The sequence below is a fragment of the Acidaminococcus hominis genome, assembly GCF_900291475.1.
GTDB classification, from domain to species: domain Bacteria; phylum Bacillota; class Negativicutes; order Acidaminococcales; family Acidaminococcaceae; genus Acidaminococcus; species Acidaminococcus hominis.
In genome coordinates this window covers 57,672-114,518 of record NZ_OLMM01000001.1, presented here as the reverse complement: position 1 = coordinate 114,518, position 56,847 = coordinate 57,672, and the positions used below count along the sequence as shown (strand labels likewise).

Sequence of the window (56,847 nt, the reverse complement as noted above, 5' to 3'; positions counted from 1 at the left end):
CTCCTTCTTGGCCGCCTCTCCCCGTCCGCTGCTGTAGTCGTAAAAGCCTTTGCCGGTCTTGACCCCCAGGTCACCTCGGTCCACCTTTTCTTTGAGAATGGTCGGCACTTCGTGGCCGTCAGCCAGGTCCGGCATCAGATAAGAACTGACCCCGGCAAAGATATCCAGGCCGCCAAAATCCATGGTTTCCAAAGGTCCCAGGCAGGCCCAGCGGAAGCCCAGGCCGTACTTCATGACGGCATCGGCGGCTTCGGCACTGACCACCCCCTGCTCCACCATATGGCAGACTTCCCGGACCACTGCCAGCTGAATCCGGTTGGCAGCAAAGCCCGGCACGTCCTTTTCGATGACTGCCGGCTTCTTTTGGATGGCCAGAGCCAGGTCGTAGATGGCCTGGGCGGTTTCCGGGCTGGTCTTGTCATTTTTGATGATTTCAATCAGAGGAATCAGCGTAGGCGGATTGAACCAATGCATACCCAGGAACCGTTGCGGCCCCTGCACGGCCTCTGCCAGCTTGTTGATGGACAGGCCGGAAGTATTGGTAGCAATCAGGGTGTCCTTCCGGGCCAGGGCAGAGATTTCCTTGTAGAAATCCAGCTTGATGGCCAGGTCTTCCACGATATTTTCCACAATCAGGTCGCAGTCCGCAAAAGCGGCCTTGTCCGTCGTGTAGGTAATTTTGTCCGCTGCTTCCGGGGCAATCTTGGTTTTGGCTTTATCCAGGGTAGCCTGGCGATGGTTCCAGAGAATCACCTGGTAGCCAAAACGGGCAAAGATTTCGGCCATGGAGTAGCCCATGGTGCCGGCACCGGCAATGGTAATTCTTGCAATTTTCATGAGTAAGACTTCTTTCTCTTTTCAGTATGCAGAATTGTTATAATAGATTTTTTAATCGTTTGTAGTGCAAAAAGTCGTCATTTTCTCCGATTTTCCGAACATTATCGATGGTTGAAATCTCGAACGTTTCGACTTCATCTTCCTGGATATGCACGTCTGATGCGGTAAAAGGCAGGATAAACTGGTAGATATCTACGAAATAATTATTGTGTTCTTCCGGACTATCGTTCCGGTATGTATGGATTAATTTGCCTTGTTCCTTTAATACTTTTAAACCTGTTTCTTCCTGTACTTCCCGCAAAACGGCTTCTTCCGAGGTTTCGCCGGCCCGCACGCCGCCGCCGGGAATCTCCCATTTCAGGGGTGCCCATTCTTTATCGGCTTTGCGCTGGGTAATCAGCAGCCGGCCCTCCGGGGTCTTCACCAGGGCCAGCACGGTCAGGTGGTAATCTCCGTCCTGCATATGCCAGTCGTTCCGTTTCATGGTGCGGCCGGTAGGCTGCTTATTGCTGTCATAAATGTCCCACAATTCCATCCAATTCACCGCCTTTTCATAATGCTTCTATTATAAGCGTGGAAAAGGCTTTGGGCAAGGGGGCAGAACAAAGGCCGAACAATCCGAAACAGGGTACGGCAAGCCTTGCAAGAGGCCAGAAAACAGAAAACGAGGGCCTGCACAAAGGCAATCGCCTTGCACAGACCCTCGCAAAATGCAGTGGTTACGTTTTATTTTCCCCGGTTAGCTTTGATTCTATCCTGCACTTGCTTGTATTCCGGATCATTGTCAAAGTCATAGGTATTCTTGGGACCTACAGCATAGTGGAGCCACAGGAAATCGTCCGCCAGTTTTTCCACGTCCAGAAGTTTAAAGACCACTGGCGCATCGGTGGAAAGGCCGGGTTTAGCCAAAAACAGGGGCTGGGTGTCCGGGTTGCCGTCGGCTGCCGGAGCCATGACGATGCTCATTTCGTCCACCAGACCGGCTTGGACAAAGGACCAGTTGATGGTACCGCCGCCGGCCAGCATCATGGATTCCACGTGGAGCAGATCCTTTGCCTTTTTGCACAGCAGTTCTAGGTCGGGCTTATCCGTACCGCAGATCAGGTAGCTGATGCCCAGGCTGCGCAGGTAGGCCTTATAGGCGTTGGGGGTAGCTTCCGTCAGCACTTCCACCACGTGCATGGTCCGGCCGCTTTCTTCCAGGGTATTTTTCGGCCAGCAAATCCGGCCGTGGGTGTCCATGACCAACTGGTACACTCCCAAAGCAGCGCCGGGAGCCAGGTAGTCTCCGGCAGGTACGGGGGCTGCGTTTTCATCCAGCTCCGGTTTCTTGTAATAGGTGTAGTTATCTTCAATGGTAATCCTGCCTTCTAAGGTGGCTTCATACTGGAAGCGGGCCTCGGGTCCAAAAATCATCTTGTAGAACACGTCGTTTTCCGTGTTGGTTTCCGGAATCCACAAATATTTGCCCATAATCTTTCCGTCCAAGGACGTTTCCATATGGCAGAAAATAAAGGGGCGATCAGTTTTGTTCATGTTGAAACCTCCTTTGTGTTTTCCCTTTTATTGTACACGTTGGGGAATCAATAAGCCAATGCTTATTGTTTTGCCTTTGCTATGCCTAAACCGTATGGAACTAGTCCTTAGGGCTGCTCCTCCTCCGGGTCACCAGCCAAGAACTCGGTTTTGCCTTCCTGGTCCTCCCGGATTTCCGCCTGGTAGAGGCCCACGTGCTGCAGGGCTGCCACCACATCGTAGACGGTGCGGCCTTCGGCATCGGCATACAGTTCCCCCACCCCAGGATTATCCTGGGTAAACAGGTTGTCCGCAAAGGCCAGGTCCTGGCGCTGGGGTATGCCCAGCAGGGTGAAAATTTGCTTCAGGGGGCAGCCCTCCGTATCGTCCCGCAGGAGCATTTCGTTATACTTGTACTTGCCGATTTCCGAATGGGGTCCGCCAAAGCCAAAGGCGGACAGCCCATCGTTTACCAGTACGTCCCCGAACACCTCCAGAAGGTCCAGGGCCTCCTTGGCATCGATGGCGTCCAGATAGTATACACCATTATGGGTGCCCGCCATAATCCCGGGCTGATCCCCTTTGGGTTCCTGGAGAATTTTTTCCTCATTGCTCTTTAGCGGCACCTCCAAAAAGAAAAAGAGGCTCTCCTTGGGGTGCAGGGCCAAATAGTTCTCGAACACCGGCCGGATATGCTCGGCACTGACCTGGGCATCGGCCTTGTTTTCCTGAAGCAGGAACCCTTCCTGCAAAGGCTCTGCCTGTGCTTCTGGAAGGGCAAAGTGATTGCCCTTCACAAATTGAAATATTCCCATAGCTCTCCCCCGTTTCTGCTGCTTGGTTTCCGTCCTTGGGTGCAAACTTCCTTTTATCTATTTCGAGAGAAAAAAGGGGAACCCTGCAATAGCGGCAGGATTCCCAAGTAATTTTATTATTCCAGGCCCCAATTGGGGTCCTTGTACAGGCTCCGGCCCACGCCTATCAGGTCCGCAGTCCCTGCAGCCAGGGCCTTGTTCACGTCTTCCGCCTGGGTATAGCCGCCGGTGAGCAGCAGCGGCAGGTCCGTTACCTGACGGATGGCCCTGGCCTGGTCCCCGAACCAGCCGGGCGCCGTAATACCCGGGAGCACATAGCCGCACAGGCCGCCGGTAAGGCTGAGGAAATCAATATTTTCCTGGGCCAGCAGCAAGGCCGCCTGGGCTGCGTCTTCGGCAGTGCTGCCGCCGGGGGTATAGTCGCTGCCCCCCAGCCGCACGGAAACCGGGTAGTCCGAGCCGACGGCTTTGCGAACGGCGTGGATGACCTCCCGGAGAAAACGGGTGCGGTTTTCCAGATTCTGGGGGCCGTACTCGTCCTCCCGCTTGTTGGTCAGGGGGGAATAGAACTGGTTCAGCAGGTAGCCGTGGGCACAGTGGATTTCCACCCCGTCGTAACCAGCTTCCTGGGCTCTCCGGGCCGCCTGGGCGTACAGGTCCGTAAGCTGGTGAATCTCGTCAACGGTCAGAGGCCGAGGCGTTTCCTTCAGCACGGGAACATTGCTGGCGTAAAGAATCTGTCCGCCGGTATGCTCGCTGGCGGTCTTGGCGCCGGCGTGGTTAATCTGGGAAATGACAGCAATCCCCGGCCGGGCAGCGTGGAGCCGTGCCACCAGCGCCCGGTGCTGGGGCACCAGCCGGTCTTCTGCCAGGGACAGCTGATTGCCGCCGGTGGTGCCGCTTTTGGCAATATAGGCGTGTTCCAGCTCAAGCAGCCCCACCAGGGGATTTCTAGCAATGGCCTCGTAGTGGCGAAGCAGCTTTTCCGTGGGAGCACCGTCCTCGGCACCGGAGCTGTGGGTAGCCATGGGCGGGCACACCAGCCGAGTGGCCAGGGTAATATGCTTTAATTCCAGTTTCTCTTGTATTGCAGTCATACTTTTCTCCTTCTGCCGCTAGGCGGCACACTGCCAAGGGCACGGGCCGGGCTGGCAGAAATAGTTGGTTTCAATTTATTTGGCAGTTTATACGGTGCGCATCCGGTGCCGACGTTCCTGAAGACGCCTTGCCGTTACGTCGTCCATTTGCAGCAGCAGCTGGTCCACTTTGGCAAGGGCCTGCTGCCGATCCTTGGGCAGACGAGCCACCATCAGAATGCTGCTGGTAGAGGTCACCGTATCCACCGTAATGGGGTTCTGGAAATTCTCCAGCAAGGTCCGGATTTCCAGAAGCCGTTCCCGCTCGCTGGCTTCCTGGAATTCGCCCCGGGCAGCCCGCTGGGCCAGTTCCGTTCCAGGCAGCAGGGCTACATTGGTCAGATACATATAGTAGGGATGAATCTGGTTCCAGATGGCAGCGCTTTTCCGGGCGGATTCTTCCAGCTTCCCAGCACCGGCCAGACCTCCCAGGTAGATGCTCCGGTAGGGCAGACCTGCTGCATCCATTTTACCACAGGCTTCCACAATTTCGGCAGCCTGGTAGCCTTTGTTCATGGCAGTCAGCACCGCGTCATCCCCGCTTTCAATGCCCAGCACCAGGTCGTCCAGCCCGTGGGCCTTGATGCGCTTGATATCCTCCACCGTCTTATCCCGGAAATCCGCTACTGTGGCATAGGTGGACAGTCGGGCGTCAGGATAATACTTCCGAATCAGGTCCCACACGGCAATCTGTTTTTCCGTGCTGAGCACAAAGGGGTCTCCCCCAGAAGCCCAGATGTCCCGGGCATCCGGCCAGTTTTCCTTGGCTTCCTGGAGGTCCTCCTCAATTTGGGACAGGGGTGCCACCCAAAAGGGCGTACCCTCATAAAAATTGCAGAAGGCGCAGCTGTTGTGGGAACAGCCGGCGGTCACTTCGATAAACAAACTATTAGCGTCCGTAGCGGGGCGGACAATGGGTCCATGAAAATGCATAATTGCCTCCTTATAATGTATCAACATTTCGTGAAATTGAGATATGTATGGTTAGAAATAGCCCTGGCTAGGTTATGCAGCGGTTGGCAGCGGAACCTGGCCGCCCTGCCTCCTCCAGCGGCCAATTGGGGTGTTACAGTTCGGTTCCGATGTACTGGGCTAACTTCTGGATGCCCTCCTCGTTCCGACGGTAATAGGTCCATTTGCCGAAACGGCGGGATTCCAAAAGTCCGGCCTGCTGCAGCAGATCCAAATAATGGGAACCTGCGGACTGGGCAATGTGTGCCTTGTCGCAGATGGAGCCCACGCACACCCCCCGCTCGAAGCTGTCTCCGTCGGGAATGTGCAGACCCTGGGGCGGAAAATATTTTTCCGGCTCCTTGAGCCATTGCAGGATCTGCAAACGTTTTTCGTTTGCCAGTGCTTTGAATACGTCTAGGGGTTCCATGGACTCTATTATATCTCATTTTCGAGATTTGTCAATTTTTTACTCCACCACTGTGCTACAATAAAGGGGACAAAGGAGTTGATCGTATGGAGCTGCGGGTTCTTCATTACTTTTTGATGGTGGCCAAAGAAGAGAATATTTCCCATGCGGCAGAGCTGCTGCACATTACCCAGCCCACCCTGTCCAGGCAGATGTCCGACCTGGAGGAGGAACTGGGCACGCCGCTTTTGGTCCGGGGCAAGCGGAAAACCACCCTGACGGACGCCGGCCAGGTGCTGTACAAACGGGCGGAGCAGCTGATTTCCCTGGCCCAGCACACCAAGGCGGAACTCAGCCACCAGGGGGAGATTGCCGCAGGGGACATCTACCTGGGCTGCGCCGAGTCCAAGGCCATGGGGCTTTTGGCCCAGGCGGCCAAGGTGCTTCACGACAGCTACCCCGGCATCCACTACCATCTCTACTCTGCCAAGGCCGACGACGTAACGGAGCGGCTGGACAAGGGACTGCTGGATTTTGGGCTGCTGATTGAGCCCGGCTCCATTCGGCAGTACGACAGCCTGGAGCTGCCCATTCGAGACGAATGGGGTGTCTGAATGGGGTGTCTATATGCGCAAAAGCTCTCCCCTGGCCCAAAAGGCTGCCCTAAAGCCCCAGGACCTGTGGCAGGAACCGCTGTTCATTTCCCGGCAGACCCTGGACACCCACGAGCTCTACCACTGGCTGCAGCGCTCTCCCGACGAGCTGAATATCCTGGGCACCTACAATCTGGTGTACAACGCGTCCCTGATGGTGAGCGCAGGCCTGGGCAGCGCCCTGTGCCTGGACCAGCTGATTCCCACCGGGCCGGACTCGGAGCTGTGCTTCCGGAAACTGGACCCGCCCCTGTACGCCCGGGTGTATCTGGTGTGGAAAAAGGAACAGCTGCTGAGCAATGCAGTGAAGCTGTATTTGGCGGAAGTGCAGAAACTGGTCCAGGCATAAACTTAATCATGTAAAAAGAAGAGGCTGTGAAAAAATGAGCTTTCATTTTTTCACAGCCTCTTTCTCATTCATCAATTAGGCCAAGGGCTTAGTCGTCGTCTTCGTCCATAGCTTCCGCCATTTCCTGCCACAGCTGGGCTTCCTCCGGTTCTTCCCAGTCGCTGTAGATGGTGCTCAGCCGCTGCGCGGCTTTTGCAGCGCAGGTTCCGCCCAGGGAGTAGGTCTTTTTCAGCAGTTCCACAGCTTTTTCCGGGTCCGCCTCCACTCCGCTGCCGTTCCAATAGCTCTGGGCCAGCAGGTAATAGCCCTGGGCCTGGCCCAGGTCCCCAGCGATTTTGTTCCAGGCATTGGCTTCTTCGTACTGGTCCTGGCTCAAATACAGGTTTCCCAGCTCCTGGGCAGCAAGGCCTGCCAGTTCCTCACCGCACGCATAGGTTTTCCGCAGAAACTCCAGGGTTTTCTCCAAATTTGCAGGAACCCCTTTGCCGGCCGCATAGCAGGCCGCCAGGGCATAGTACCCACACTCAAAGTCCAGTTCTGCGGATTTTTGGAACCAGCTGAGAGCTTTCGCAAACTGCTCCTGGTGCAAATACCACTGGCCCACGTTAAAGGCCGCATCACCGGCGGGTTCTCCGCCCATTTCATAGGCCTTCACATACAGGTCCCGGGCTTTTTCCCCATCCTGGGGGACCCCGTCACCGGCTTCATAGCAGCCGGCCAGGTTGAAATAACCGCCGCCAAAGCCCTCGTCCCCGGCTTTTTTGTACCAGGCTGCGGCCTCCACATAGGCACTCTCCTCCTGGGCATAGTAGAGCCCCACCTGGTTGGCGGCTGCGCCCTTGGTTCCGTCCCCGATATTGCTGGCCTTGATGTAGAATTCCACCGCTTTTGGCAAATCTACAGCGGTGCCCAAGCCCTTTTTCACATTATCCGCCAGATGGTACCAGCCCCAGGGATTTCCCGCTTCCCCGCACTTTTCACACCAGGCGTTGCCTTCCACGTATTTGCCGGCCTCACAGTACAGCTGGGCCAGTTCATAGGCAGCGTCCCCGGCAGCCTCGCCGCCTTGGGCATAGGCCTTTTGGAAGTACTTCCTGGCCAGCTCCTGATCCTCAGGAATGCCCCGGCCCAACAGGAGATTCCGGGCCAGATTGTACCAGCCCCAGTCGTAGTCCTTTTCGGCTGCCTTTTGGAACCAGGCATTGGCTTCCACCGGGCAGCCCTGGGCAAAATACGCCCGGCCCACGCCATTGGCGGCTTCCCCGGCAGTAGCGCCGCCCCGTTCGTAGGCCTTACGCAGGTATTTTTGGGCGTTGGGAAGGTCTTTTGGCGTTCCCAGACCCACCAGACAGCACTGGCCCAGGTTGAACATTCCCAGGGTGTCTCCCAGCTTCGCCGCTTTTTGGAACCATTCCACCGCCTCCGGGTACTCTTCCAGGTTATAGAGGAGCTCTCCCACTTTATTGGCTGCGCTTCCCTTGTACTTTCCAGGCAGGTTATAGGCGCGCTGATAAAAAGCCTTGGCCAGGTCCAAATCTTCAGGAAAGCCAAGTCCTTCCTGATAAGCATCTCCCCACCGAAGCCAGGCTTCTTGGGAACCCTTGTCGGCTGCCTCACGGAAATAATAGATTGCCTGTTCATACTTCTTTTGCAGCTGCAGCAGCACCCCTACGGCCGTAAGAATGCCGGCATCTCCTTTTTGGCCGGCCCTTTTCATCCAGTACAGGGCCTTGTCAGGATCCTGGGGAACCCGCTTGCCGTTTTGGTACAGTCTGGCCAATTCACAGGCCGCATAGGAATTTCCCTGCTCAGCTGCTGCTTTAAGCTCCGGCAGCACCTTTTGCACAGCCTCCGTAATGGCCTCGCCTTCCTGCAAAAAGGCAGCGTTCAGCCGGCAGAGCACATCTCCCAGGGCAGCACCCCTGCGTGCCCAAACTTTACCTGCCTCATAGTCCTGCCGGTCCTTGGGCAGCAGGTTCCAGTACAGCTCCGTCAGGAAATACATGGCAGGGCTGAGACCTGCCTCTGCGGCTTGCTCAAAGTAGGGCAGGGCTTCCTCATACTGACAATGGCTAAAACAGGAAAGTCCCTCTTCCAGGTTTCCTTCCGGGGAAAGCTCCGGCACGTCCTGCTCCTGGTCTTCGTCAGTGTCCTGGTCTTCGTCAGTGTCCTGGTCTTCGTTAGTGTCCTCGTCGTCTTCAGTTTCCTCGTCTTCGGCTTCAGCTTCTTCGGCCTCGCCTTCAGCGGTATCGTCCTCTTCCTCCGCCAAAGGTTCGTCAGTTTCTGGGACTTCTCCGGGAGCAGGGCCTTCCAGCCCCTCCAGGCGCAGTTCTTCACTGCTTAGGCCTTCAAACGGTCTAGCCTCGCCCAGGCGCTCCTGCTCCTGGGTTTTCTGGGCGGCAATCGCCTCCGTCTCCTGCCGCAGATTTGCTGCGGCCTTTTCCAAATCCGTCAGCACCGCAAGCTTTTCCCGCTGCTGCTCGTTTCTTTCTCTGCTATCCACCATAAAACAACGCTCCCTTCGCTGCACTTAATTTCTAGGATTCGGCGCATTCCTGTGCCAGGGGTCCGTCACTTCACCGGCTAACGGATCCGGTCCAAACCGGTTAGGACCCCGGGTGCCCCGGACGCCCACCATCAGCCCAAAGAAAATCAGGCTCACCAGGGAACCCAGAATTTCGCTATTCTTCAAAATCGCCTCCAGCAGGCCGATTCCCAAAAGATACCAGCCGGACTTTCCCAGGTCGTGAAGCCGCCGCACGGACAGGCACCAGGTCCAAGCCCAGCCCAGCAGGAGCAAGAGTCCTCCCACCAGGTACAGCAAAGCCCCGTACTCCACCCCCAAAACCAAAAGGAAAATCCCCAGCCCCAGGGCCAGCAGGGCTCCCAGGCTTTGGAGCAGATACTGCTTCCGTCCAATTCTTCCGTGGAAGGTCATGTTTTGGGAAAAATAATTTTTCAGGCTTTCGCCCATCTTCCTCATCCTTTCTCTAATCCTTACAGCTAAAGAAATCCAACCGCACAAGTTCCCCTTTCTTGACCGCTCTTTATACTACTTTAAGTATAGCAGAAGCCCTGGGGTGAATATTTCCCAGAAAAGAGAATCTTTGGGCGACGTTAAACGAGCCGAGAAAATTCCCGGTAAAGCAAGACTGCCGGCCATTTTGCGCCCAAGCTGGCTGCCTGAAAAAGTCTCACAAAATTCGAAAAAGGACTTCCTGACCCCGGACTTTTCTGCTACAATAAAGGAATTGAATGTGTCCAATTTGTGACCTAAGGAGCTGATTTTCCATGAATCTGACCTATTGGCTGCCCTTTTTCGTGGTGGTGTTCAGCAATACCTGCTACCATATTGTGGCCAAGTCCACCCCGGCGGGAGCGCCGCCTTTTTTGTCCCTGTGCGTCACCTACCTAGTGAGCTTTGTAATCAGCGCCGTTATCTACGCCGCTACCGGGCATTCTTTCCACCAGGACTGGAGCCAGCTGAACTGGACCAGCTATGCCTGGGGCTTTGTGCTGGTGGCCCTGGAAGCCGGCTACGTTTTTCTCTACCGGGTGGGCTGGAAAATCAGCGTGGCCTCGCTGTTTCTGAATGTTTCCGTGGCCCTGGCTCTGATTGTCATCGGGCTGGTGGTGTACAAGGACCACCTGTCCCTACGGGAAATGGCGGGGGTGGCCTTCTGCCTCTTAGGCATCGTTTTCCTCCACGGCTGACCAAATAACGCGAAAAATGTCTTCCAGCACTGGCTGCCGGGGGATTTTTCTGTCTGCCTGGCCCTTGCCAGGGCTGGGCTTTCCAGGCCTTTTCCTGGGGGTTAATTATGGTATACTATGATTGCTAAAAATTCTTAACGAAAGAGGTTGGGCCCATGAGTACAATTTACAGCAAAGACCTGCGGGGGGAGGAGTCCACAATTACTGTAGAAGACGATGCTCTGGAAGCACGGAAACGGCGTGCGGTCCCCACGAAGCGGGGGCTCTATCCCCACGAGCTGCTGCTCCTGTATTTTGCGCCCACCTTTTTCAGCGAAAAAAGCCTGAACCATTTTCCCGCCGCCTGGCGGGAGGCTTATACCCTGAAATATCCCCAGGAAGTGCTGCATTCCTTGGAAAAACGCGGTTTTCTTGAGCCCGCTCCTGCCCTCACCTGCTTGAAGGCGCTTCCCCTGCCGGAGTTGCGGGAAGCCGCAAGAGGGGTTAAACAGCAGTTTCTAAAAATCATACAAAGCCATATAAACATGATTATTTTGTACAAAATTCGAACAATATAATTGCATTTTGTAATATAATAGTATTAATAATTTACAGAATGGAGGTGATGCTGTGATTGTCTCTAAAACTTTTACGATTGAAACACGACTCAATCAAAATGATAATGCTGATCTAATTAAATACGTCAAGGAGTATAATGCTCTCTATGGCAGAATGTTACGCTTTGCGTGGCATCGTTATAACAATGGCGGCAAGTTTTCTGTAAAGAAAAGCCAGTTCAATACGCTTTTACAAATACAATTTGGAGTAAACAAGCGTTTTGCTAATTCTGTTATCTCTGAAGTCGAGGGTTTATATCGAGGCTTATATCAGTTGAAATGGTATGAGTATAAGCAGTTGAGTGGAAAAATAACGAAACTCTACAGTAAACGGAATAAACTTTGTAAACAAGTATTTGCTTTGAAGGAAAAAGCTCGAAACAATCAGTTGTCACCTTCTGCTTTGAGATATTATCGCAGGAAAAAAGAAAAAATCTTTTACACGGGTAAAAAGATTAACCGCCTCAAACAAAAGCAGGCTAACCTGCTGAAAGAGCTTCAGAGCAAAGATTTGCATCTCTGCTTTGGCTCAAAGAAGCTGTTTTATGCACAGCATAATCTTGAAAACAATAATCTGACAAGTCATAAGGTCTGGCTGGAACATTTCCGTGAGCAGAGAGATAATCGTTCCTTGTATATCGGAGCGAAGGATGAATTTCGCTGTAATCAGATACTGCAACTAACACCAATGGTACACTCGGGTAAAGGTAATCGTTTCGTTATTCAGCTGCGTAAGAACACAAAAGCTCGGGAGTACGTTTATGGAGCTTGTATTTTTAAGTATATGAGCAGCTTGCTAGCAAAAACCATTGTACAGAAAAGCCATGGCGTTAGCTATCGTATCGTATTCCGTGGCAGCAAGTGTTATCTGCAAGCTATGGTAACGTTCGATATAGATACCGACAGCTACAGGACCCGAAAAACGTATGGAACGATTGGCTTGGATTACAATGATGGCTTTATCGAACTTGCCGAGACCAATGAAACGGGAAATCTTGTCGGGCTAAAACACTATGATTTGCATTATCATGGTATGGGAAATAGAGCAAAGTCCGAAATTCGAGAGATAACTGCTAAGATTGTAAACTATGCAATTTCTGTCGGTAAAGACATTGTTATTGAAGATTTAGACTTTAGAAAATCTAAGTCAGAAGTCATCAAAGCAAAGTCAGCCCAAGGCAAGGCATACAATAAAATAATTCATGCCTTTGACTATTCGAGATATAAGGAAACTTTCGAAAATTGTTGTTTTAGACGAAATGTTAATTTGATTCAAGTCAATCCTGCGTATACAAGCAAGATTGCAAAGCAAAAATATTGTGACAGAAAGAAACTCATTATTCACCAAGGAGCAAGTTATGTTATTGCTCGTAGAGGTCAGGGCTTCGCAGATGAATATATAAGCAAAAAGAAGTTCTCATAAACAAAAACTTCCGTTAAGAAAGAACTGCTTTCAAGAGATTGCAGTCCTTGTACTTAACGGAAACTATAAAATAGACAACAACAGTTATATTTTGTTGTGCCACTTAGCAATAAGAGAAACAGAATTGAGCTGTTGGTAAATATGAGTGTGCCGTAACACTCGAAATCATTGGGAATTTGTCTTACCCTGTTTTGTATGATTTTATTTTACGGTGGGCGTCTCTGCTTCCTTTTATCGGGAAATCATGCTCCTGCGGCTCCAGGAAGCAGGCCTGGTGGAAAAAGCGGCTCAGGAGCTCTCCTACCATCTGTATCAGCGCACTGCCAAGGGCGAAGCCGAGCTGGCGGAAAATCCCTACGTGGCCTATATTTGTGACAGAAATACCATTACCCTTTGGGATATGAACAGGCTGCTGGCTGGCGCAAAGCCGGGAGATTCCTTTCAGGACCTGATTTGGCAGTACTATCAGCAAAAGGCCCGAGAGTGCTACGAACTGGGGCATATGGAGGAGTTTCTGGGCTGGCGGCAAACCATGCTGGACTTTCTCTTGCAGAAAAATGCTGGGGGGCTGCCTTTTATAACTGGTGCGCAGTTTTTGCCTACCAGTTTGCTCACCTGGCCTATCAGGACGACCTGACTCCCACTGCCAAGAACCTGGGAATCCATCTCAACCATTATTTGGACTACCTTTACGAGTATCCTCGGCGGCCCTCCGACAAAATGGTTGAACAGCTGCAAATGCTGCGAGACAGGCTGGGCTGGGAATCGGATCTGGAATTCTACGGACGGGCAATGCGGAATTTTCAGCGGATTGATTCCCTTTTCAGTCCGTACTCACCAGCAGACTATGCCGATTTGCTTTTGGCCCTGAGCAATGTTGACTACAAGTTCCTGCTGGACTTTGAAATGGGAATGGAAAAGCAGGTCAGGGCCCGGCTGAAAACCCTGCCTCAGGCAGCCCGGAAGCGGAGCCGGGTCACCCCCGGCATCCGCTGGTGGTAGGCAGTAAAGCAATAAATAAATAGCCCCCAGAGAGGCAGCTTGCCTTTCTGGGGGGTATTTCATGGTAGATCTATACGGGAGGGTGTTCTCACTCCATTTCGTCCCGCTGGGGCGTCCATTCGGGCAGTGGGTCCGGTCCCAGGGGATCCCGGGAGGTTTCCACAATTTCCAAAATGGTTTTTACTTCCGGCAGGGGCACGGGGGAATCCGCCGGATTGGCATAGAACACCTGGGTCACCCGGCCTTCCTGGTCCGTACCAGCTTCTGGGCCCGGTACCCGGACCACGTCTTCTGGATAGATATTGTCCGTATCGGAGCAGAAGTACGCCTTTTTGCCATCCGCTAGTTCTACCTGGCACAGGGCCACGTCCCCCTGCCGGGGAGCCCGGCGGCTGTAGGATTTTTCCTGGAACAGCACGGCGTAGATGGTCAGGGGGAACAGGGTCCGGGCTACGTCCATAAAGTAGGCCCAATCTTTGGCCAAATGGGGCGCATCGTAGATATTCCGGGTCCGGTGCTCCTTGCCGGCGGCGGTGGTTACCCGCAGGTCGTACAGGGTATAGGTTTCGGGTTTGGGGTCCTGGGGAAAGTCAAAATTATCCTTGATTTCCTGCCGCCAGGGCAGGATTTCCCGGAACACTTCGATTTCATCATTTTGGTGGGAAACGCTGAGCTTTTCCCCGTGGTCCCCTTTCAGGGTGACCTTGGCCTTATTTTTCACCAAATCCACCACAAACTTTTCCTTACTGCCTTCAGAGTTGTCCGTACCGGGCTTCAGGCGGATTTCCATATACAGGGCGTCTGCCGCATTGCCGTCCAGCAGCGACAGGTCTTCCCGCTTGCAGGCCATGCGGATCAGGGTGGACAGGCCTGGCAGCCGGCCCGGTTCTTCTTCCAGCAGATGGGCAGCCTCCACGGTTTTGCCTCCTTCGTAGTACAGGATAACCTGCCAGAAGGGCTGGTCCTCTGCCTCCGGGTTCAGCGGATCCCGTTCCTCGGTAATGGCAGCCAGCCGGTAATAGGCCACAACCTTCTGGGCCCGTTCCATTATCCGGCGGGCCAGTTCCTCATGGGTCTCGAAGGCAAAGGGTTCCCCTTTGCGCTTGCCGGTGACCACTTCTCCCGGCCGCCACCAGATGGCTCCCATGCCCTTGCCCTGGCTGGTTACGGTAACTTCCTGGTAGATAATATCCCGGTTGTCCTTGTTATCGTCCGGGCGGGTGATGACCACCACTTTTTGGGGCAATTTCCCCAAGAATGCATCCATTTCTGTATCTCTTGCCATACACTAACGCCTCCGTTCTTTAGTTTCCGCCCAGTTTCCCTAGGGACCGGCGGCTTATTGCTGCTAAAGACTGGGCCCGGTTTCCCAGGCACCAGTTTTTATCCCTTGGCTTCACCGGCCTCCGGGTACTGGGGATAATCCGGGCTGAACCAACGGCCGTATACCTTGTGAAAGACCAGGTTTCCGGCAATATAGTCCTTGTCCAGGTAGGCAGCGGGTATCAGCCGGGGCTGGACTACCTTCCGGGTTTCGGTTTTACCCGTGAGCCGGTCCTGGATAATCAGGGTCAGGGGCTCGGAATATAGCTCCCCTTTATCCGCATTATAGTAATAGTAACCAAGGGTTTCCACCACCTGATGCTTTTCGTAGTTCCGATAGAAGGTCCGAGCCTTGATTTGGTAATAGGGGGCTTCTTCCCGCACCACCTTTACCGAGTCCAAATCCACCCAGGTCTGCTCCCTTAGGGAAGAAGCCACGCTGACGCAGCGTTTGGGGTTAAAGTCAACTCCCTGGGCCTCTGCCTGGGTAAAGCAGGGAGCCAGAAGGCAGGCCGCCGCCACCAGGATTGCGCCAAATTTCTTCATACTGACCATTTCTTTCTGTATACATAGGCACCAGCGGTGCACCTGTTATTATTCACACTAATTCGATAATATTATACCCACAACTTTGGTCAAAAATCCAGGAGAAGCGCTCCGCCCTTAGAGAAGGGCCAGAAGCTGATACTTTTGAAACAGAAAACGGAAAGCCCCGTTTAGGAACTTTCCGTTTTTACATATCCAATTTTACTGCTGGGGTGCGCGGTTTTGGGCGTCCGGCAGAAGGGTAAAGGACTCAATGGATTGTTTAAAGGCATTGAGCTTCAAATCATAGTTGATGGTATCATCGGTTTCGTAGCGGATCTGGAACCCGGAGCCCTGGCGATTCATCAGATAGGTATTGATGATGAACACCTTTTTCAGGTCTTCGTTGTCGGTGGATTCCGCCAGACTGCCGTTGAGGGTCCCCACGGTAATGGGTTCGTGGCGCAGGATGGTCACGTTGGGGGTATACCGAGTCACCTTGTCCAGGAAATTGCTTTCGGCCTGCTTCAGGTTGGCCGGTGTAGCAGTGCCCAGTTCTGCAAAGGACGGGTCGCTGAAGCGGCGGATCATCAGGTCATCGGTATGGACGGAGCTCAGGGAACGGCCAAACAGGATATTGTCCGCCCGCAGGGTGTACATCCGCCAGCCGCTGGGGATTTCCATTTCAAAACCCATGGAAGGCACCGTCAGCAGGTTGATATCCGTGTAGCGAACCTTGGCCAGGGACAAATCCTTGGTCAGGGCTTTCAGGGCCTCCCTGGCTGCCGCTTCCTGGTCCTGGGGCGCACTGACATTCACCACCAGGGCAATGTTCTTCTGGGGCTGGTAAACCTTGCCCACAGTAAAGGGCCGCCGGGTTTTCAGGGAATCCTTGGGAATGGCTTCGTAGGTAAAGGTGTCCCGGTCGTAGCCGGACTTTTCGTCCTCCCGGGCCCGCATCAGTTCCGGGTTGTTCACCCGGCGCAGCACAGCCCGCAGCCGGTCGGCGGCAGCGCTTTGGCCGGTACTGCCCTTTACGCCGTCTTCCACAATGGTGGAATCCTGCATATCCTGGACCTTCCCGATAAAGCTGGTAAATTCCTTCTGCTGTTCCGAGGAATACTGGCGCATGGGCACAGAAACAAAGTTAGGCAGGGTGTACAAATCGGCGGAAACCAGGAAGGTCTTCCCCACCGTAAACCGGATGCCGGTGGTGGTATGGTAGATTTCCTGGCTGCCCGGGGGCACCGTCAAGGTGTATCCGCCGCTGGCCGGCTTGAATACCTGGTCCTTTTTCTCCGCCGCCTGGGCAGAAGAACCCAGACCCGTACTGCTCAGCAAAAACAAGGAAGCAGCGGCCAGTAGCAGCTGTAATTTTTTCATAGGGACCTTCTTTTCTCTTTATTTTTTGGCTTTTTCTTTGATATACTTGTCGATTTCCACGGCAGCCTTCTTCCCTGCACCCATGGCAGAGATAACGGTGGCAGCACCGGTAACGATGTCGCCGCCAGCAAAAACGCCGGGAATGGAGGTTTCTTCGTTTTCATCCACGGTAATCAGGCCCTTTTTGTTGGTAACCAGATCCGGGGTGGTGTGCTTGAGCAGCGGGTTGGGCCCCTGGCCGATGGCCATTACCACCATATCCACGTCAAACACATGGTTGGAGCCGGGGATTTCTACAGGAGAACGGCGGCCGGAAGCATCCGGTTCGCCCAGCTGGGTGCGGATGCATTCGATGCCTTTGACCCAACCCTTGTCATCGCCCACAATCCGGCAGGGATTGTTCAGCATATGGAGCTGAATCCCCTCAGCCTTGGCGTGTTCGATTTCTTCTTTTCTGGCGGGCATTTCCGCTTCGCTGCGGCGGTAGACCACGTAGACATTTTCTGCGCCCAGGCGCTTGGCCGTACGGGCAGCATCCATGGCCACGTTGCCGGCCCCTACTACGGCTACGTTCTTGCCTACATATACGGGAGTGGCCTTCTTGGGGAACTGCCAGGCTCCCATCAGGTTCACCCGGGTGAGGAATTCGTTGGCAGCGTACACCCCGTTCAGGGCTTCGCCGGGAATATGCATAAAGTGGGGCAGCCCAGCGCCGGTACCTACGTACACAGCCTGGAAGCCTTCCTCATTCAGCAGCTCGTGGAGGGTAAAGGTACGGCCGATAACCACGTCGGTCATGATATTGACCCCCAGGTCCTTCAGGGCCTGAACCTCGTGCTGGACAATGTCCTTGGGCAGCCGGAATTCCGGAATCCCGTACATCAGCACGCCGCCCACCTTGTGGAGGGCTTCAAACAGGGTTACATCGTAGCCCAGCTTGGCCAGGTCTCCAGCAGCAGTCAGGCAGGACGGGCCGCCGCCTACCACAGCCACCTTGATGCCGTTTTTGGGGGCAAGGCCTTCGGTAATCTGGTCGGTGCCCTCTTCCCGGGCCCGGTCAGCCACGTACCGTTCCAGCCGGCCAATGGCCACCGGTTCTCCCTTGATGCCCAAGATGCAGACTTTTTCGCACTGGTTTTCCTGGGGGCAGACCCGGCCGCACACTGCGGGCAGGGCGTTTTTGCCCTTCAGAATCCGAATGGAGCCGGCAAAGTCCTTTTCCGTAATGGCATGGATGAATTGGGGAATGTCCACATTCACGGGGCAGCCCTGTACGCAGCGCGGGTTCTTGCAGTTCAGGCAGCGCTGGGCTTCGTCCACAGCCACTTCTTCCGAGTAGCCCAGGGCTACTTCCTTAAAGTTTTTGTTCCGCACGTCCGCCGGTTGTTCCGGCATAGGATTTCTCATTCCGCCACGCATTTGCAATGCCCCCCACAACTATATTCTTCCGCTTCCTGATCCTTGTACATCTTGGAACGGGTCATCAGGTTGTCAAAATCCACCTGATGGGCGTCGAATTCGGGACCATCGCAGCAGGTAAACTTGCTTTCATCCCCTACCTTCACCCGGCAGCCGCCGCACATACCGGTGCCGTCCACCATCAGGCAGCTCAGGCTGGCAGTGGTCTTCACGTGGAAAGGCAGGGTGGTCTTGGCCACGTTCTTCATCATGATGATGGGTCCAATGGCTACCACCAGGTCCACTTTGGTGCCGGCTTCCAGCATTTTTCGCAGCGGATCGGTAACAAAGCCCTTGATGCCGTCAGAACCATCGTCGGTGGTGATGATTACTTCATCGCTGATTTTTTCCATCCGGTCCCGCCACAGGATCAGGTCCTTGCTGCGGCCGCCGATAATGGTAATCACCTTGTTGCCCAGTTCGTGATAGGCCCGGGCAATGGGATGGACGGGGGCTACGCCGATACCGCCGCAGACCATGACCACGGTGCCGAATTTGCCCATTTCAGAGGGCTGGCCCAAGGGTCCCAGTACGTGCTGGAATTCGTCCCCTACCTCAAAGTCGTGGGTCAGATGGGTGGTGGTGGCGCCTACGGCCTGGACCATCAGGGTAATGGTGCCCCGCTCCCGGTCGAAATCGCCAATGGTGAGAGGAATCCGTTCGCTGTCTTCATCCACCAGGACCATAACAAACTGGCCCGGCTGGCATTTATGGGCAATGAGCGGTGCTTCAATTTCAAATTCCCACACTGCAGGCGCAAGCTGCAGCTTCTTCAGTACTTTTGCCACAATGAATCACTCCCCTTTAATTTTTGGGCAAAACATATTCAATGCACCGGTTGACCTCAAAAATGACCTTTTCCAAATCAATGGTGGTCAGTTCCTTGTTCTGGAGCAGGACGCGGCCATCTACCAAAACGGTGTCCACATCCTGGGCAGAAGCAGCATACACCAGGAGAGAAACCCGGTCATGCCGGGGGTACCAATGCGGTGAATCCATATTATAGAGCACGATATCGGCCCGCTGGCCTACGGCAAGCTGTCCCAGGTCATCGTAGCCCACGGCTTTGGCGCCCTGGACCGTACCCATAGCAAGAGCCTGGGCCGCAGGGACGGCTTTGGGATTGCCGGACTCGGTCTTGGCCAAAAGCGCTGCCAGCCGGACTTCTTCCAGCATATCCAGGTTGTTGTTGCTGGAAGCCCCATCGGTGCCCAGGCCTACGGTAAGGCCCTTTTCCAGCATACTGGCCACAGGGGCAATGCCGCTGGCCAGTTTCAGGTTGCTTTGAGGATTGTGGGCCACCCGGACGTGGTGCTTGGCCATAATGGCCTGGTCTTCTTCTGTCACATGGACGCAGTGAGCGGCCAGGGTCCCCAGTTCAAACATGCCCAGGTCTTCCATCAGGGCAATGGGGGTCTTGCCGTACTGCTTCAGGCAGTCGTCCACTTCTCCCTGGGTTTCGGACAGATGCATATGGATTTCTGCACCCAGGCTGCCGGCCCGTTCCACCACAGATTTGATGAAATCCGGGCTGCAGGTATAGGGGGCGTGGGGGCCAAACATTACCCGAATCCGGTCATCGCAGGCGCCGTGCCACTTTTTGTACAGCTCCGTGTTTTCGTCCAGCCGGGATTTACCGTCCGCCACAGAGGCGCCGGTAAGTCCCCGGGATAACACCACGCGGATGCCGCAGTCCCGGGCTGCCTGGGCCGTTTCGTCCATGAAGAAATACATATCCGCAAAGCAGGTGGTGCCCGTGCGGATCATTTCCGCCATGCCCAGGAGACTGCCCCAGTACACTGCCCGGCCATCCAGGTTGTTTTCCATAGGCCAGATTTTGTTCTGGAGCCAGTCCATCAGCACCATGTCGTCCGCATAGCTGCGGAACAGCGTCATGGCCGTATGGGTGTGGGCGTTGACCCAGCCCGGTACCGCCAGGTGGTTCCGTCCATCAATGGTCTGGGTGCCCGTAATGGCATCCGGCCCGATATAGGCGATACGCCGATCTTTAATGCCAATATAGCAGGGTTTGCCGCTGCCGGCGGCAGCCAGTTCCACATTGGCCAAAACCACATCATAGTTCATAGGTAATCTCCTTTTTATTGAAAGTCTTCACAGTGGAAGCCGCCGTATTCCTTTAGGGCCTCGCGGCAGCTGCAGCTGTGCAGGGGTGTTTCCGTATCCTTAATATAGGCTTCCATCACCGCAAGAATCTGTCTGCCCTGGAGTTCCATGGCAGCGGTTACTTCCTCGTGGGACAAAGCCCTTTGGGCAAAACCGGAACCCATATTGGTAACCACGGACACGTTGGCGTAGCAGATTTCGGCTTCCCGGGCCAGGACCGCTTCCGGCATATTGGTCATGCCGCACACGTCCCCGCCCAGACAGGCGAACATTTTGTTCTCCGCCGCCGTTTCGTAGCGGGGGCCTTCGGTAACCACGTAGGTACCCTGCTTGCAGTGGCGCAGCCCCAGCTGCATAAGAGCATGGATGACCCGCTCCCGAACCACCGGACAGTAGGGGTAAGCAAAATCCACATGGGCCACCTTGCCACCCTCCCCGTTAAAGAAGGTGTTCACCCGGTTTTTGGTGAAATCCAAAAGCTGGCTGCAAACCACGAAGGTGCCGGGCCGCAGGGCCACGTTGATGGAGCCTACTGCCGTAAAGGACAGGATTTCTGTGACTCCCAGCTGCTTTAGGGCGAAAATATTGGCCCGATAGTTGATCTTATGGGGAGGCAGGGAATGATTCGCTCCATGCCGGGCCATAAAATACACTTCGTGGCCGTTCAAGGTGGTCTTGAGGCAGTGGGCCTCACCAAAGGGGGTTTTCACGGTTACAGGTTCCAGGGTACCAAAACGGGAGGCATCTTCAACGCCGGTGCCTCCGATAATTCCGATTTTACGCAATCTTCTCACCTCTTCTGGTTCAATTCATCAATAATCGAAAGGAGATCCGAGACTTGCCCAATGACGTAATCCGGGTGGATTTTGCCGTCAAAAAAATCTTGTTTAAAAGACGACCAACCGACTTTTACCGTAGCCCGGCAGCCGGCAGCCCGTCCGCTTAACAGGTCGTAGGGGCTGTCCCCCACGCACAGGCATTCCTCCGGAGCAAGGCCCAAAAGGGCTGCGCCGCTGGCCATGGGTTCCGGGTCGGGCTTGTGGGCCTGACATTCCTGGGCCCCGATGATGCCTCCGTCAATGTAGGAGGAAAGCCCCAGGCAGTCCAAACCCCGCTGACAGGTGGCCTTGAACTTGCTGGTGACGATGGCCTGGGCAATGCCCTTTTCCTGAAGCTTTTGACAGCCTTCTGCCACCCCGGGAAAGGGCTCAATCATCTGGTCGTGCCATTTGATATTGTAGTGCCGGTAGTACTGGACCATTTCCTCAATCCGGTCCGGGTCCGTAATGCCCGTTACCACGGACAGGCCCTGGCGCAGAGGCAGGCCAAAGGTGTTGATGATGGCCTGCTGCTCCACAGGCTGGTCCAGGAAATGCTCCAGCGTCTTTTGGAAGGTGGCCAAAATTAACGGTGTAGTATTGGCCAAGGTTCCGTCAAAATCATATAAAATCCCTCGAATTGCCATAAGGTACTCCTTTGCGTTAGATACACCTTTTATTTTACCATATTTGCCAGGTAAAGTGAACACAAGTACCATTGCAGCGCCCCTCTGGCCGCCGCCTTCGCCCTGTGCGCCGCAGTTCCTTGCCTATAGGGAGCGGCGGCCTCCCTGGCCCAAAAAGAAGAAGCTGTGCAGCGCTGCACAGCTTCAGGTTTTGTTTTAGTTTCTCTTTTTGGTGTGGATAATCTGCTTGGGTCCCACTTCTGCGCTTTCCGGCACCAGCACATCGTTAAAGCTGATGTTCCGGGTATGCAGGGTGTGGCTCCAGGCGTGTTCATGGCGATGGATAAAGCCGGCCATGGTAATGGGAATCCAGCTGTATACGAAAATCGGATAGAACAGGGTGTAGAACCAGGACTTGGGAGCCGCATGGATCTTAAAGAGGATAATGGCCGGAATCACATACTGGCCAATCCCGATTACCTGCCAGATTTCGTAGGGCAGCAGGGCATACAGCACGTTGGTGTAGAAAGGAACAAAGGAGTAGATGGTGCTGCAGATAACAAAGAACGCGGAGATCAGCAGGAAGTAAGGCTGAATCAGGTCGATGATGCCGTCCAGAATGACGATATCCCGGCGCTTGATACCTTCCTTCAGCAGCTTGGGGATATACCGCTCAGCCACATCGAAATGCCCCTGGGCCCAGCGTTTTCTCTGGTTCCAGGACTGCTTGAAGGTAACCACCTTTTCATCATACACAATGGCATCATGGCACCAGGTGGTGGGAATCCCTTCCAGCAGGGACTTCATGGTAAATTCCATATCTTCGGTAAGGCAGGTAGCCTGCCAACCGTATTTCTTCAAAATATCGGTGGAAATGCACATGCCCGTACCGCCAAAGACGGAGGACAGGCCGATATTGTATTTGGCCAAGTGCCAAACGTGGTTGATGATCCAGAAGGAAATGGCGAACACGCCGCTGACCCAGGTATCGTTGGGGTTCTTGGAGTCCAGGTAGCCCTGAATCAGCCGTTCCCCTTTGCAGTACCGGTTGTTGATTTCCATCAGGAAGTCCAGATGCACCAGGTTGTCCGCATCGAAAATCACCACGGCATCGTATTGCTTGGGCAGGGCAAACAGCTTCTGGAACATCCATTCCAGGGCAAAGCCCTTGCCTTGCTGCATTTCGTTGGTGTTGTGCCGTTCGTACACCAGGGCGCCCTCACGAGCTGCCACTTCCGCCGTATGGTCGCTGCAATTATCAGCTACCACGAAAATATCGTACATATCATTGGGATAACGCAGCATCTTCAGGTTATCCACCAGCTGGCCAACTACCTTTTCCTCGTTATGGGCAGCCACAACCACCGCAAAAGTGGTTTTGGGGGTCAGGATCTTCTTTTCCTTTTTCCGGGGCAGAATGCCGAACAGGGAAATGGTAAAGTAGTAAATCGTAAAGAAAACGATCAACACTTGCAGAGGAATCATAATAATATCAAAATAGCTGCTCATGATGAACACAGACTTCCTCCTCTTAATGGCCGGCTTGCTTGCCAGTCACCTTTACATACAGAGCATTAAATACACCGCACAGGGTGTAGGTGAACATGATGACAAAGGGCCAAGCTGACACATTGATGTACAGCAGATACGCACCAATCAGGAAGGAAACAAGCACGGGCCCTTTGAAAAGCGGGTTGCCCTTCCCCTTGAAATCAGGATACCGGACTTCACTGTACATGAGCACAGCAACGCCCAGGGTGCCGATGGCTACCAGCACCGGATTTACCTGGAAACCGGAGGCTACGAACGTGGCCACCACGCAGGCGCCGGCCGGAGCAGGCATCCCTTGGAAATAACCGTGGATGGCGGATACGTTCACGTTAAAACGTGCCAGCCGCAGGGCTGCCCCGAAGGCAACCATGGCGGAAATAATCTGTCCAGCCAGACCCAGCTGGTGCAGGGAATAACAATAAATCAAAACAGACGGTGCCATGCCAAAGGAGCAGACATCACACAGGGAATCCATTTCCACCCCAAAGGGGCCGCTGACGCCCAGTGCCCGGGCTGCCCGGCCATCACAGGAATCTGCCAGAATGGCCAAGATGATAAAGATTGCTGCTTTTGTGAATTCCTGGTCCATGGAAAGATAAATGGACAGAACTCCCAGCACCAGGCTAAGGCCACTGATGCTGTTTGGAACCATACGTCTATAATTCATTCTGCTTTCTGCCTCCCAATAATACTTAATCCGCCCTTGACCTTGTCACCTTTTTTTACCATGACTTCTACGGATCTGGGCATTACCAGTTCCGTGCAAGAGCCAAATTTGATCATCCCGTAGCATTCGCCCTGTTTCAGGGTACTGCCCAGGGAGGTCCAGGACACAATCCGGCGGGCCAGAATCCCGGCAATCTGGATTACCAGGACACGGTTCTTCCCGTTGTCCAGGCCAATGGCCATCCGTTCGTTGACAATGGGGGCCGAGTTCTTGTAGGCCGGTTCGTAACCGCCGCAGGTATAGCGCTGGTAGGTCACGGTGCCGTCCATGGGAGCCCGGTTGGTATGCACATTGAAGACAGAAAGAAATATCGTCACCTTGATTGCAGGTTCATTGAGAAATTCCTGATCGTAGAAACCCTCCACCCCCATAACGGTACCGTCCGCCGGGGAATACAGGATGCTGGGATCAATCCGGGTGGGACGATCGGGGTTGCGGAAAAAATATGTGAAATACGCGGTCAGGACCAGAGGCAGTACGGCAAAGTCCACCCCTACAAAATACCCAACCAGAAGAGTCGCCATGGCGCAAATGCCAATAAAGGGATACCCTTCTTTCACGATTGTAAATTTGGACACAACTTCACCTCCACCTATTTTGTTTATTATAATACAACATTCGAGCTTTGTCTAATGCTTGCCAGGTTATTTCTTTTTGTGAAGTACGCCATATTTTGTGCCCAAAACTTCCAGCACAAACTTGGGCAGGGCCAGCATCCGGCCAAAGCGGCTGGGCTGCTTGTACAGCCGAAACAGCCACTCCAGGGAGGCTTCCTGCATCCACTTGGGAGCCCGTTCCATCTTGCCGGCCAGCACGTCGAAACTGCCGCCCAGGCCCACCCGGACCGGGGGCTTCAGTTCGTCCCGATGGCTGTCCAGCCAGTACTCCTGCTTAGGCGCCCCCAGGGCTGCAAACAGGATTTGGGCCCCGCTGCGGTTGATTTCGTCAATAATGGCACCGGACTCTTCTTCCTTAAAGTAGCCGTTCCGGGTGCCCACAATCTTTACCCCGGGAGCAATTTCTTCGGCCTTGGCTTTGGCGGCCTCGGCAATGCCCGGTGCTGCCCCAAACAGGTAGATGGTCTCCCCTGTTTTCGCTGCCTGTTTCAGCAGCTGGACAAACAGGTCAAAGCCCGCCACCCGCTCAGGCACCGTATAGCCCAGGGTCCGGCCGGCCCAGACCGTGCCGGCGCCGTCCGCCAGCACCAGGTCGGTTTTCTGGAGCAGGTCCAGATACCGAGGATCCTGGAGGCCCATCATGATGATTTCCGCGTTGGCGGTCACCACCTGGGTCTTTTTATTATCCTTAATCCGCTGCAGCAGCCAGGCTACGGCTTCCTGCATGGAAAAGGGGCTCACGGGAACCCCCATGATATCCATTACGGGTTTCTTGCTTGTATCCATGTTCTGGTCCTCCCCAGGGTCAGATGGCTCTGGCTTCACTGGGCACGGTGGTAAAGTTGATGCCCGGGTTCCGTTCCAGGATCCAGTTCAGGTTCCATTCGTTGGAAACCAGGATAACCGGCCGGTCCAGCTTGTCGTACACCAGCATGCCGTTGTCCAGGCCCTTGATGTTCCGGATGTCGTCGGCATCGTCGGCGTAAACCCAGCGGGCTACGGTGTAGGGCAGCTGGTCCATCAGCAGTTTGGCGCCGTATTCGTTAAGCAGCCGGTATTCCAGTACTTCCAGCTGCAAAACGCCAACCACGCCCACCACAAAGCTTTCCATACCGATATTCTTTTGGCGGAATACCTGAATGGCGCCTTCCTGGGCCAGTTGGACAATGCCCTTTTCAAACTGTTTCCGCTTCATGGAGTCCTTGGGCTGCACCTTGGCGAAAATTTCCGGCGGGAAAATGGGGAAATCTTCAAACTGTACCTGATGCTTTTCATCGCACAGGGAATCCCCGATGGTGAAGATGCCCGGGTCAAAGACCCCAATGATATCACCAGGATAGGCTTTTTCTACGGTGGTCCGTTCCTGGGCCATGAACTGCTGGGGCTGGGACAGCTTTACGGGCTTGCCCCCCTGGACATGGTACACGGTCATGCCCTTTTCAAACACCCCGGAGCAGATGCGCATAAAGGAAATCCGGTCCCGGTGGGCCGGGTTCATATTGGCCTGAATCTTGAAGATAAAGGCGGAGAAGGTTTCGTCGGTAGGCTTTACCACGCCTCCGTCCTTCAGGTGGCGAGGCTGGGGCATGGGAGACAGTTCCAGGAACTTTTCCAAGAAGCTGCGCACGCCAAAGTTGGTCATGGCGGACCCGAAGAACATAGGGGTCAGTTCCCCTGCGTTCACCTTGTCCAGGTCAAATTCATCCCCGGCCAGATCCAGCAGCTCAATATCGTCCAGGAGATTCTGGTAATTGGTTTCCCCGATGGCTTCCCGGATAGCCGGGTCGTTCAGGTCACCGGTGGTGGATTTCAAAATCTTGGAGCCGTGACTGGAGTCGTTGTCAAACAGCTCCACCTGCTTCTTCAGCCGGTCGTACACGCCAATATAGTGGCCGTCCACGCCAATGGGCCAGTTGATGGGGAAAGCATTGATATGCAGCACTTTCTCGATTTCGTCCATCAAGTCCATGGGGGCCCGGCCGTAACGGTCCAATTTATTCACAAAGGTAAAGATAGGAAGTTTTCTCCGGTGGCAGACCCAGAACAGCTTCTTGGTCTGAGGTTCCACGCCTTTGGCAGCGTCGATCAGCATAACGGCGCTGTCGGCAGCAATCAGGGTACGGTAGGTATCTTCACTGAAGTCCTGGTGCCCAGGGGTATCCAGAATGTTTACCCGGTAGCCGTCGTAGTCGAACTGCAGCACACTGGAGGTAACGGAAATCCCTCTCTGTTTTTCGATTTCCATCCAGTCGGACACCGCATGGCGGTTGGCCTTTCTGGATTTTACGGAGCCGGCCAAATGGATGGCGCCCCCATATAGCAATAATTTCTCAGTCAGAGTCGTTTTACCGGCATCCGGATGAGAAATGATAGCAAACGTTCTTCTTTTCGCAATCTTATCCTGCAGATCAGACATGCAAGCTGAACCTCCGTTTCTTGGCGTCCTTTTGAAAAGGAGCCGCACATTCAATCTTATTATAGCATTTTTCGTCATTTTTGCATGAAAAAACGCCACAAAGATAACCTTTGTGGCGTCCAGTTCATTTAAATGGTCGGAGCGGCGAGATTCGAACTCACGACCTCTTCCACCCCAAGGAAGCGCGCTACCAAACTGCGCTACGCCCCGAACACAAGAGCTATTATACGGTGTTTTGAACCATTCGTCAAGCGTTTTTCCAAAACTTTTTTAAAAAATTTTTGCGCCCTCAAAATCCAGGTCCAAAAGGTGCACCGTGGTGTCAATCTTACGTTTCGTAAAGGGCTCACGCATGGCCCTGCCAATGGTCTCCAGATCTGCGTCAACTGGCGCATAAGCCATGAGCGTGGAGCCGGAACCAGAGATAACAGCCTGGTACGCTCCGGCCTCCTGAGCCCGTTTTAACGCCTCCTGGGCCCCTGGAATCAGAGGCAGCCGGTAAGGCGTATGAATCTTGTCCTGCAAGGCCGTAGAAAGGAATTCATAGCGGCCGGTGGCCAGGGCGCCAATCAGGAGGGCAGCCCGGCTGGTGGAGTACACAGAATCCCGCACGGAAATAGCCTTGGGCATGGCTGCCCGGGCTTTGGCCGTGGAAAGCTGCATATCCGGCACCAAGACCACCAGTTTCAGAGGTTTGGCCGGGGCCAGTTTCAAGCTCCGTACTTTTCCCTCCTCCATGACATTGATGGTCATGCCGCCCAAAATTGCAGGCGCCACATTGTCCGGATGGCCTTCAATAAGGGTAGCCTCCGTCACCAGGTCTGCCTGGCCAAGGGGAGACCCTGCCAAGGCGTTGGCGGCCATCAGGCCGGCTACCACAGCGGTGGAGCTGCTGCCCAGGCCCCGGGAAACCGGCACCTGGGTTTCCGAGGTGATTTTGATGCCCGTAGCCGGCTGACCCAATTTATCCCACAGGATATAAAAGGATTCCGCCGCCAGGTTGTTTTTCCCCTGGGGCAAAAGCCCTGCGTCCTGACCCAGGGCTTCAATCACGATTCCCTCCGGAATCATTTCGTAAGTAAAGGTATTGTACAAGGTGCAGGCCAGTCCCAGGCAGTCAAAGCCCGGTCCGCAGTTAGCGGAAGTGGCAGGGACCCGTACAGTGACCTTGCGTATTGCTGCCATTGTATCCAAGACCTTTCGGTTTAGTTTTGCTCTTTCAGCTGTTCGTTCAGGCTGTCGTCTTCTACCCGGATGATGTTACAGATCCGGGAGACCACACTCAGGTTGGACAGGGCTTTTTCAGCCTTGCGCAGGGCATATTCGGAGACCCCGTGGGTAATTACCACGATTTCTGCCAGGTTCCCCAGGGAGCGTTTTTGCACAACGGTCTTCAAGCTGACTTCGTTGTCACCGAAAGCGGTGGCAATGGCGGCCCAGACACCGGGCCGATCCTGCACCAGCATACGTACGTAGCTGGGAGAGTAGATGTCTTTGGGGCCCATAAAGGGTTTCTGCTCGTAGCAGGTGCACCCTACCCGGCCGGTGCAGCCGTGGAGAATATTCCGGGTGGATTCCAGGATATCCCCGCAGACAGCGCTGGCAGTAGGCATCCGGCCGGCTCCCTGGCCAAAGAACATGGTTTCGCCCACCGGTTCGCCTTTAACGAAGACGGCGTTAAACACATCATTAACGGTGGCCAAAGGATGGTTCTTCGGCAGCATGGTGGGATGTACCCGGACGCTGATGCCCTTGCCTTCTTTCTGCTTGGCAATACCCAAAAGCTTCACCACGTAGCCCAGCTCGTCGGCGTATTCGATATCCCGCAGGGATACCTTCTCAATGCCTTCCACGCTGACATCTTTCAGGGACACCCGGCTGTTGAAGCCGATGGAGGCCAGGATAGCCAGTTTCCGGGCAGCGTCCCAGCCGCCTACATCGGCGGTGGGGTCGGACTCGGCGTAGCCCTTATCCTGAGCTTCCTTCAGGACTTCTGCAAAGTCCATATGGTCCTCGGTCATTTTGGTCAGCATATAGTTGGTGGTGCCGTTGATGATGCCCATAATCTGGTCAATCCGGTTGGCCGCCAAAGATTCCTTCAGCGGACGGATAATGGGAATGCCTCCTGCTACCGCAGCCTCAAAAAGGAAATCCACGTGTTTTTCTGCCGCCAGGTCAAAGAGTTCCTTGCCGTGCTCGGCTACTACGTCCTTATTGGCTGTTACAACATTTTTCCCGGCCCTGAGGGCAGCCAGCATATAGTCCAGGGCAGGATGCTCCCGGCCAATCAGCTCTACCACAATGTCGATATCCGGATCCCCAATAATGTCTTCGATGTTGTCCGTGGTTTTCAAGGTGGGGTCCAGCGCGGTGACCTTTTCCGGGTGACGTGCCAGAACAGTCTTAATACGGACAGGAACCCCCACCCGTTCCGTAATCAGTGCGCAGTTGTTTTTCAAAACCAGGATGACGCCGCCGCCTACCGTGCCAGCGCCCAATAAGCCAATATTGATTTCCTTTTTCATCGCAAATCGATCCCCTTTAGTCCACCTGTCCCAATACGTCCAGGCGTTTTACTCCGTCAATGAGACGCAGTTTGTCCAGCAAAGCTTCCATGTCAATGGTCAGGTACTTGGTTTCTACAGAAATGGTGGTGTTGGCAACACCTTGCAGGGGAACCCCCTGGTTGATGGTGATGACGCTGCCCCCGTCGCCGGCAATGGTATTCAGTACGCTGGACAGTACCCCGGGCTTATGTTCCAGCAGCAGGGAAATGGTGATCACCTTTTCCTTGCTGGCATCGTAGAACGGGAACACGTAGTCCTTATACTTGTAGTAGGCGCTCCGGCTCAAGCCCACCTTGGCTACGGCTTCATTGACCGTCCTCATTTTGCCCCGTTTCAAGATTTCTTTGACCATAATGGTCTTTTTGATAGCTTCCGGCAGAATTTCTTCTCTTACCAGGTAAAATTCGGATTTTTTATCGTTGTTCATCGGCCTCTATCCTTTTCATAAGAATTTTTATCCTTCTTAGGTAGACATTATAACACAAGTCTTCTAAAAATACTACTCTTTCTTGGCAACCCGTTTCATTAAATCTGCAATGGCTATCTCCACGGACTTTTTGGCAAAAAGTACCTGGTACAGCTGCTCAATAATGGGCATTTCCACCCCATGGGCCAGGGCCAGCTGCCGCACCACCGGCGCCGCATTGATGCCTTCGATGACCATATGGGTTCCCTGGGTAATTTCTTCCAGGCTCTTGCCCTGGGCCAGGGCCACCCCTGCGGAACGGTTCCGGCTCAGGGGGCTGCTGCAGGTAGCCACCAGGTCCCCCACCCCGGCAAGGCCGGAGAAAGTAGCCCGTTTGGCGCCCATTTTCACCCCCAGGCGGGTGATTTCCGCCAGGCCACGAGTAATGAGTCCTGCCTGGCTGTTTTCCCCAAAGCCCAGGCCGGCCAGAATGCCGCTGACCAGGGCAATGCAGTTCTTGCTGCAGCCGCACAGCTCTACCCCGATAACGTCCCGGCTGGTGTAGGGCCGGAAATATCCATTGATAAAAATCTTCTGCAAAGCCTTGGCAATTTTCAAATCCTTGCAGGCAATGACGGAAGCAGCGGGCTGCCGCTTGGCAATTTCCTTGGCCAGGTTGGGGCCGCTGAGCGCTGCCACCGCTTTGGCCTGGGGGAACGTTTCTTCCAGAATATCCGTCATCAGCTTCCCTGTAGCCAGGTCAAACCCTTTGGTACAGGAAAGGAGAATCTGCTCCCGGCAGTCGGTAAAGGCCGCGGCCTGCTGGGCCACCGCAGCCATTCCTTTGGATGGAACGACAAAAACGAGCACAGAGGCTCGTTCGATGGTTTGCTGCAGGTCATGGGTTACCAAAATGGAAGGAGAAAGTTCCAAATCCGGAAGGTAATCTTGGTTTCTCCGAGTACGTTGGATCTGGTCAGCCTTTTGGGGATTCCGGGCCCAGAGGCAGACTTCGTGTCCGTTGTCTGCCAGAATCTGAGCCAGGACGGTTCCCCAGCTGCCAGCGCCAATAACAGCAATTTTCATAAAGCTTACTCCTTTGGCGTGTTGTTCTTCTTGGAAAAATGACCTTGTTTTATTTTGTTTTCGGTACCGTTGACCAAACGGACCATATTTTCGTAATGCCGGGCGATAATCACAGCCGCACAAAAAGCCGTGAAAACCACCAGCCGGTAGTCATAGCCCAGATAATAGGCTGCCAGAGGGGTGGCAAACGCCGCCGCAATGGAGCCCAGGGAAACGTAGCGGCTCACATACACAATAGCCAGCCACAGGGTCAGGGCAAACACAGAAACTTCCGGCATAAAGTACAGCAGGATGCCAAGGCCGGTAGCAACCCCTTTACCCCCCTTAAAATGAAGGAACAGGGAAAAGCTATGGCCAGCCAGGGCCGCAACGGCCGTGGCCAACAGCACCCCAAGATCACTGGAAACCAGATGGTTGGTCAGGCATAGGGCCAGTGCTCCCTTGCCCAAATCCCCCAAAAGCACGAAGGAAGCCATCCGAGCCCCCACCGTACGGAAAACGTTGGTGGCGCCAATGTTGTGGCTGCCATAGTCCCGGATATCAATCCCGCAGACGGCTTTCACCAGGACCAGGCCGCAGGGAATGGAGCCCAGCAGATAACCAATCAGAATACCAATTACATAATCCATGGTTTATCCCGCCTTACTGGTTGTCCTCATTCTTGCCCCGGACAATGATGTTGATGGGGGTGCCTCTGAAGCCAAAGGCTTCCCGCAGCTTGTTTTCCAGATACCGCTGGTAGGAGAAGTGCATAATCTCCGGTTCGTTGCAGAAAATCACGAAGGTAGGCGGTTTGACCTTCACCTGAGTGGTATACAAAATCTTCAGGCGCTTGCCCTTTTCCTGGGGTGGCTGGTTCATCGCCACAGCGTCGGTAATCACCTGGTTCAGGACGGAAGTGGAAATTCTCATGCTGTTGGCTTCGGCAGCGTCCTTGATCATTTCCGGCAGCCGGGAAATCCGCTGCTGGGTCAGGGCCGACACGAAAGCAATGTTGGCATAGGGCATGAAAATCAGTTCCTTGTAGACCTTATCGGTAAATTCCACCGTGGAATTGTTGCCCTTGTTGGGGTACAGGTCCCACTTGTTTACCACGATGACAATGCCTTTGCCGGCTTCGTGGGCATAGCCTGCAATCTTCTTATCCTGTTCGGTAATGCCTTCCACGGCGCTGAGCACCATGAGCACTACGTCGGACCGGTCCACGGCCCGGAGGGTACGGATAATGCTGTATTTTTCGATGGGTTCATCGATTTTGCCCTTCCGGCGCATACCAGCGGTATCAATGAACAGATAGGTCTGGCCATCTTTCATCACCGGTACGTCAATGGCGTCCCGGGTGGTGCCGGCCACGTCACTGACAATGGACCGGGTCTGGCCAATAATATCGTTAAAGATGGAAGATTTGCCTACATTAGGGCGGCCGATAATGGCAACCTTGATTACATCGTCGTTATCGTCGTCATCATCCGAGGCAGGGGGGAACTTCTCTACCACCGCATCCAGCAAATCGCCCAGGTTCAGGCGGTTGGAAGCGGAAATCATGTAAGGTTCACCAATGCCCAGATTATAGAATTCGTAGGCATCGTTTTCCTGTTTGGGGGTATCAGCCTTGTTTACAGCCAGTACCACCGGTTTCCGGGATTGGCGCAGCATCTTGGCCACTTCCTCGTCATCGATGGTAATGCCGGTACGGGCATCGCAGACAAACAAGATGACGTCTGCTTCCTTAATGGCAATTTCTGCCTGCTGCCGGATGGAAACCGCGATGGAGTCGGTATTCTGCATTTCGATACCGCCCGTATCCACCATGGTGAACTTCCGGTCCAGCCATTCTGCATCTGCGTACAGACGGTCCCGGGTAACCCCGGGGGTATCTTCCACAATGGAAATCCGGCTATCTGCAAATATATTAAACAGCGTTGATTTGCCGACATTGGGTCTGCCGACAATGGCAACTATGGGTTTACTCATTTAAATTCCTCTTTCGCTTATATTCTCCGGTTCATCCTGGGATAACCAGCGGAGGGCCTCTGCCAGTTCACCCGTTACATAGTAACGGACCTGCCGGAGCTGGCCTATCTGCTCACAGCCTGTCAGGGCATAAAAGTCCTTCAGTGCCTCCAGGCACTGTTTCATCCGGGTAATGGCGGCTTCTGTACCGTCTTCCACTACCCACTTCAGCACATTTCCGGCCATGCCTACCGCATTGGCGCCCAAAAGCTGTGCCTTCAGGATATCCAGGGCCGAACGGATACCGCCCGACGCAATGATGCCCTGCTGCCAGCCTCTCACGCCCACCACTTCCGCAAGGGAAACCGCGGTGGGAATGCCCCACTCCGCCAGTTCCCGGTTGCCTTCCGGATAGCGGCAGCCTTCAATGGCAGGAAAATTGGTACCGCCGGCGCCCCCAATATCTAATAGGGTGACCCCGCAGTCCAGCAGTTCCTGAGCCTGCTCCCGGGCCATACCGCAGCCCGTTTCCTTGGCAATGACGGGTACTTCCACCTTCTGGCAGATTTGGGCAATATGCTCACTCCACCGGCTAAAGTCCCGGTCCCCCTCCTCCATGGCCAGCTCCTGGGCTGGATTCAGGTGGATTTGCAGCCCCTGGGCCTCAATCATAGCCACTGCCCGCCGTGCTTCGTCCACGGTGGCCAGGGCACTGATATTGGCAAACAGGATGCCCTTGGGGTAAAGCTTGCGAACCACAGAAAAAGTATCGTCATGCAGCTGGGACCTTACCGCCCCATATTGGGACCCCACAGCCATAGCACACCCAGTCTCCCGGCCCACCAGCGCCAGTTGCTCGTTGATGGCTTTCACCGGACCGGCTCCGCCTGTTATAGCATTGAGAATCACAGGGTTGGATAACGGCCCAACCCCGGGCAAAGCCGTGACAAGGCTTACCTTATCACGATTCACCCGGGGCAGACAGTTATGCATGACCCGTATATCAGAAAAGCCGGTGGCGCAAGGACCATCCTCGAGGCTTACTGCATACCTGATATGATCTAGTTTACGACTCTCCCGGCTTTTCATCTAGTACGAACTCCTCTTATTTTTCAGCTTCGGCTTCAGCCAGCTTTTCGCCCAGGCCTTGGGACAGAGTGCCCTTCTTGCCCAGGTATTGACGCATTTCAGCTTTTTCAGCGTCTTCTTTGGCTTTGGTGATGCTCAAAGCAATTTTCTTATGTTCGGTGTCAACACGCAGCACCTTTACTTTAACTTCCTGGCCCAGTTCCAGAACATCTTCCGGTTTTTCAATGCGCTGTTCAGCGATTTCGGAGATGTGGATCATGCCTTCGTTTTCTTCGTTCAGTTTAACGATTGCGCCGAAGGGCAGGAACCGTACCACTTTACCGGTTACAACATCGCCAACTTTGATGTCTTTGGCAGCAGCTTCCCAGGGGTCTTCCTGCAGAGCTTTGATGGACAGGCTGATACGGCCTTTTTCCTGATCCAAGCCTTTGATGTAAACGTTTACCTTGTCGCCAACTTTGTACAGGTCAGCCGGTTTCACGCTGCGGTCCCAGGAGATTTCGGAGATGTGTACCAGGCCCTGTACGAACGGAGCGATTTCCACAAACATACCGAAGTCAACAATGCTCTTAATGGTACCTTCCACCGTTTCGCCTTCATGGAAGGTTTCGAAAGCTTTTTCCAAAGCTTCATGGCGTTCTTCTTCACGACGAGCGCGTTCTTCCTTGTAAGCCTGGTTCTTGGCAGCCCGTTCTTCTCTCAGGACGTTCTTGCGGGAGAATACCAGACGTTTCTTTTCAGGGTTGATTTCCAGCAGGGCAACTTCCAGTTCCTTGCCTTCATATTCCTTCACATCATCCACATGTTTCAGGTCCAGGTGGGATGCAGGGATAAAGCCAGTCAAACCATTATAGGAAACAGTCAAACCGCCCTTTACTGCTCTCAGGCCTTTGACCGTAACAGTCTTTACTTCTGCCAATTGTTCCGGCAGTTTCAGCCAAGCTTGATCAGCTTCAGCTTTGGTTCTGGACAGAACAACCAAACCATCTTGGTTTTCGCTGGCAATAACCTTCAGGGTCACTTTGTCGCCAACTTTAACGGTGGGGGCTACGGTTTCCTTGGTACCGCCCAAAGTCCATTGGTCGAAGGCCACAGACCCTTCACTTTGATAGCCGAAGTCAACGACGACTTCATCGGAAGTTACAGCTACCACCGTAGCTTCCACAATCATGCCAATGTGTAATTTCATGCTCTCCTGTTCGCCCAACAAACTTTCCATTGTTTCCATAGTTCCAATAGCCTCCTCAATAATTTCCTGCGGTGTAGATGCACCAGCAGTAATGCCTATTTTTCCTGCTCCGGCCAGCATGGATGCAGTAATCTCACTGGCGTCCTGTAAGTGATAAGAACGGGGATTCAGACTTGCAGCAATGTCGTACAGATGTCTGGTGTTGGCGCTGTTCTTGCCGCCAAACACGAAGAATACGTCAACCTTGCCTGCCAGTTCCCGTGCAGCGCCTTGTCTGTCTGCTGTGGCAGTACAGATGGTGCGCACCACTTTGTAGTCTCCCGGGCATTTCTCTTGAGCCATACGAAGCAGAAGGTTAAACTTCTCAGCTTCAAAAGTTGTCTGGCTGACTACCCCATACTTATCTTTTACAGGAAGAGATACCAGGTCATCAGAAGTTTCGATGACCAGGGAATCCTGCCCTGCCCAAGCCTTAATACTTTGCACCTCAGGATGACGCTTTTCCCCAATGATAATCACAAAACGACCTTCACTGGCCAGTTCGGCAGCCGTTTTTTGTGCTTTCAGCACATGAGGACAAGTGGCATCGACGACGTGTAATCCACGCTGTTGGGCCTCCGCATAAACGTCGGGCCCAACCCCATGGGATCTGAATATGACAACATCACCAGCCGAGAAATCAGCCAGCTTCTCCTTACATAGAACGCCTTGTTGCTCTAGTTTTTTTACAACGCGGGGATTATGTACCAATTCACCCAGAGTGGCAATACTATCATTATACCCTTTTATGGGGGTTTGTGCAATGTCAACCGCCCTTTTTACACCATAACAAAATCCGCAGGGGTCTGCTACATAAATTTCCATAGATTATTTTTCCCGGTGGGCTTCAATCATCGCCGCAATTTGGGCCATGAGCCGCTCACTGAGTTCCTCCACTTTTACTTTATTTCCGTCCTGGTTTTCCATGGACAACGGTTTGCCAAAAACCACGGTGACCTTGGGCCAGAAGGTTTTCCGGTGCTTCAGGTCACTGCCGATAATGGCCGTAGGCACTACCGTGGCCTTACCCTTAATGGCAATGGCCAGGGCGCCCGGAGCTGCCTTGCCCAAATGACCTTCTGGCATCCGGTGGCCTTCCGGGAAAATCCCCAGCACCTGCTTGTTCTTTAACAGCAACAGAGCGTGCTTAATGGCGTGGGAATCGGCGGCTCCCCGGTGCACAGGGAACGCTCCCAGGGAGCTGTACAGGGCCCCCAGAACGGGTACAAACAGCTCGGACTTGGCCATGAAATTCACGGGCCGGGACGAGGCCGTCCCTACCACCGGCGGATCCAACAGGCTCATATGATTGCTGGCAATCACTACCGGACCTTCCATGGGAATATTTTCCCGGCCGATAATCTTGAGCCTAAGAATAATCCGAAACAGGACGGAGAAAATTATTTTTACGAAACGGTACCACATGCTAGAACCTTCCTTGCCAAAGCGATAATTTGATCGGTTACCTGATCAATGGACAGTTGGGTGGAATCCAAGTACACCGCATCCTCTGCGCAGCGCAGAGGCGAGATTTCCCGGGTTTCATCAAGATGATCCCGCTGGGCAATCCGTTGTTTCAAATCTTCCAGGTCCACGTCCTGGCCTTTTTCCTTCATCTCCAGGTAGCGGCGGTTGGCCCGTTCCTCCACGGAAGCGGTAAGAAACACCTTCAGCTCAGCCTGGGGAAATACCACCGTGCCAATGTCCCGGCCGTCCATTACTACGCCGCCCTGGGCCCCGATTTCCCGCTGGGCTTCCACCATGGCCGCCCGGACGCCGCCAACGGCAGCCACCTGGGACACGTGCTGGGTCACTTCCAAGGAGCGGATGGCTTCCGTCACTTCTTCCCCGCTTTCAAAGACCCGGTTTAGCCCGTCTGCGAAACGAAAAGTGATTTTTACCTGTTTGGCCAGCTCTGTTACTGTTTCTTCCGAAAAAGGCAGCTGTTTGGCCAAAAACCGCAGGGTTACCGTCCGGTACATGGCACCGGTATCGATGTAGGCATAGCCCAGTTGGGCAGCCACCTTTTTGGCGATGGTGCTTTTGCCGGCGCCGGCAGGGCCGTCAATGGCAATGATGATCTTTTTCACAGAGATTCCTCTTTTCCTTGGGCGGCCTCAGTTCCTGCCACGTAGCCCGATGAAAAGGCTGCCTGCAGGTTATAGCCGCCGGTATATCCATCTACGTCCAGCACTTCACCGGCAAAATACAGGTTGGGAACCAGTTTGGAGGCGAAGGTACTGGGACTGACTTCCTTGGTATTGACCCCGCCGGCGGTGACAATGGCTTCCGCCAGGGGCCGGGTACCCGTCAGGGGCACCGTAAACTGCTTCAGGGTCTGGACCAGCCGCAGCCGTTCCTTCCGGGTAATCTGGTTCACCGGCTGCTCCGGGTTCAGGACCGCCCGGTCGATAATCACAGGAATCAGGCTCTGGGGCAGCAAATCGTCCAACCCATGCTTCAATTGTTTTCTGCTGTATTTCACAAAGTCCCGCTGGATCCGGTTGTCCAACTGTTCCGGCGTTAGTGCCGGCTTTAAATCGATGGACAGGTCCAGCAGCGCCTTAGGATTCTTTTTCCAGCATTCCGACGCCGTCCGACTCAGCGACAGGATAATGGGCCCCGATACCCCAAAATGGGTAAAGAGCATTTCCCCAAATTCCTGGGCCAGCACCTTGTCCTGTTCCAAAAGGCTGGCCCGGACGTTGCGCAGGGACAGACCCATAAGTTTCTTTACGTCCTCGTCGTCGCTCTCCAGCGGCACCAGGGCGCCGGTGGGAGGGATAATGGTATGGCCGGCCTCTTTGGCCAGGGCATAACCATCGCCGGTAGAACCGGTCCGGGGATAGGAGGCGCCGCCGGTGGTAATAATCACCGCGTCCGCCCGGTAAAGCTTGCCTTCCGTGTCCTCCACCCCAACCACCTTGCCGTTCACCAGCTTCAGCTGGGAAACTTTCTTATGGAGCAGAATCTTTCCCCCGTAGGAACGGAGGATTTTTTCCAGGGTATTCACCACATCGATGGCCTTATCGCTTTGGGGGAACACCCGGCCGCCCCGCTCTACCTTGAGTGGTAGCCCATTGCGTTCCAACAGGTCCATCATATCCTGGTTGGTAAATTTATGGAACGCCCCAAACAGGAATTTTCCGTTGCCGGGAAGCATGGCTATCATTTCCTGCATGGTGCAGGCGTTGGTAACGTTGCAGCGGCCCTTGCCGGTAATCATCAGCTTCCGGCCGGCCTGCCCCATTTTTTCCAAAAGCGTCACCTGGGCGCCTGCTGCACCGGCTGCAATGCCGGCCATCAGGCCCGCTGCCCCGGCTCCGACTATTACTACCTTGTTCATTATTTCACCAGCCTCTGCAGGGCTTCCACTTCTTCCGGTTCCAGTTCCCGGTACTCACCCTTTTTGAGCCCTTCCAGGGTAAGACTGGCAATCTGGACCCGTTTCAGCTTGTTTACCGGGAAGCCAATGAAATCGCACATCCGGCGCACCTGCCGGTTCCGGCCTTCGTGGATGGTCACGGTAAACAGCGTCAAATTCTTTTCCGGGTCATAGCCCTTCACGTACACCAGGGCCGGAGCAGTCAGCCCGTCTTCCAGGGGTACGCCCATGCGCAGGATGTCCAGCTTTTCTTCTGGAACCTTGCCCTTGACCGTGACCTCGTAGGTCTTGTTCACATGGTGGCTGGGGTGGGTCATTTTCTGGGCCAGTTCCCCATCGTTGGTCATCAGCAGCAGTCCCTCGGTCTGGTAATCCAGCCGCCCCACCGGGTACAGCCGTTCCCGTACGCCTTCCAGCATCTCAGCCACCGTCCGGCGGCCCTGGGGATCCTTCATGGTGGTCACCACGCCCCGGGGCTTGTACAGGAGAATATACCGTTTTTTCGTAGGCCGCAGGCCCTTGCCGTCAATGGTGATGAAGGCCTTGGGCCCCACCTTGGTTCCCAGTTCGGTAACGGTTTTCCCGTTGACCTGGACCCGTCCGGCCTGAATCATTTTTTCGCATTCCCGGCGGGACGCAATCCCTGCCGCAGCCATTACCTTTTGCAGTCTTTCCAGTTTCTCTTCCATTTGTTGTCCTATTCTATGCTTTCTGCTGGGGTTCTTCCCCAGCCGGGTGTTCATTTTCTTCCGGGGCGTCCTCAGAGCTCTCCAGCTCCAAGACTTCCTCCCCCTCCTCCGGGAACAGTTTCTGCTCCAGGATTTCGTCCGGAATATCCGGCAAATCGGCCAGGGTATTAAAACCGAAGGTGGTCAAAAACCGATCCGTGGTACCGTACAAAATGGGCTTGCCGATAACTTCCTTCCGGCCCACCTCGGTAATCAGCCCCAAGTCCGTCAGGGTATTTAATACCCCGTCCACCTTCACCCCCCGGATGGCTTCCATTTCACTTTTGGTCACCGGCTGCTTAAAAGCCACAATGGCCAATGTTTCCATAGCCGCCGTGGACAGCTTCTGTTCCTGCTGCTCGTAAAGGATCTGGAGCACCGGAGCCGCTTCTTCCTTGGTCACCAGCTGCCAGCCTCCGGCGGCCTTGCGCAGGGTCAGCCCCCGGTCCGCCTCCTGGTACCCATGCTGGAGCTCCTCCAGCAGGTCCGCAGTCTGGGCCTGGGTAAGGGCCAGGGCCCCTGCCATTTTTTCCAGGGAAAGGGGCTGGCCGGAAGCAAACAGCAGCGCTTCCAGTTTGCCAAGCTTATGCAGTGCCATACGCACCCTCCTCCCGTTTCGATAGGGTAATCGGCGCAAAGGGCTGATCCTGGCGGATGCAGATTTTCTGCAGCCGAAGCAGTTCCAGGATGGCCAGGAACGAGGCAATGACCTCGCTGTGGCTGGCCTTATTCTTCAGCACCTGCTGGAATGACAGTCCTTTCTGCCGATTTTCCAGCATTCCCATAATATCATCCATCTTGTCCTGCACGTGGAATTCCTGCCGGGGAATAATGGGCTGCTCCTGTTCCCGTTCCGGGAATAGGTTGGCCAGGGCCCGCAGCAGGTCCCCCAGATAGTAGCGCTTCACCTTTTGCTGCTGCCGGGGTGCCGGTGCAGGCTCCCGGCTCCAGCACAGGCTGGCCTTGTCCAGGCACTGGCGCAGCAGCACCGCCCGCTTTTTGAAGCGTCGGTATTCCACCAGCATCTCCACCAGCATGGTCCGGGGATCCTCTTCCTCTTCTTCCACGTCCTTTTCCTTGGGGAGCAGCATTCGGGACTTGATCTGCAGCAGCATAGCCGCCATCAGAAGAAACTCGCTGGCCACGTCCAGGTCATACTCCTGAAGGGTATTCAGATAGGCGATGTACTGCTCCGTAATGGAAACAATGGGAATATCGTAAATATCGATTTTATCTTTTTCAATCAGGTGGACCAACAGGTCCAAAGGACCTTGAAAATCCGCCAATTTTACCGTATAAGCTGCCATGAAGTCATTCCTTGTCTTGCCTGAACAAACTTAAAAAAAGAAGAGCAGGTTCAGGATACTGTGGCACAGACTGAGATACAGACTGGCAAGAGGGGATACAATCACTCCAATTATACCCGTAAAGCATAGGGCAATCAAGATAAGGGTGCTGTAGGGTCCCAGCAGGCTCTCATAGCGCATAGCCGTGGTAAAAGGCAGCCAGTTGCGGAGAATCTGGTACCCATCCATGGGCGGAATGGGAATCAGGTTGAAAAAAGCGAACCAGACATTGTACATCATCAGCCAATTCAAGAACAACATCACCCCGCTGCCGGGATTCATGAACCGGACCATCAAAAATTGCAGGGCCATGGCCACAAAGCACAGAAACAGGTTGCTGCCGGGGCCGGCAAAGGCCACCTTCAGCTGTCCCGAACGGGGATTGGCGTAGTACCGGGGATCGATTCGCACAGGCTTGGCCCAGCCAAAGCCCACCAAAAGCAGCATCAGGGACCCTACCAGGTCCAGATGGGCCAAAGGATTCATGGTCAGTCTGCCGTCCATTTCCGGCGTGGGATCTCCCAGGCTGGCCGACATGGCGCCGTGGGCGTATTCATGCACGGTAATGGTCAGAAGCAGGGCCGGAATCCGAAAAAGTATCGTGGCATCCATTCCTAACATAGAGGCAAATCCTTTCTTTATAGAAACAGGGCCAAAGTGCCCCTAGAGCAGATTGACCCTGTTTTTGCACATATTTTATTTGCGATGTTCCTTCAAGCCATCCCGCAGGTATTCATTCAGGATCCGTACGTACGTGCCCTTCATGCCCAGGGATTCCGTTTCCAGAACGCCGGCACTTTCGAATTTACGCAGGGCGTTGACAATGACGCTCCGGGTGATGCCGGCCTGGTCAGCAATCTTGCTGGCGACCAGCAGGCCTTCGTTGCCCGGCAGAGCTTTCAGAATTTCAGAAATGGCTTCCAGTTCGCTGTAGGACAGGTTGGAGAAGGCAATCTGTACCATGGCTTTCTTCCGGGAAGCTTCTTCAATATTCAGGGCCTTGTCGTGGAGCAGCTGCATACCAATAACCGTAGCAGCATATTCACTGAGCAGCAGGTCGGAATCTACAAATTCCTTCTTGAACTTGCCCAGAATCAAGGTACCCAGACGAACGCCGTTGCCGAAGATGGGAACTACCGTGGTGAACTTGCTTTCGAACAGGCACTTGGTGTCTTCGCTGAAGGCGCACATATTCTTCACCAGACGATAGTTGGAGGAAGTTTCCCGGATGCCTTCCAGCCATTTCACATAAGAATCAGGGAAACGGCCCACATCCAGTACTTTCTTAATCATCAGTTCGCATTCAAAACCATCCAGAATGGAGTAACCCAAAAGTTCCCCGTTGCTGGAAACGATGTAGATGTTGGCTTTGATGACGTCCTTCAGCACTTCAGCCATTTTTTTGTAGCTGACAGTCTCGGTGTTTTGTAACAATTTGTTGATCATACGTGTTTTTTCAAGTAAAGCAAGCATAATAGTCCCTCCTGTTAGGCCCGTGGATGATGTTTTTCATATTCAGCTGTCAAATGCTCCGCAGTAACGTGAGTATAGATTTGCGTAGTCGACAAGCTGGCATGTCCTAATAATTCCTGTACAGACCGCAGATCCGCCCCGTGCTCCAACAAATGGGTAGCAAAGGTGTGCCGGATAGTATGCGGGCTGACATGTTTTTGTAAGGCTGTCATTTCAACGTATTTGTCCAGGATGCGTCTGACGCTTCTGGCGGTCAGCGGCGTACCCCGGCTGTTGACAAAAAGGATGGAATGTTCACGCACCTGATATTTTTTCATCAGATGCCTGCGGCATTCTTCCAGATAATGGGTGATGGCCTGTACGCAGGGGTGTCCTAGGGGAACCAGCCTTTCTTTGTTCCCTTTCCCTAATAACAGCACATACCGGTTTCCCAGGTCAATCCGATCCAAGGTCAGTCCCACCAGTTCGGAAACCCGGCACCCAGTAGAGTACAGCGTTTCCAAGATGGCCCTGTCCCGTTTGCCCAACAAAGTTGTCACGTCCGGCATTTTCAGAAGCAGATTGATTTCAAATTCTTCCAAAAATACGGGCAGCTTTTTCTCCAGTTTGGGCGTTCGTACCTTGGCAAAAGGATTGGTCTTGATGACGCCTTCCCTCCTTAAAAACCGGTAAAAGGAGCGAAGGGCAGAAATGCGCCGGGCAATGGTCCGCCTGGCCAATTCTTCCTTGTGCATGGCGGCCAAATAGCCGCGAATGTCAAGCAGAGAAATTTGCGACCATTCAAGAACCTTGCCCTTGTCCGCCATATACTGGGCGAACTGGCAGATGTCTGCTTCATAGTTGATGATCGTAAGGGGTGAATCGTCCTTCTCCACCGTCAGGTAGTTCAGGAACTTTTTCACCAGCGGATCCTTGGACGCACTGTTCTTCATGCTAGCCTCCGAAGCAGCTCTTGAATTGTACAAATTTAAGGTATTTCTTGACAATTCATATTATCACAAACTATTCAATCATGCAAGAGATTTTAGCAAATTTTCCAGAATAGTAAGACTCCGTTGCGAAATTGCCGCATTTTTTTCTTTTTTGCCACGAATTTTCGGTCCATCCCAAGGAGCAATCAGTCCAAAATTGATGTTCATAGGCTGGAAGTGCTTCACTTCCGGGTTGCTGATGTACTGGGACAGGGCGCCAATGGCCGTTTCCTTGGGGAACACAAAGGGTTCCTTGCCCTCAATGGCCCGGGCGGCGTAAATGCCGGCAGCCAGTCCGGAAGCAGCGGATTCCACATACCCCTCCACCCCGGTCATCTGGCCGGCAAAGTACAGGTGGGGATGCTCCCTGAGGGAATAATCCGGGTTCAAAAGCAGCGGAGAGTTCAAATAGGAGTTTTTGTGCATGACCCCGTAGCGGACAAACTCTGCGTTTTCCAGGCCGGGAATCAGCCGGAACACCCGTTTTTGTTCCGGCCAGCGCAGATGGGTCTGGAACCCTACAATATTGTACAGGGTCCCTGCCCCGTTGTCCTGGCGCAGCTGCACCACGGCGTAGGGGTCCTTGCCGGTTTTGGGGTCCGGCAGACCTACGGGCTTTAAGGGGCCAAACCGCATGGTTTCTTCGCCCCGGAGAGCCATCTCCTCAATGGGCATGCAGGCCTCGAACACGTTGCCGTGTTCAAAGTCCTTGACTGCTGCCGTTTCGGCATGACACAGCTCGTTCCAGAAGTGCTGGTACTCTTCCTTGGTAAAGGGGCAGTTGTAGTAGGCCGCTTCCCCCTTGTCGTAGCGGGAGGCCTTGTACACCTTGTCCATATTCAGGGAATCCACCGTCACAATGGGGGCCGCCGCATCAAAGAAGTGGAAGTAGTCCTTTTGGACCAGCTTCTGGATTGCCTCCGACAGCTTGTCGCTGGTGAGAGGGCCGGAAGCTGTAATCACAATATCTTCCTCGGGGAAATTGTAATCCGTGATTTCTTCTTCCACCACCGTCACCAGGGGATTTTCCCGAAGGGCCTTGGTAATGGCTGCGCTGAAACCGTCCCGGTCCACCGCCAGGGCGCCTCCGGCGGGAACCTGATGGATATCCGCTTCCCGGATAATCAGGGAGTCCAGCCGGCGCATTTCTTCCTTTAACAGCCCTACGGCGTTTTCAATATTGTTGGCCCGCAGGGAATTGCTGCACACCAGCTCGCTGAAATTGGCCGTATGGTGGGCCGGGTCGGATTTCCCCGGCCGCATTTCGTGGAGGATCACCGGAATCCCCCGGCGGGTCAGCTGCCAGGTGGCTTCGCTGCCTGCCAGTCCGGCGCCTATTACATGTACGTTCATCTTAACCTCATTTCTCTGCCGTCAGGGCCTCGGCAGACGCCGTGCTCTTTCGGGTGCGGGTGGTCTTTTTGACCCCCGCTGTACTCTTTGCCGCAGCCGTTTTGGTGGTGCGCTTGGCTGTAGTTTTCTTGGCGGTGGTCTTTTTGGCCGCCGTGGTCTTCTTGGCAGTAGTTTTCTTTGCCGCCGTGGTTTTCTTTGCCGCAGTAGTTTTGGCCGTGGCCTTTACCGGGCTGGAAACCCCGGCTGCCGCTGCAATTTTGGCGGCGGACCGCTTGCGCAGCTTGAATTCGGTGCAGTTCTCATTGGAACAACTGATGATTTTCTTACCATTGCGTTCCGTATGTTCCACCAGCATGCTGCCGCACACCGGGCAGTTTTCCGGCAGGGGTTTATCCCAGGAAACAAAGTCGCAGTTGGGATAGCTTTGGCAGCCATAGAACAGCTTGCCGGTTTTGCTGTGGCGTTCGATGATTTCCCCGCCGCATTTGGGGCATTTCACTCCGGTTTTTACCACAATGGGCTTGGTATTCCGGCAGTCCGGGAAGCCCGGGCAGGCCAGGAACTTGCCGTGCCGCCCTTCCTTCACCACCATCATCCGGCCGCATTTTTCGCATTGCACGTCACTGACAATCACCGGCTGTTCCACCACGGGAATATTTTCATCGGCTACTTTCAGAGCTTTTTCGAAGGGGTCATAGAATTCCTTGAGCACGGATTCCTTGTCCCGTTTATGTTCACTGATATCATCCAGTTCTTCTTCCATGTGGGCGCTGAACTTTTCATCAATGAAATAGGAGAAGTACTGGTTCAGCATTTCCATGGTGGTCTTGCCCAGTTCCGTGGGCAAAAGGCGTTTGCCGTCCCGGACCACGTAGCCCCGGGTCTGGATGGTTTGGATAATGGGCGAATAGGTGCTGGGCCTGCCGATACCCTTTTCTTCCAGTTCCTTTACCAGGGAAGCTTCTGTAAAGTACGGAGGCGGTTCGGTAAAGTGCTGGACCGCCGGGTCCACCTGCACCAGTTCCATAGGGGTACCCTTTTCCAGGGCCGGTACCTTTTTGTCCTTTTCATCGTCCTTCCGGCCGCTAAGCACCCGGAAGCCGTCAAAGGTAATGACGGAACCAGAAGCCGTCAGTTCGTAGGGGCCGCCGGTAATGGTGAGGGTGGTCAGCTTGCTGATGCTGTTGGCCATCTGGCTGGCAATGGTCCGCTTCCAGATCAGGGTGTACAGCCGCAGCTGGTCCCTTGTCAGGTAGGGCGCCACCGATTCCGGCGTCCGGGCCGCGCTGGTGGGCCGAATGGCCTCGTGGGCTTCCTGGGCGTTTTTCTTGCTGCTGTAGTGGTTGGGCGTCTTGGGCAGGTATTTATCCCCATAGTTCTGACCCACATAGTCCCGGATTTCCGCCACTGCCGTATCGGCCAGATGCACGGAGTCCGTTCTCATGTAGGTAATAAGACCTACTGGGCCGCCCTTTTGGCCTACGTCCAGGCCTTCGTACAGCTGCTGGGCCACCATCATGGTGCGCTTGGTGGTAAAGCTCAGCTGTTTTACCGCTTCCTGCTGGAGGGAGCTGGTGGTAAAGGGAGCCGCCGGCCGCTGCTGCCGGTCTTTCACGGCGCAGTCCTTCACTGCGTAGGAAACCTGCTGGAGTTCTTCGGTAATGGCGTTGGCTTCTTCCTGGTTATGGATTTCCAGCTTTTCGCCGTTTTTCTTTTTCACGTCCGCATGGATTTTCGGTGGCTTGCCGTTGGGCTCCAGGGTTACGGAGCTGGTCCAGTATTCCTGGGGCTCAAATTCGTCGATTTCCTTTTGCCGGTCGCAAATAATCTTGACGGCTACGGACTGGACACGGCCGGCGCTGAGGCCCTTGCGGATTTTCCGCCACAAGAGAGGGCTCAGCTGGTAGCCTACGATCCGGTCCAGAATCCGACGGGTCTGCTGGGCGTCCACCTTGTCCATGTCGATATTTTGGGGATCCTTCAGGGCATCTTTGATGGCCTGAGGGGTAATTTCATGGAAAGAAATCCGGCATTTGTCCTGGGGTCCTACCCCCAAAAGATAGCCCAAATGCCAGGCAATGGCTTCCCCTTCACGGTCCGGGTCAGTTGCCAGATAAATTTTGTCGGCCTTTTTGGCCAAGGTCCGCAGTTCCTTGATCAGGGGACCCTTGCCCCGGATGTTGATGTACTTGGGGGTGAAGTCATGCTCCACATCTACCCCAAACTGGCTTTTGGGCAGATCCCGCAAGTGGCCCATGGAGGCCCGGACGGTGTAATTCTTGCCCAAGAATTTTTGAATGATGTTCGACTTCGTAGGAGACTCTACGATGACCAGATTTTTTGTCACTCTCTTCTCCTCCTAAACTACAAGCATATAACGATTTCCCGGGCCCTGCCGCACAGCCCCGCTGATTTCCAGCTGGAGCAGTACGGAACTCAGTTCGGCCAGGGACCAGGAAAAATGTTCTGCCAGCTGTTCCATGGACTGGCTGCCTGCCTCCTGGAGCCAGGAAAAAACCTGCTGGGCCTGCGGCACTTGCGCAGACGGCAGCTGATCAAATAGCGAAAGTTCTGTTTCTTTTTTGGCAGGGACCGCACACTGGGGAAACGCTTCCTGGAGCAGCTGCTCCGGCCCATCCACCAGCAGCGCCCCGTCCCGAATCAGCTGATGGGTACCCTTGCTGGTGGCCGAGTGGATCAGCCCGGGAATGGCATACACGTCCCGGTTTTCCTCGGCGGCCAGCCGGGCGGTAATCATGGCCCCGCTTTTCAGGGCAGCCTCCACCACCAGCACCCCGCTGCACAGCCCTACCACAAGCCGGTTGCGCAGGGGAAACTGTTTCTGCAAAGGCTCCACCCAGGGCGCGTATTCGGTAACCAGAGCCCCGTGCTGGGCAATCTGCCCAAACAGCCGGGAATGGGCCGCCGGATACAGATGCTGAAAGCCGCCGGCCAAAACGGCCACCGTGCAGCCGCCTCCGTCCAGGGCACCCTGGTGGGCTGCGGCGTCAATGCCGAAGGCACCCCCGGAAACCACCGTTACCCCCTGCCCTGCCAAATAGCGGGCAAAGCTCCGGGCATTTTCCAGCCCGTAGGCCGTGGCTTTCCGGGAACCCACCACCCCCAGGGTACGTTTCCAGGAAGGAAAGGTTCCCTTCCGGTAGAGCACCGCCGGAGGACTGGAAAGCTCCCGAAGGCCCGGAGGATACTCCTCCGAATACTCGGTCACCACAGCCACCTGATGGGTTTCACAGTAGTCGTAGATTTGTTCCGGCAGGTCGCCTTGATACATTTCTTCGTAGTAGGAAAGCAGGCCTTCCTTCAAAAGCCCCGAGGCCTTCAGGTCCCTGCTGCCTGCACGAAAGGCGGCCTTGGCGGAGCCAAAATAACTGACCAGCTCCCGCACACGGTTGGGAGCCTGGTAGCCCAAAAGGTCGGCCAAGGCGGCATAGTAATAGCGTTCCATGTTCCCACATCCCTTGTTGAAAATAAGCTGAGTACATTAGTACATATAATTGAAGATAACACAATACAGAAAGAATGTCCAATCCCTGCCCGGCATACCTTGCCCCGTTTCAGGTCCTGGACCACAGCTTTATGGGGTTGCGGAAAACTTTTAGCAGGAAAATTACCTGAAAGTTTCAGAAAGGTAAATTGCAAGTTGAATTTGAACAACTATAATCAAGAAACACACTCAATAGCATAAACTTCATCGAGGAATGCATCAAATAGCTCTGACGGCGTATGGTAGCCCAAAACACGACGTGGGCGCTGGTTCAGCGTATCTGCCATGTTCAGGATATCCTCATCAGAGAACCGCTCTANAACACACTCAATAGCATAAACTTCATCGAGGAATGCATCAAATAGCTCTGACGGCGTATGGTAGCCCAAAACACGACGTGGGCGCTGGTTCAGCGTATCTGCCATGTTCAGGATATCCTCATCAGAGAACCGCTCTACGGACATGCCCTTTGGGATGAAATCCCTCAGCAAGCCATTGTGGCGTTCGTTTTGAGCCCGTTCCCACGAGCTGTACGAATGTGTAAAGTACATCTTGGTGCCGAGACTCTCGAACTGTGACAAGTTCTCAAACTCAGGACCGTTATCGGCCGTCATCGTCTTAAAAATCTGGCTGAAGCGCTCTGCGCCATATAGCTCCTGCAACTGTGCAAGAGCGGATTCAACGCCGGCACAGGTACGTCCAGGAATGCGGATGGCGATGTAGTTGCGCGTAACCTTTTCAACAGCAGTGAAGACTACTGCCTCACGGCCTGCACGCTGACCAACGACCGTGTCCACTTCCCAGTGGCCAATTTCGGTACCTTCATTGACGACGGCAGGACGTTCCTCAATGGAGCGACCCTTCATACGCTTGTTCTTACGTACCCATTTCCGACGGTGTTTATGCTTTAAGGCTCGCGGGACTTCGAAGAGCGACAGCGGAAGCTTATTAGCCCAAAGCATGTTGTAAAGCGTCTTGGTACAGGGAATCTGTTCCGGCGTAAATAGCTTGTTCCGCCTAGCATAGCCAACGCAGGCATCCAGTGACCAACGTTCCTGGCGGACTTGTTCTACCATCCATTGGATGAACGATTCGCAGTCGTCATGATCGATTTTGCAAGTCTTCCTGGAGTTCTTGCGATTCTTTGCGTATGCCTTCTGACCGCGCTTTGCCATATACTGTGGGGCACGACCGTGCTTGCTTTTTCGTTCCGGCGTTCCACGCCGAAGCTCATAGAAAACAGTCGTATGAGCACATCCTACTGCAGCAGCAATGTTGCGAAGGGAAAGCCCTTGACGATGCAGAGCTTGAATCATACCACGTTCTTCCAAAGAAAGATGGCGGCCGGGGATACGTACGTCCTCCATTGTGTTAGAATGGATGTGATCCATCGTGATTGCTCCTTTGTTGATGATTTCTCGCAAAACCATTTTAGCATGAGGCTTCACTATGGATTTTTATTTTTTGATTAACTGTTCAAGTTCATTTTACAACTGACCAAAGTTTCAGAAATATTGAAACTGTAGCATAGTATACATGGACTCCGGGGAAAAAATCAAGTGTCAGATTAAAATCTTCTTCAAAAATGTTCTGATTGGGCAAATTCACAAGAAATATTATCACATTTGAAGCATATTTTAAAAAATAACCAATTCCGGAAATATTTCCCGATTATCCAGTATTTTACCGTTTTTACAAAAATCACAATGCAGGTTCCTCCAAAAAATTCACAACTTTTTTGGCCTGCACAGGGGGCAGGGACTTGTAATCTTTCCCAAATCCCGTATAATTTAGTAATACCGTCAAATAACGCTCTTATTATGGTAAATCGGTAAATCACCTTCCATTACAATATGCTGTCCCAGGAAACCCTTCCTGCCGCAGCCCAAAGGAGAATCCCCATGCCTGCATCTTTAAATGAAACCCCTTCCGGGGAACGCGTCCATATTGGCCTGTTCGGCTGCCGCAACGCCGGCAAGTCCTCCCTGATCAACGCCCTGACCGGCCAGGACTTGGCCATTGTTTCCGACTTTAAGGGCACCACCACGGACCCGGTGTCCAAAGCCATGGAAATCCTGCCCCTGGGCCCCGTGCTGCTCACGGACACCCCGGGGATGGACGACGACAGCGACCTGGGCCAGTCCCGGATTGAAAAAGCCCGGCTGGTGCTGCGCAGCACCGATGTGGCCCTCTTGGTGGTGGACGCCGCCCAGGGCCTGAATCCCTTTGACCAGAAACTGCTCACCGAAATCCAGGCTCGGAAAATTCCCTATATCGTAGTCTTCAACAAAATTGACCTGGCCCCGAGTTTTGCCCTGCCCCAGGACCTGCAAACCGTGGCCCTGGCCGTCAGCGCCCAAGAGAAGCTCCATATTACGGAGCTGAAGGAACGGCTGGCCGCCTTGGCCGGCAAAACGGAACACAAGCGCCCCCTGATTCTTGACCTGCTCCAGCCCGGGGACCTGACCGTACTGGTAGTGCCTGTGGACGGCTCCGCCCCCAAAGGCCGGCTGATTCTGCCCCAGCAGCAAACCATCCGGGAACTCTTGGACGGCCACTGCACCGCCCTGGTTACCCAGCCGGAAGAACTCCCCAGCCTCCTGAAAGCCCTGGGCAGCACCGTTAAACTGGTGGTCACCGACAGCCAGGTCTTCCATATCGTCAACAAAATGGTGCCCCCAGAAATCCCCCTGACCTCCTTCTCCATCCTGTTTGCCCGCTACAAGGGCCAGCTGGGCCCCTTCATTGAAGGCGCCGTAGAGCTGGGGAAACTGAAAGACGGGGACAAGGTGCTGATTTCGGAAGGCTGCACCCACCACCGCCAGTGCAACGACATTGGCGCCGTGAAAATGCCCAACTGGATTCGCAAATTCTCCGGGGCCCAGCCGGAATTCATCTTCTCCAGCGGCAAAAGCTTCCCGGACCTGCTCCAGGAAGTCCAGCTGGTGGTCCACTGCGGCGGCTGCATGCTGAACCCCCAGGAAGTGGCCTATCGGCAGCAAACTGCCCGGGAGCAGCACGTGCCCATGACCAACTACGGCATTGCCATTGCCTATATGAACGGCATCCTGCCCCGGGTCCTGGCCCCCTTCCCCCAGTACCTGGAAAAAATCCAATAGTACAGCAAAGACGGTGTTTCAGAACTATCTGAAGCACCGTCTTTTGATTTGCCGCAGGCCCTGCACCCAACAGCCCTGCCTGTTTATTTTTGAAAGTTTTTGGCCCAAAGCTTGCCAAAGCTTCTCTGCTCGGATTCGTCAATGCCCCGGTGTCCGTGGACCTGGCACTGGTCCAGGGCACCTTCCAGCTGGGCAAATTCGCTGTCCGTCAGCTCCACATTCCAGGCCCCCAGGTTTTCCAAAATCCTCTCCTGGTTCTTGGACCCGGGAATGGGCACCACATTGGGATATTTGTGGAGCATCCACGCCAGGGAAATCTGGGCGGGAGTGGCGTCCTTTGCCTTGGCAAACTGGTTCAGAATATCCAGAATCGGCTGGTTGGCCAAAAGGTTTTCCTTGGACAGCTGGGGCACAAACTTCCGCACATCATCTCCCTGAAACTGGGTCTTTGCCGTCACCTTGCCGGACAAAAAGCCGCTGGCAATGGGCGAAAAAGGCACCACCCCAATATGGTGCTTCAGGGTATAAGGGAAGATTTCCTTCTCGCAGTCCCGTTCCAGAATATTGTACAGGTTCTGCACCGCGGACAGGGGCGTTACCTGGTGGGCTGCAGCCACCGTTACCGCCGGCACCTGGGACAGCCCCCAGCCCCGAATCAGCCCCTGGTCAATGAGCTGCCCCAGCACCCGGGCAATTTCTTCCACCGGGAACCGTTCGTTGATCCGGTGCAGATAGTACAGGTCCACATAGTCCGTGCGCAGCCGCTTCAGGGAAGCGTCCAAATGCAGCCGAATGGTATTGTAAAGGCTCCCCTGGAGCTCCTCCGTTTCCCCCAGGTGGAACTTGGTGGCCAGGACAATGTCCTTTCGAAACGGTTCCACCGCCTCCCCTACGATTTCTTCGTTGTGGCCGGGGTAGTACAGCTCCTTACCGTAGCTTTCCGCCGTATCAAAAAAGGTGCAGCCAAAAGCATAAGCCTTCTGGATGGCAGCAATGCTGTAGCTGCGCTCCGGGATTTGGCCGTAGCCATGGGAAAAGCCCATGCACCCCATGCCAATGGGAGATACCTCCAGATTGCCCAATTTTCGTTTCTCCATAGGTGTTTCTCTTTTCTTACTTTGTCCAAAGCCCCCGGTTCCAACCAGGACCCAGGGGCTTTTCTTTCTATTATACCCAAACAACCGTTATAGGCCCAGGCTGTAGACCCAGTCCTGAACGTCTTTGGCAGCCACATTGGAGGGGAAGCGTTTCCCTTCCAGCCAGGTGCCGGTACCGGCCAGCTGCTGCAATTGGGTGCCGCTTTCTCCCATTCCTGATTCCACAGAAGTAGCAAAGGGAATCACCGTTTTACCGGAAAAAGCGTTGGCTTTCACAAAGCCTTTTACTGGCCAGGCCGCCAAATGCCACCAAATCGGATAGCCGATAAAGACCGTGCTGTACGTATCCCAATTGGCCGGTTTGGCATTGGTAAGCGCCACCTGCTCCTGAAGGCTGGGATTATCGTGTTCCTTTACCACCCGGCTGCTTTTATCCCGGTAGTTCAGGTCCGCTTCCGTATAGGGCTGGACCGGCTGGAGTTCCCACAAGTCCCCGTGAACCGCTTCCGCAATGGTCTTGGCCACAGAACGGGTATGCCCGGTACCGGAGAAATACACTACCAGCACCTTGCCGCCCTTCTTCACGCTGGGGGCAGCGCTTTCCGTTTTGGCCCCAGACGCCGTCGGTTTCTGCGATTCCCCTGAGCCGCAGGCAGCAGCCCCCAGAGCCAGAAGCAGCGCCGTAAACAGTACAATAATTTTTTTCATGCTATTCTCCTTTTAGCGGACAAAATTGGTAAATACCTGGGGTTCCTGCTGCGGCAGAGCCACTCCCGCCTCGTCCGCCGCTTCCCGGCATTTTAGGAAATAAGCCATATTCCGGCCCAGCGTCCGCATGGTCTGCAAGCCCTCGGCGTCCTGGAGTACATCTTCCGGGGTCTGGCCGTGGACCATATTCCAATACTGGCTGGAAATAATGGGCATCTGCATCAGCCCAAAGTACTTGTTCAATTGATCATAGGTAGCAGTGGTACCGGCCCTGCGGGCAGAAATCACCGCCGCTGCTGGTTTCAGATAAAAAGGTTTGTTTTCCCGGCGTGCCCCGGCATAAAAAGCCCTGTCCAGAAAGGACGTAATGGCGCCGCCAGCTGCTGCCCAATGGACGGGTGTGCCAAACAGGAAGCCATCGGCCCCTGCGGCCTTGTCCAAAAACGTATTTACTCCGTCACCGTCAAATACACAGCTATGCAAGGTGTTGCATTTGTGACAAGCAATGCAGCCATGAAGGGGGCCATTGCCAATCCAGAAGAATTCCGTTTCCACGCCCTCTGTGTTTAGGGTTTTGGCCGCTTCCTTTAGCGCCGTATAGGTGCAGCCCTTTTGATGGGGACTGCCGTTTACCAATAATACCTTCATTTTTTGTTCCTCCTGTTTTGGCTTTCCGCCAGCTTATTTTTTTGCAGCCACTGTACCATGACCTGGGCCACCTTTTGGTTATTCAGGTCGGCAAAGGCAAAGTGGGTGTTGCCCCGAAGCCCCAGTTCCGGCAGGGAAATGATTTCCGCCCGGCCGCCATTTTGGTTAACCAGCGTCGCCCATTTTTCGGCCAGGTTCTTCCGCACCCGCCAGTTGTCCATGCCCCAGTTGGCCACCGGCTTGTCCCCACTGGGGATATTGTCCCCAAAGACCACGGCAATGGGCAGCTTTGTCAGTTTTAGAAATTCCGCCCTGGGCACCGCATACCCGGCAGCCGGGAAGGGACTGGTAGTTTTTTCCACCGCCGGCACTTGCCCTTCCGGGAAGGGGAAGGTTCCCGGCTCAAAGGAGATTACGCCCTTCACTAGTGGGCTCTCCATAGCCGTGTCCCACCCTGGGCCGCCGCCCTGGGAATGGGTGACCAGCACCGAAGGCCCCGCCTTGGCCACCACTGCCGCAAGGGCAGAACTGATTACCTTGGCATCAAAAGCGCCCGTATTGGGGGTCATCTGATAAAAGAACTGCTCCTCCGCTTCCTTGTCCCGGGGAACCGCCGCATTGGCGTAGGGCTTTGGATACACCCCTATGCGAAAGGTGTTGTACCACAGCTGGTCCTGGGGCTGGGCAGAAAGGGCCATAGGCACCGTGGACTGGCCGGCTTTGCCCCGCCGGGGCTGGTCCACCACATAGGTCTTGTAGCCCCGTTCCAAAAAGATATTTTGGAAGCCGTCCCGGCCATCCGGCGTGGTTTCCCAGGTTTTGCCGGACTGCCCAGCGCCGTGCAGGAACACCAGGGCATTTTTCTGGGCCTTCACTGGAATCTGGTAAAAGGCGTAGGCTGCATCCCCGTGGAGGGTATTTCCAGCCCGGCTTTGGAGCTCACCGGTATAGGTGCCCGGAGCCGTTTTTACCGTACCGCCGGCAAAAAAGCTGCCCTGGTCCTGGAGCAGTACCGGATGGCTAAAGGCAAAACCCGTACTGGCAGAAGCCCACAGGGCCGCCGCACAAAATAAAGGTAAATATTTCGCTTTCATTGTTTTACCTCCCCTTCTTTTCTTATATTCCCAGTATAGTAAAAGCGAGGCTTCCGGAGAAGTCTCGCTTGGTTTACTGCTATTAACTTTTAGTTTCTACTATCCTAGGGCTGTAACCCATTGCCAGCCTCCTCTATTTGGTCCAAAGCCTCCAGGAATTCCCGTACCCCCTTGGAAGGTCTGGGGCTGTAGAGAATGCCATAGGGAATGGTGTAGTCCCAGTCCACCGGCAGGGTTTTCAAAAGGGGATGGACGCTGCTCCAGGGGTCAATGGTCACCAGCACTGCCTGCTCCGCTACGCAGCGGTTGAAGATTTTCATATCGTAAAAGGGAAAATCTACCAGTTCAATGGCCGGGTGGTGCTCCGTGAGCTCCCGTCTCAGGTCATCAAAGACCGTGCTGTTCCTGCGCAGCACGTAGAGCCGCTGGCCGTACAAAGCTTCCAGGGTCAGCCGCTTCTTGGCTGCCAAAGGATGGGTACTGGCCACAGCGCAGCGCAGGGGTTCCCAGGTCAGCTGCCGAAACCGGGTTTTGCTGTACAGCGCCTGCTGGCCCTGGTCCGAATACCCGGCCACCAGGTCAATGTCCTGGCCCAGATTTTCCAGGATATGCACTGCATTTTCCGGCGTATTTTCAAAAGGTACCAGCTGAACCTGGAGCTTGGGGTTTAGCTGGTGAACCTTGGGCCAGAGCTTTAGGAGGAACTGGGAAGGGGTCATGGGCGAAGTCCCCAGCCGCAGCAAATATTCCCGCTGCTCCTCCGCCAGCCGGGCCCGTGCCACCGCTTCCTGGGCATAGTCCAGCAGGCGGCTGGCATCCCGCTCCAGGGACGCACCCGCTTCCGTCAGCCTAAGACCCCTGTGGGTCCGGATAAAAAGCCTGAGCCCCAGCTGCCCTTCCAGCAGGTTAATCTGCTTTTGGACGGCAGGGGGCGAGATTTTCAGTTCTTCCGCCGCCTTATTAAAGCTTCCGGCCCGGGCCACCGCCGCAAAAGTGACAAGCGCTGAACTAATCAGCATACGCCCCTCCTCCTTTCTTCTGGACAGGAGCTTCCCCGCCCAGCATTTCCTACTATTATACCATGGCAGCCTATACCCTGGCAGCCCTGCCCCATGTTCACTTTTCTTCCGCCTTATGCAAAGCAGCAGGCTTTCCGCGGGGAAAACCTGCTGCTGATTTAGCTATGCAGTTACGCTTTGACCACCTTATGGAACAAGTCCTTATGGTCTTCAATCTTGCTTTGGCCGCCCACTACGCACAGGTAGCCGTCGCTGAGCACATCCTTGACCACCGGTGCCAGGGCCCGGATATCGGCCACCTGGCAGTCAATCACCTGATCCCGGCCCTTTTGCACCACGTCCTGAGGCAAACCGGTCATATAGGCCGCAATGGCCTTTTCCAGATGCATCGCCGTGGTCAGCGGCGTATCCAAAAGGCTCACCGTCCCAATGACGTACTTGGTCATTTCCCGGGCGTCTGCGTCGAAGCTTTCCAGATACGCCGGCAGATCCCGGTAGGTCTTCAGGGTTTCTGCCAGGTTGGGATCCCGGTAGGAGGACAAGTACAGCACGCCGCTCCGGTCAAACCGGGCACCGGCGCCGTAGGCCCCGCCCTGGACCCGGACCTTGGTCCACAGGTAGCCGTAGCGCAGAATGGTTTCCAGTACCTTCATGGCTCCCGTGTAGTCGTAGCCATGATCCCGGTAGTTGCCGCCGGCCAGTACGTACTGCACCTTGCCGGAGGTCACCACCCCTTCGTTGGTTTCCCCAGCAGGGAGCTCAGGCATGGGCTTTCCGGCAAAGGCGGAATGGGGCAGGCTGGCCACAAAGGCTTCCAGGCGCTGCACCGCTTCCGTCTTCATGTCCTCGTCACAGGACAGGGAATCCAGCTGCTCGTCCTGATGGAAGAAGGCCGGTACCAGCTGCTGGAGTTTTTCCACCACAGCGTCCGCCCGTTCATCAAAGTGGGCCCACAGGTCCTGGATGAACTGGTAATAGGTCAGCTGGTCGTGCTCCAGGCTCCGGCCGCTCTTAGAGAAGTAGGAGGTCAGCCGCATGGCAGCAACCGTCATGCCCCGGGCAAAGAACGCATTGTCCCAGCCGGTCTTCACTTCGCTGACAATT

54 protein-coding genes, 1 tRNA gene and 2 pseudogenes (2 of these 57 running past the window's edge) are annotated in these 56,847 nt (G+C 54.5%); 7 read left to right on the top strand and 50 right to left on the bottom strand.

The features are described from left to right. From C7E10_RS00535 to C7E10_RS00505, 7 genes are all read right to left on the bottom strand, one after another. Window positions 1-837: the 5' portion of a 3-hydroxyacyl-CoA dehydrogenase family protein gene (locus C7E10_RS00535; RefSeq protein WP_105325447.1), read on the bottom strand. It extends 60 nt beyond the left edge of the window; 837 of the gene's 897 nt are visible here — the first part of the coding sequence; it begins with the start codon at window positions 835-837; its stop codon lies beyond the left edge, outside the window. A gap of 37 nt (window positions 838-874) precedes the next feature. Then, window positions 875-1,372 (bottom strand): NUDIX hydrolase, encoded by a 498-nt coding sequence (locus C7E10_RS00530; protein WP_105325446.1) that lies wholly within the window; start codon window positions 1,370-1,372, stop codon window positions 875-877. A gap of 191 nt (window positions 1,373-1,563) precedes the next feature. Further along, window positions 1,564-2,373, bottom strand: coding sequence for a RibD family protein (locus tag C7E10_RS00525; protein ID WP_105325445.1), 810 nt, complete (start codon window positions 2,371-2,373; stop codon window positions 1,564-1,566). Window positions 2,374-2,480: 107 nt separating this feature from the next. After that, window positions 2,481-3,167, bottom strand: coding sequence for a hypothetical protein (locus C7E10_RS00520; protein WP_105325444.1), 687 nt, complete (start codon window positions 3,165-3,167; stop codon window positions 2,481-2,483). 116 nt (window positions 3,168-3,283) lie between these two features. Further along, the gene (locus C7E10_RS00515) at window positions 3,284-4,264 is read right to left on the bottom strand and encodes an NADH:flavin oxidoreductase (protein ID WP_105325443.1); all 981 of its coding nucleotides are present in this window, start codon (window positions 4,262-4,264) and stop codon (window positions 3,284-3,286) included. A gap of 87 nt (window positions 4,265-4,351) precedes the next feature. Then, window positions 4,352-5,236 carry a radical SAM protein gene (locus tag C7E10_RS00510; RefSeq protein WP_158572352.1) on the bottom strand — a complete coding sequence of 295 codons (885 nt, stop codon included), beginning with the start codon at window positions 5,234-5,236 and terminating at the stop codon, window positions 4,352-4,354. Between the two features lie 133 nt (window positions 5,237-5,369). Further along, on the bottom strand, window positions 5,370-5,684 hold the full coding sequence (locus tag C7E10_RS00505; protein WP_105325441.1) for an ArsR/SmtB family transcription factor: 315 nt from the start codon (window positions 5,682-5,684) through the stop codon (window positions 5,370-5,372). Window positions 5,685-5,770: 86 nt separating this feature from the next. On the opposite strand from C7E10_RS00505, the pseudogene C7E10_RS12445 reads away from it, so the two are divergent. Next, a pseudogene (locus C7E10_RS12445) lies at window positions 5,771-6,665 on the top strand (LysR family transcriptional regulator). An 88-nt stretch (window positions 6,666-6,753) separates the two neighbouring features. On the opposite strand, the gene C7E10_RS00495 reads toward C7E10_RS12445, so the two are convergent. Then, a complete protein-coding gene (locus C7E10_RS00495) occupies window positions 6,754-9,171 on the bottom strand; it encodes a tetratricopeptide repeat protein (protein WP_158572351.1) in 2,418 nt (805 codons plus the stop codon). A gap of 24 nt (window positions 9,172-9,195) precedes the next feature. Next, window positions 9,196-9,648 carry a DUF805 domain-containing protein gene (locus tag C7E10_RS00485; protein ID WP_105325439.1) on the bottom strand — a complete coding sequence of 151 codons (453 nt, stop codon included), beginning with the start codon at window positions 9,646-9,648 and terminating at the stop codon, window positions 9,196-9,198. 308 nt (window positions 9,649-9,956) lie between these two features. On the opposite strand from C7E10_RS00485, the gene C7E10_RS00480 reads away from it, so the two are divergent. The 5 genes from C7E10_RS00480 to C7E10_RS00460 all read left to right on the top strand — a co-directional run bounded on the left by C7E10_RS00480 (window position 9,957) and on the right by C7E10_RS00460 (window position 13,400). Continuing rightward, complete coding sequence (locus tag C7E10_RS00480) at window positions 9,957-10,379, top strand: hypothetical protein (RefSeq protein ID WP_105325438.1); 423 nt, start codon at window positions 9,957-9,959, stop codon at window positions 10,377-10,379. Window positions 10,380-10,534: 155 nt separating this feature from the next. After that, entirely contained in the window at window positions 10,535-10,936 is a 402-nt protein-coding gene (locus C7E10_RS00475; protein ID WP_105325437.1) for a hypothetical protein, read from the top strand. A 52-nt stretch (window positions 10,937-10,988) separates the two neighbouring features. Then, a complete protein-coding gene (locus C7E10_RS00470; RefSeq protein ID WP_105325436.1) occupies window positions 10,989-12,398 on the top strand; it encodes an IS200/IS605 family accessory protein TnpB-related protein in 1,410 nt (469 codons plus the stop codon). A gap of 274 nt (window positions 12,399-12,672) precedes the next feature. After that, window positions 12,673-13,035: a hypothetical protein gene (locus tag C7E10_RS00465; protein WP_146109023.1), complete on the top strand. Its 363-nt coding sequence runs from the start codon at window positions 12,673-12,675 to the stop codon at window positions 13,033-13,035. A gap of 83 nt (window positions 13,036-13,118) precedes the next feature. Continuing rightward, window positions 13,119-13,400 (top strand): hypothetical protein, encoded by a 282-nt coding sequence (locus tag C7E10_RS00460; RefSeq protein WP_105325434.1) that lies wholly within the window; start codon window positions 13,119-13,121, stop codon window positions 13,398-13,400. An 88-nt stretch (window positions 13,401-13,488) separates the two neighbouring features. Here C7E10_RS00460 and C7E10_RS00455 read toward each other — a convergent pair whose 3' ends face one another. From C7E10_RS00455 to C7E10_RS00285, 35 genes and pseudogenes are all read right to left on the bottom strand, one after another. Then, on the bottom strand, window positions 13,489-14,685 hold the full coding sequence (locus C7E10_RS00455; RefSeq protein ID WP_105325433.1) for a hypothetical protein: 1,197 nt from the start codon (window positions 14,683-14,685) through the stop codon (window positions 13,489-13,491). 98 nt (window positions 14,686-14,783) lie between these two features. Then, window positions 14,784-15,269: a hypothetical protein gene (locus tag C7E10_RS00450; protein ID WP_105325432.1), complete on the bottom strand. Its 486-nt coding sequence runs from the start codon at window positions 15,267-15,269 to the stop codon at window positions 14,784-14,786. Between the two features lie 201 nt (window positions 15,270-15,470). After that, complete coding sequence (locus C7E10_RS00445) at window positions 15,471-16,631, bottom strand: hypothetical protein (protein WP_105325431.1); 1,161 nt, start codon at window positions 16,629-16,631, stop codon at window positions 15,471-15,473. Window positions 16,632-16,649: 18 nt separating this feature from the next. Then, complete coding sequence (gene gltA / locus C7E10_RS00440) at window positions 16,650-18,050, bottom strand: NADPH-dependent glutamate synthase (protein WP_231086297.1); 1,401 nt, start codon at window positions 18,048-18,050, stop codon at window positions 16,650-16,652. After that, a complete protein-coding gene (locus tag C7E10_RS00435; RefSeq protein WP_105325430.1) occupies window positions 18,035-18,877 on the bottom strand; it encodes a sulfide/dihydroorotate dehydrogenase-like FAD/NAD-binding protein in 843 nt (280 codons plus the stop codon). Before C7E10_RS00435 ends, gltA begins: the two co-directional genes overlap by 16 nt. 16 nt (window positions 18,878-18,893) lie before the next feature. Beyond that, the gene (locus C7E10_RS00430; RefSeq protein WP_105325429.1) at window positions 18,894-20,174 is read right to left on the bottom strand and encodes an amidohydrolase; all 1,281 of its coding nucleotides are present in this window, start codon (window positions 20,172-20,174) and stop codon (window positions 18,894-18,896) included. A gap of 14 nt (window positions 20,175-20,188) precedes the next feature. After that, window positions 20,189-20,998: an S-methyl-5'-thioinosine phosphorylase gene (locus C7E10_RS00425; protein WP_105325428.1), complete on the bottom strand. Its 810-nt coding sequence runs from the start codon at window positions 20,996-20,998 to the stop codon at window positions 20,189-20,191. 5 nt (window positions 20,999-21,003) lie between these two features. Then, entirely contained in the window at window positions 21,004-21,678 is a 675-nt protein-coding gene (locus C7E10_RS00420; RefSeq protein WP_105325427.1) for an HAD hydrolase-like protein, read from the bottom strand. 195 nt (window positions 21,679-21,873) lie between these two features. Beyond that, window positions 21,874-23,166: a glycosyltransferase family 2 protein gene (locus tag C7E10_RS00415; RefSeq protein ID WP_105325533.1), complete on the bottom strand. Its 1,293-nt coding sequence runs from the start codon at window positions 23,164-23,166 to the stop codon at window positions 21,874-21,876. Between the two features lie 22 nt (window positions 23,167-23,188). Beyond that, window positions 23,189-23,875, bottom strand: coding sequence for a CDP-diacylglycerol--serine O-phosphatidyltransferase (gene pssA, locus C7E10_RS00410; protein ID WP_105325426.1), 687 nt, complete (start codon window positions 23,873-23,875; stop codon window positions 23,189-23,191). Continuing rightward, window positions 23,872-24,513 (bottom strand): phosphatidylserine decarboxylase, encoded by a 642-nt coding sequence (locus C7E10_RS00405; protein WP_105325425.1) that lies wholly within the window; start codon window positions 24,511-24,513, stop codon window positions 23,872-23,874. Before C7E10_RS00405 ends, pssA begins: the two co-directional genes overlap by 4 nt. Window positions 24,514-24,579: 66 nt before the next feature. Continuing rightward, complete coding sequence (locus C7E10_RS00400) at window positions 24,580-25,338, bottom strand: WecB/TagA/CpsF family glycosyltransferase (RefSeq protein ID WP_105325424.1); 759 nt, start codon at window positions 25,336-25,338, stop codon at window positions 24,580-24,582. Between the two features lie 19 nt (window positions 25,339-25,357). Beyond that, on the bottom strand, window positions 25,358-26,968 hold the full coding sequence (locus tag C7E10_RS00395) for a peptide chain release factor 3 (protein ID WP_158572337.1): 1,611 nt from the start codon (window positions 26,966-26,968) through the stop codon (window positions 25,358-25,360). 133 nt (window positions 26,969-27,101) lie between these two features. Then, window positions 27,102-27,178 (bottom strand) — tRNA-Pro (locus C7E10_RS00390). A 60-nt stretch (window positions 27,179-27,238) separates the two neighbouring features. Further along, window positions 27,239-28,153, bottom strand: coding sequence for a homoserine kinase (thrB, locus tag C7E10_RS00385; protein WP_105325422.1), 915 nt, complete (start codon window positions 28,151-28,153; stop codon window positions 27,239-27,241). 20 nt (window positions 28,154-28,173) lie between these two features. Further along, complete coding sequence (locus tag C7E10_RS00380) at window positions 28,174-29,493, bottom strand: homoserine dehydrogenase (RefSeq protein ID WP_105325421.1); 1,320 nt, start codon at window positions 29,491-29,493, stop codon at window positions 28,174-28,176. 16 nt (window positions 29,494-29,509) lie between these two features. Further along, window positions 29,510-29,962 (bottom strand): ACT domain-containing protein, encoded by a 453-nt coding sequence (locus C7E10_RS00375; protein WP_105325420.1) that lies wholly within the window; start codon window positions 29,960-29,962, stop codon window positions 29,510-29,512. A 72-nt stretch (window positions 29,963-30,034) separates the two neighbouring features. After that, a complete protein-coding gene (locus tag C7E10_RS00370; RefSeq protein WP_105325419.1) occupies window positions 30,035-31,027 on the bottom strand; it encodes an NAD(P)H-dependent glycerol-3-phosphate dehydrogenase in 993 nt (330 codons plus the stop codon). Window positions 31,028-31,032: 5 nt separating this feature from the next. Further along, entirely contained in the window at window positions 31,033-31,656 is a 624-nt protein-coding gene (gene plsY, locus C7E10_RS00365) for a glycerol-3-phosphate 1-O-acyltransferase PlsY (RefSeq protein ID WP_105325418.1), read from the bottom strand. Between the two features lie 13 nt (window positions 31,657-31,669). Beyond that, on the bottom strand, window positions 31,670-33,001 hold the full coding sequence (der, locus tag C7E10_RS00360) for a ribosome biogenesis GTPase Der (RefSeq protein ID WP_105325417.1): 1,332 nt from the start codon (window positions 32,999-33,001) through the stop codon (window positions 31,670-31,672). Continuing rightward, window positions 33,002-34,069 carry a type 2 isopentenyl-diphosphate Delta-isomerase gene (gene fni / locus C7E10_RS00355; RefSeq protein ID WP_105325416.1) on the bottom strand — a complete coding sequence of 356 codons (1,068 nt, stop codon included), beginning with the start codon at window positions 34,067-34,069 and terminating at the stop codon, window positions 33,002-33,004. Window positions 34,070-34,085: 16 nt separating this feature from the next. Beyond that, window positions 34,086-36,122: a bifunctional 4-hydroxy-3-methylbut-2-enyl diphosphate reductase/30S ribosomal protein S1 gene (locus C7E10_RS00350; RefSeq protein WP_105325415.1), complete on the bottom strand. Its 2,037-nt coding sequence runs from the start codon at window positions 36,120-36,122 to the stop codon at window positions 34,086-34,088. Window positions 36,123-36,125: 3 nt separating this feature from the next. Next, complete coding sequence (locus C7E10_RS00345) at window positions 36,126-36,722, bottom strand: lysophospholipid acyltransferase family protein (RefSeq protein WP_105325414.1); 597 nt, start codon at window positions 36,720-36,722, stop codon at window positions 36,126-36,128. After that, window positions 36,704-37,387: a (d)CMP kinase gene (gene cmk / locus C7E10_RS00340; protein ID WP_199614655.1), complete on the bottom strand. Its 684-nt coding sequence runs from the start codon at window positions 37,385-37,387 to the stop codon at window positions 36,704-36,706. The genes C7E10_RS00345 and cmk overlap by 19 nt, the downstream gene beginning before the upstream one ends. Continuing rightward, window positions 37,384-38,643 carry a BaiN/RdsA family NAD(P)/FAD-dependent oxidoreductase gene (locus tag C7E10_RS00335; protein WP_105325412.1) on the bottom strand — a complete coding sequence of 420 codons (1,260 nt, stop codon included), beginning with the start codon at window positions 38,641-38,643 and terminating at the stop codon, window positions 37,384-37,386. The genes cmk and C7E10_RS00335 overlap by 4 nt, the downstream gene beginning before the upstream one ends. Continuing rightward, window positions 38,643-39,371 carry a pseudouridine synthase gene (locus C7E10_RS00330; protein ID WP_105325411.1) on the bottom strand — a complete coding sequence of 243 codons (729 nt, stop codon included), beginning with the start codon at window positions 39,369-39,371 and terminating at the stop codon, window positions 38,643-38,645. The genes C7E10_RS00335 and C7E10_RS00330 overlap by 1 nt, the downstream gene beginning before the upstream one ends. A gap of 13 nt (window positions 39,372-39,384) precedes the next feature. Further along, entirely contained in the window at window positions 39,385-40,008 is a 624-nt protein-coding gene (gene scpB / locus C7E10_RS00325; protein WP_105325410.1) for an SMC-Scp complex subunit ScpB, read from the bottom strand. Then, window positions 39,995-40,717 carry a segregation and condensation protein A gene (locus tag C7E10_RS00320; protein ID WP_105325409.1) on the bottom strand — a complete coding sequence of 241 codons (723 nt, stop codon included), beginning with the start codon at window positions 40,715-40,717 and terminating at the stop codon, window positions 39,995-39,997. Before C7E10_RS00320 ends, scpB begins: the two co-directional genes overlap by 14 nt. A 30-nt stretch (window positions 40,718-40,747) precedes the next feature. Further along, complete coding sequence (locus tag C7E10_RS00315; RefSeq protein ID WP_105325408.1) at window positions 40,748-41,377, bottom strand: site-2 protease family protein; 630 nt, start codon at window positions 41,375-41,377, stop codon at window positions 40,748-40,750. 75 nt (window positions 41,378-41,452) lie between these two features. Next, window positions 41,453-42,229, bottom strand: coding sequence for a GTP-sensing pleiotropic transcriptional regulator CodY (gene codY / locus C7E10_RS00310; protein ID WP_105325407.1), 777 nt, complete (start codon window positions 42,227-42,229; stop codon window positions 41,453-41,455). A gap of 14 nt (window positions 42,230-42,243) precedes the next feature. Then, window positions 42,244-43,161: a tyrosine recombinase XerC gene (gene xerC, locus C7E10_RS00305; RefSeq protein WP_105325406.1), complete on the bottom strand. Its 918-nt coding sequence runs from the start codon at window positions 43,159-43,161 to the stop codon at window positions 42,244-42,246. A gap of 78 nt (window positions 43,162-43,239) precedes the next feature. After that, the gene (gene trmFO, locus C7E10_RS00300) at window positions 43,240-44,553 is read right to left on the bottom strand and encodes a methylenetetrahydrofolate--tRNA-(uracil(54)-C(5))-methyltransferase (FADH(2)-oxidizing) TrmFO (RefSeq protein ID WP_105325405.1); all 1,314 of its coding nucleotides are present in this window, start codon (window positions 44,551-44,553) and stop codon (window positions 43,240-43,242) included. 7 nt (window positions 44,554-44,560) lie between these two features. Beyond that, window positions 44,561-46,900 carry a type I DNA topoisomerase gene (gene topA / locus C7E10_RS00295; RefSeq protein WP_105325404.1) on the bottom strand — a complete coding sequence of 780 codons (2,340 nt, stop codon included), beginning with the start codon at window positions 46,898-46,900 and terminating at the stop codon, window positions 44,561-44,563. 12 nt (window positions 46,901-46,912) lie between these two features. Next, on the bottom strand, window positions 46,913-48,019 hold the full coding sequence (gene dprA, locus C7E10_RS00290) for a DNA-processing protein DprA (protein ID WP_105325403.1): 1,107 nt from the start codon (window positions 48,017-48,019) through the stop codon (window positions 46,913-46,915). Between the two features lie 368 nt (window positions 48,020-48,387). Next, window positions 48,388-49,449, bottom strand: a pseudogene (locus tag C7E10_RS00285) (IS30 family transposase); the annotation flags it as partial. A gap of 510 nt (window positions 49,450-49,959) precedes the next feature. Here C7E10_RS00285 and hydF point away from each other — a divergent pair. Then, the gene (gene hydF / locus C7E10_RS00280; protein WP_105325402.1) at window positions 49,960-51,177 is read left to right on the top strand and encodes a [FeFe] hydrogenase H-cluster maturation GTPase HydF; all 1,218 of its coding nucleotides are present in this window, start codon (window positions 49,960-49,962) and stop codon (window positions 51,175-51,177) included. Between the two features lie 83 nt (window positions 51,178-51,260). On the opposite strand, the gene C7E10_RS00275 is transcribed toward hydF, so the two are convergent. The 6 genes from C7E10_RS00275 to C7E10_RS00250 form a co-directional block, all read right to left on the bottom strand. Next, window positions 51,261-52,274: an aldo/keto reductase gene (locus C7E10_RS00275; protein ID WP_105325401.1), complete on the bottom strand. Its 1,014-nt coding sequence runs from the start codon at window positions 52,272-52,274 to the stop codon at window positions 51,261-51,263. Window positions 52,275-52,361: 87 nt separating this feature from the next. Further along, entirely contained in the window at window positions 52,362-52,982 is a 621-nt protein-coding gene (locus C7E10_RS00270; protein WP_105325400.1) for a flavodoxin, read from the bottom strand. Window positions 52,983-52,994: 12 nt separating this feature from the next. Beyond that, entirely contained in the window at window positions 52,995-53,630 is a 636-nt protein-coding gene (locus tag C7E10_RS00265) for a flavodoxin family protein (protein ID WP_105325399.1), read from the bottom strand. Then, entirely contained in the window at window positions 53,627-54,724 is a 1,098-nt protein-coding gene (locus C7E10_RS00260) for an alpha/beta hydrolase (RefSeq protein ID WP_105325398.1), read from the bottom strand. The genes C7E10_RS00265 and C7E10_RS00260 overlap by 4 nt, the downstream gene beginning before the upstream one ends. Before the next feature lie 104 nt (window positions 54,725-54,828). Then, the gene (locus C7E10_RS00255) at window positions 54,829-55,743 is read right to left on the bottom strand and encodes a LysR family transcriptional regulator (RefSeq protein ID WP_199614657.1); all 915 of its coding nucleotides are present in this window, start codon (window positions 55,741-55,743) and stop codon (window positions 54,829-54,831) included. 170 nt (window positions 55,744-55,913) lie between these two features. Beyond that, window positions 55,914-56,847: the 3' portion of an insulinase family protein gene (locus tag C7E10_RS00250; protein WP_105325397.1), read on the bottom strand. It continues 1,994 nt past the right edge of the window; 934 of the gene's 2,928 nt are visible here — the last part of the coding sequence; its start codon lies off the right edge, out of view; it ends in the stop codon at window positions 55,914-55,916.

What these genes read in the sequence shown, in the direction of transcription:
- C7E10_RS00530 (WP_105325446.1), bottom strand. Translation starts at nt 1,372, where the DNA reads ATGGAATTGTGGGACATTTATGACAGCAATAAGCAGCCTACCGGCCGC.
- C7E10_RS00525 (WP_105325445.1), bottom strand. Translation starts at nt 2,373, where the DNA reads ATGAACAAAACTGATCGCCCCTTTATTTTCTGCCATATGGAAACGTCC.
- C7E10_RS00520 (WP_105325444.1), bottom strand. Translation starts at nt 3,167, where the DNA reads ATGGGAATATTTCAATTTGTGAAGGGCAATCACTTTGCCCTTCCAGAA.
- C7E10_RS00515 (WP_105325443.1), bottom strand. Translation starts at nt 4,264, where the DNA reads ATGACTGCAATACAAGAGAAACTGGAATTAAAGCATATTACCCTGGCC.
- C7E10_RS00510 (WP_158572352.1), bottom strand. Translation starts at nt 5,236, where the DNA reads ATGCATTTTCATGGACCCATTGTCCGCCCCGCTACGGACGCTAATAGT.
- C7E10_RS00505 (WP_105325441.1), bottom strand. Translation starts at nt 5,684, where the DNA reads ATGGAACCCCTAGACGTATTCAAAGCACTGGCAAACGAAAAACGTTTG.
- C7E10_RS00495 (WP_158572351.1), bottom strand. Translation starts at nt 9,171, where the DNA reads ATGGTGGATAGCAGAGAAAGAAACGAGCAGCAGCGGGAAAAGCTTGCG.
- C7E10_RS00485 (WP_105325439.1), bottom strand. Translation starts at nt 9,648, where the DNA reads ATGAGGAAGATGGGCGAAAGCCTGAAAAATTATTTTTCCCAAAACATG.
- C7E10_RS00480 (WP_105325438.1), top strand. Translation starts at nt 9,957, where the DNA reads ATGAATCTGACCTATTGGCTGCCCTTTTTCGTGGTGGTGTTCAGCAAT.
- C7E10_RS00475 (WP_105325437.1), top strand. Translation starts at nt 10,535, where the DNA reads ATGAGTACAATTTACAGCAAAGACCTGCGGGGGGAGGAGTCCACAATT.
- C7E10_RS00460 (WP_105325434.1), top strand. Translation starts at nt 13,119, where the DNA reads ATGGTTGAACAGCTGCAAATGCTGCGAGACAGGCTGGGCTGGGAATCG.
- C7E10_RS00455 (WP_105325433.1), bottom strand. Translation starts at nt 14,685, where the DNA reads ATGGCAAGAGATACAGAAATGGATGCATTCTTGGGGAAATTGCCCCAA.
- C7E10_RS00450 (WP_105325432.1), bottom strand. Translation starts at nt 15,269, where the DNA reads ATGAAGAAATTTGGCGCAATCCTGGTGGCGGCGGCCTGCCTTCTGGCT.
- C7E10_RS00445 (WP_105325431.1), bottom strand. Translation starts at nt 16,631, where the DNA reads ATGAAAAAATTACAGCTGCTACTGGCCGCTGCTTCCTTGTTTTTGCTG.
- gltA (WP_231086297.1), bottom strand. Translation starts at nt 18,050, where the DNA reads ATGCGTGGCGGAATGAGAAATCCTATGCCGGAACAACCGGCGGACGTG.
- C7E10_RS00430 (WP_105325429.1), bottom strand. Translation starts at nt 20,174, where the DNA reads ATGAACTATGATGTGGTTTTGGCCAATGTGGAACTGGCTGCCGCCGGC.
- C7E10_RS00420 (WP_105325427.1), bottom strand. Translation starts at nt 21,678, where the DNA reads ATGGCAATTCGAGGGATTTTATATGATTTTGACGGAACCTTGGCCAAT.
- C7E10_RS00415 (WP_105325533.1), bottom strand. Translation starts at nt 23,166, where the DNA reads ATGAGCAGCTATTTTGATATTATTATGATTCCTCTGCAAGTGTTGATC.
- pssA (WP_105325426.1), bottom strand. Translation starts at nt 23,875, where the DNA reads ATGAATTATAGACGTATGGTTCCAAACAGCATCAGTGGCCTTAGCCTG.
- C7E10_RS00400 (WP_105325424.1), bottom strand. Translation starts at nt 25,338, where the DNA reads ATGGATACAAGCAAGAAACCCGTAATGGATATCATGGGGGTTCCCGTG.
- C7E10_RS00395 (WP_158572337.1), bottom strand. Translation starts at nt 26,968, where the DNA reads ATGTCTGATCTGCAGGATAAGATTGCGAAAAGAAGAACGTTTGCTATC.
- thrB (WP_105325422.1), bottom strand. Translation starts at nt 28,153, where the DNA reads ATGGCAGCAATACGCAAGGTCACTGTACGGGTCCCTGCCACTTCCGCT.
- C7E10_RS00380 (WP_105325421.1), bottom strand. Translation starts at nt 29,493, where the DNA reads ATGAAAAAGGAAATCAATATTGGCTTATTGGGCGCTGGCACGGTAGGC.
- C7E10_RS00375 (WP_105325420.1), bottom strand. Translation starts at nt 29,962, where the DNA reads ATGAACAACGATAAAAAATCCGAATTTTACCTGGTAAGAGAAGAAATT.
- C7E10_RS00370 (WP_105325419.1), bottom strand. Translation starts at nt 31,027, where the DNA reads ATGAAAATTGCTGTTATTGGCGCTGGCAGCTGGGGAACCGTCCTGGCT.
- plsY (WP_105325418.1), bottom strand. Translation starts at nt 31,656, where the DNA reads ATGGATTATGTAATTGGTATTCTGATTGGTTATCTGCTGGGCTCCATT.
- der (WP_105325417.1), bottom strand. Translation starts at nt 33,001, where the DNA reads ATGAGTAAACCCATAGTTGCCATTGTCGGCAGACCCAATGTCGGCAAA.
- fni (WP_105325416.1), bottom strand. Translation starts at nt 34,069, where the DNA reads ATGAAAAGCCGGGAGAGTCGTAAACTAGATCATATCAGGTATGCAGTA.
- C7E10_RS00350 (WP_105325415.1), bottom strand. Translation starts at nt 36,122, where the DNA reads ATGGAAATTTATGTAGCAGACCCCTGCGGATTTTGTTATGGTGTAAAA.
- C7E10_RS00345 (WP_105325414.1), bottom strand. Translation starts at nt 36,722, where the DNA reads ATGTGGTACCGTTTCGTAAAAATAATTTTCTCCGTCCTGTTTCGGATT.
- C7E10_RS00335 (WP_105325412.1), bottom strand. Translation starts at nt 38,643, where the DNA reads ATGAACAAGGTAGTAATAGTCGGAGCCGGGGCAGCGGGCCTGATGGCC.
- C7E10_RS00330 (WP_105325411.1), bottom strand. Translation starts at nt 39,371, where the DNA reads ATGGAAGAGAAACTGGAAAGACTGCAAAAGGTAATGGCTGCGGCAGGG.
- scpB (WP_105325410.1), bottom strand. Translation starts at nt 40,008, where the DNA reads ATGGCACTGCATAAGCTTGGCAAACTGGAAGCGCTGCTGTTTGCTTCC.
- C7E10_RS00320 (WP_105325409.1), bottom strand. Translation starts at nt 40,717, where the DNA reads ATGGCAGCTTATACGGTAAAATTGGCGGATTTTCAAGGTCCTTTGGAC.
- C7E10_RS00315 (WP_105325408.1), bottom strand. Translation starts at nt 41,377, where the DNA reads ATGTTAGGAATGGATGCCACGATACTTTTTCGGATTCCGGCCCTGCTT.
- codY (WP_105325407.1), bottom strand. Translation starts at nt 42,229, where the DNA reads ATGCTTGCTTTACTTGAAAAAACACGTATGATCAACAAATTGTTACAA.
- xerC (WP_105325406.1), bottom strand. Translation starts at nt 43,161, where the DNA reads ATGAAGAACAGTGCGTCCAAGGATCCGCTGGTGAAAAAGTTCCTGAAC.
- trmFO (WP_105325405.1), bottom strand. Translation starts at nt 44,553, where the DNA reads ATGAACGTACATGTAATAGGCGCCGGACTGGCAGGCAGCGAAGCCACC.
- dprA (WP_105325403.1), bottom strand. Translation starts at nt 48,019, where the DNA reads ATGGAACGCTATTACTATGCCGCCTTGGCCGACCTTTTGGGCTACCAG.
- hydF (WP_105325402.1), top strand. Translation starts at nt 49,960, where the DNA reads ATGCCTGCATCTTTAAATGAAACCCCTTCCGGGGAACGCGTCCATATT.
- C7E10_RS00275 (WP_105325401.1), bottom strand. Translation starts at nt 52,274, where the DNA reads ATGGAGAAACGAAAATTGGGCAATCTGGAGGTATCTCCCATTGGCATG.
- C7E10_RS00270 (WP_105325400.1), bottom strand. Translation starts at nt 52,982, where the DNA reads ATGAAAAAAATTATTGTACTGTTTACGGCGCTGCTTCTGGCTCTGGGG.
- C7E10_RS00265 (WP_105325399.1), bottom strand. Translation starts at nt 53,630, where the DNA reads ATGAAGGTATTATTGGTAAACGGCAGTCCCCATCAAAAGGGCTGCACC.
- C7E10_RS00260 (WP_105325398.1), bottom strand. Translation starts at nt 54,724, where the DNA reads ATGAAAGCGAAATATTTACCTTTATTTTGTGCGGCGGCCCTGTGGGCT.
- C7E10_RS00255 (WP_199614657.1), bottom strand. Translation starts at nt 55,743, where the DNA reads ATGCTGATTAGTTCAGCGCTTGTCACTTTTGCGGCGGTGGCCCGGGCC.